Origin of the sequence: Thermomonas sp. (assembly GCF_047606765.1) — a bacterium.
GTDB lineage: Bacteria > Pseudomonadota > Gammaproteobacteria > Xanthomonadales > Xanthomonadaceae > Thermomonas.
On the sequence record NZ_JASGED010000044.1, the window covers coordinates 1 to 41,700 of the forward strand.

Annotated in this window: 34 protein-coding genes and 1 tRNA gene; 29 read left to right on the forward strand and 6 right to left on the reverse strand. The window is 65.7% G+C overall.

Annotated features, from left to right (window positions below; all coding sequences use genetic code 11):
- Together QM612_RS04210 and QM612_RS04215 are read right to left on the reverse strand one after the other, a co-directional pair.
- A partial coding sequence (locus QM612_RS04210) for a monovalent cation:proton antiporter-2 (CPA2) family protein (protein ID WP_415252643.1) occupies nucleotides 1–902 on the reverse strand: 902 nt, incomplete at its 3' end.
- A gap of 111 nt (nucleotides 903–1,013) precedes the next feature.
- Nucleotides 1,014–3,392, reverse strand: coding sequence for a TonB-dependent receptor plug domain-containing protein (locus QM612_RS04215; RefSeq protein ID WP_415252644.1), 2,379 nt, complete (start codon nucleotides 3,390–3,392; stop codon nucleotides 1,014–1,016).
- A 194-nt stretch (nucleotides 3,393–3,586) separates the two neighbouring features.
- Between QM612_RS04215 and QM612_RS04220 the strand changes: the two genes are divergently transcribed.
- The 10 genes from QM612_RS04220 (at nucleotide 3,587) to QM612_RS04265 (ending at nucleotide 14,655) form a co-directional block, all read left to right on the forward strand.
- Nucleotides 3,587–5,215 carry an alpha/beta hydrolase gene (locus QM612_RS04220; RefSeq protein WP_415252645.1) on the forward strand — a complete coding sequence of 543 codons (1,629 nt, stop codon included), beginning with the start codon at nucleotides 3,587–3,589 and terminating at the stop codon, nucleotides 5,213–5,215.
- 40 nt (nucleotides 5,216–5,255) lie between these two features.
- Nucleotides 5,256–7,235, forward strand: a complete 1,980-nt coding sequence (locus QM612_RS04225; RefSeq protein ID WP_415252646.1) for an ABC-F family ATP-binding cassette domain-containing protein — start codon at nucleotides 5,256–5,258, stop codon at nucleotides 7,233–7,235.
- Nucleotides 7,236–7,321: 86 nt separating this feature from the next.
- Entirely contained in the window at nucleotides 7,322–7,624 is a 303-nt protein-coding gene (locus tag QM612_RS04230; RefSeq protein ID WP_415252647.1) for an FmdB family zinc ribbon protein, read from the forward strand.
- 133 nt (nucleotides 7,625–7,757) lie between these two features.
- Nucleotides 7,758–9,524: an aspartate--tRNA ligase gene (gene aspS / locus QM612_RS04235; protein WP_415252648.1), complete on the forward strand. Its 1,767-nt coding sequence runs from the start codon at nucleotides 7,758–7,760 to the stop codon at nucleotides 9,522–9,524.
- Between the two features lie 51 nt (nucleotides 9,525–9,575).
- Nucleotides 9,576–10,154, forward strand: a complete 579-nt coding sequence (locus QM612_RS04240) for a GNAT family N-acetyltransferase (protein ID WP_415252649.1) — start codon at nucleotides 9,576–9,578, stop codon at nucleotides 10,152–10,154.
- Nucleotides 10,155–10,156: 2 nt separating this feature from the next.
- Complete coding sequence (locus QM612_RS04245; RefSeq protein ID WP_415252650.1) at nucleotides 10,157–10,792, forward strand: esterase/lipase family protein; 636 nt, start codon at nucleotides 10,157–10,159, stop codon at nucleotides 10,790–10,792.
- A 34-nt stretch (nucleotides 10,793–10,826) separates the two neighbouring features.
- Nucleotides 10,827–11,552: a YebC/PmpR family DNA-binding transcriptional regulator gene (locus QM612_RS04250; RefSeq protein WP_415252651.1), complete on the forward strand. Its 726-nt coding sequence runs from the start codon at nucleotides 10,827–10,829 to the stop codon at nucleotides 11,550–11,552.
- Nucleotides 11,553–11,576: 24 nt separating this feature from the next.
- Nucleotides 11,577–12,113 carry a crossover junction endodeoxyribonuclease RuvC gene (gene ruvC / locus QM612_RS04255; RefSeq protein WP_415252652.1) on the forward strand — a complete coding sequence of 179 codons (537 nt, stop codon included), beginning with the start codon at nucleotides 11,577–11,579 and terminating at the stop codon, nucleotides 12,111–12,113.
- Nucleotides 12,110–12,697 carry a Holliday junction branch migration protein RuvA gene (gene ruvA / locus QM612_RS04260; protein WP_415252653.1) on the forward strand — a complete coding sequence of 196 codons (588 nt, stop codon included), beginning with the start codon at nucleotides 12,110–12,112 and terminating at the stop codon, nucleotides 12,695–12,697. Before ruvC ends, ruvA begins: the two co-directional genes overlap by 4 nt.
- A 41-nt stretch (nucleotides 12,698–12,738) precedes the next feature.
- The gene (locus QM612_RS04265; RefSeq protein ID WP_415252654.1) at nucleotides 12,739–14,655 is read left to right on the forward strand and encodes a potassium transporter Kup; all 1,917 of its coding nucleotides are present in this window, start codon (nucleotides 12,739–12,741) and stop codon (nucleotides 14,653–14,655) included.
- A gap of 6 nt (nucleotides 14,656–14,661) precedes the next feature.
- On the opposite strand, the gene QM612_RS04270 is transcribed toward QM612_RS04265, so the two are convergent.
- Entirely contained in the window at nucleotides 14,662–16,545 is a 1,884-nt protein-coding gene (locus QM612_RS04270; RefSeq protein WP_415252655.1) for a 7TM-DISM domain-containing protein, read from the reverse strand.
- 53 nt (nucleotides 16,546–16,598) lie between these two features.
- Nucleotides 16,599–17,309 (reverse strand): response regulator transcription factor, encoded by a 711-nt coding sequence (locus QM612_RS04275; protein ID WP_415252656.1) that lies wholly within the window; start codon nucleotides 17,307–17,309, stop codon nucleotides 16,599–16,601.
- A 212-nt stretch (nucleotides 17,310–17,521) separates the two neighbouring features.
- On the opposite strand from QM612_RS04275, the gene QM612_RS04280 reads away from it, so the two are divergent.
- The 18 genes from QM612_RS04280 to QM612_RS04365 all read left to right on the forward strand — a co-directional run bounded on the left by QM612_RS04280 (nucleotide 17,522) and on the right by QM612_RS04365 (nucleotide 38,975).
- Nucleotides 17,522–26,068: a YDG domain-containing protein gene (locus QM612_RS04280; RefSeq protein ID WP_415252657.1), complete on the forward strand. Its 8,547-nt coding sequence runs from the start codon at nucleotides 17,522–17,524 to the stop codon at nucleotides 26,066–26,068.
- Nucleotides 26,069–26,196: 128 nt separating this feature from the next.
- Nucleotides 26,197–27,861 carry a ShlB/FhaC/HecB family hemolysin secretion/activation protein gene (locus tag QM612_RS04285; protein WP_415252658.1) on the forward strand — a complete coding sequence of 555 codons (1,665 nt, stop codon included), beginning with the start codon at nucleotides 26,197–26,199 and terminating at the stop codon, nucleotides 27,859–27,861.
- 368 nt (nucleotides 27,862–28,229) lie between these two features.
- Nucleotides 28,230–29,264: a Holliday junction branch migration DNA helicase RuvB gene (gene ruvB, locus QM612_RS04290; RefSeq protein WP_415252659.1), complete on the forward strand. Its 1,035-nt coding sequence runs from the start codon at nucleotides 28,230–28,232 to the stop codon at nucleotides 29,262–29,264.
- Nucleotides 29,257–29,661 carry a tol-pal system-associated acyl-CoA thioesterase gene (ybgC, locus tag QM612_RS04295; RefSeq protein WP_415252660.1) on the forward strand — a complete coding sequence of 135 codons (405 nt, stop codon included), beginning with the start codon at nucleotides 29,257–29,259 and terminating at the stop codon, nucleotides 29,659–29,661. Before ruvB ends, ybgC begins: the two co-directional genes overlap by 8 nt.
- A complete protein-coding gene (gene tolQ, locus QM612_RS04300) occupies nucleotides 29,661–30,449 on the forward strand; it encodes a protein TolQ (RefSeq protein ID WP_415252661.1) in 789 nt (262 codons plus the stop codon). Before ybgC ends, tolQ begins: the two co-directional genes overlap by 1 nt.
- Before the next feature lie 10 nt (nucleotides 30,450–30,459).
- Nucleotides 30,460–30,900, forward strand: a complete 441-nt coding sequence (tolR, locus tag QM612_RS04305) for a protein TolR (RefSeq protein WP_415252662.1) — start codon at nucleotides 30,460–30,462, stop codon at nucleotides 30,898–30,900.
- Between the two features lie 10 nt (nucleotides 30,901–30,910).
- Nucleotides 30,911–31,816 (forward strand): protein TolA, encoded by a 906-nt coding sequence (locus QM612_RS04310; protein ID WP_415252663.1) that lies wholly within the window; start codon nucleotides 30,911–30,913, stop codon nucleotides 31,814–31,816.
- Between the two features lie 102 nt (nucleotides 31,817–31,918).
- A complete protein-coding gene (gene tolB / locus QM612_RS04315; RefSeq protein WP_415252664.1) occupies nucleotides 31,919–33,232 on the forward strand; it encodes a Tol-Pal system beta propeller repeat protein TolB in 1,314 nt (437 codons plus the stop codon).
- A 117-nt stretch (nucleotides 33,233–33,349) separates the two neighbouring features.
- A complete protein-coding gene (pal, locus tag QM612_RS04320; protein ID WP_415252675.1) occupies nucleotides 33,350–33,853 on the forward strand; it encodes a peptidoglycan-associated lipoprotein Pal in 504 nt (167 codons plus the stop codon).
- The gene (ybgF, locus tag QM612_RS04325; RefSeq protein WP_415252665.1) at nucleotides 33,853–34,614 is read left to right on the forward strand and encodes a tol-pal system protein YbgF; all 762 of its coding nucleotides are present in this window, start codon (nucleotides 33,853–33,855) and stop codon (nucleotides 34,612–34,614) included. Before pal ends, ybgF begins: the two co-directional genes overlap by 1 nt.
- Before the next feature lie 9 nt (nucleotides 34,615–34,623).
- Complete coding sequence (gene queE, locus QM612_RS04330) at nucleotides 34,624–35,316, forward strand: 7-carboxy-7-deazaguanine synthase QueE (RefSeq protein ID WP_415252666.1); 693 nt, start codon at nucleotides 34,624–34,626, stop codon at nucleotides 35,314–35,316.
- Nucleotides 35,313–36,020, forward strand: a complete 708-nt coding sequence (gene queC / locus QM612_RS04335) for a 7-cyano-7-deazaguanine synthase QueC (protein ID WP_415252667.1) — start codon at nucleotides 35,313–35,315, stop codon at nucleotides 36,018–36,020. The genes queE and queC overlap by 4 nt, the downstream gene beginning before the upstream one ends.
- A 34-nt stretch (nucleotides 36,021–36,054) precedes the next feature.
- Nucleotides 36,055–36,129, forward strand: a tRNA-Lys gene (locus tag QM612_RS04340).
- A 189-nt stretch (nucleotides 36,130–36,318) separates the two neighbouring features.
- Entirely contained in the window at nucleotides 36,319–36,708 is a 390-nt protein-coding gene (locus QM612_RS04345; RefSeq protein WP_415252668.1) for a type II toxin-antitoxin system RelE/ParE family toxin, read from the forward strand.
- Nucleotides 36,686–37,009, forward strand: a complete 324-nt coding sequence (locus QM612_RS04350; RefSeq protein WP_415252669.1) for a helix-turn-helix domain-containing protein — start codon at nucleotides 36,686–36,688, stop codon at nucleotides 37,007–37,009. The genes QM612_RS04345 and QM612_RS04350 overlap by 23 nt, the downstream gene beginning before the upstream one ends.
- A gap of 120 nt (nucleotides 37,010–37,129) precedes the next feature.
- The gene (locus QM612_RS04355) at nucleotides 37,130–37,981 is read left to right on the forward strand and encodes a DUF2167 domain-containing protein (protein WP_415252670.1); all 852 of its coding nucleotides are present in this window, start codon (nucleotides 37,130–37,132) and stop codon (nucleotides 37,979–37,981) included.
- A 62-nt stretch (nucleotides 37,982–38,043) separates the two neighbouring features.
- Nucleotides 38,044–38,643: a hypothetical protein gene (locus QM612_RS04360; protein WP_415252671.1), complete on the forward strand. Its 600-nt coding sequence runs from the start codon at nucleotides 38,044–38,046 to the stop codon at nucleotides 38,641–38,643.
- A complete protein-coding gene (locus tag QM612_RS04365) occupies nucleotides 38,640–38,975 on the forward strand; it encodes a J domain-containing protein (protein ID WP_415252672.1) in 336 nt (111 codons plus the stop codon). Before QM612_RS04360 ends, QM612_RS04365 begins: the two co-directional genes overlap by 4 nt.
- Nucleotides 38,976–38,985: 10 nt before the next feature.
- On the opposite strand, the gene proC is transcribed toward QM612_RS04365, so the two are convergent.
- The gene (proC, locus tag QM612_RS04370; protein ID WP_415252673.1) at nucleotides 38,986–39,813 is read right to left on the reverse strand and encodes a pyrroline-5-carboxylate reductase; all 828 of its coding nucleotides are present in this window, start codon (nucleotides 39,811–39,813) and stop codon (nucleotides 38,986–38,988) included.
- Nucleotides 39,814–39,926: 113 nt separating this feature from the next.
- On the reverse strand, nucleotides 39,927–40,634 hold the full coding sequence (locus QM612_RS04375; RefSeq protein ID WP_415252676.1) for a YggS family pyridoxal phosphate-dependent enzyme: 708 nt from the start codon (nucleotides 40,632–40,634) through the stop codon (nucleotides 39,927–39,929).
- Nucleotides 40,635–40,785: 151 nt separating this feature from the next.
- Between QM612_RS04375 and QM612_RS04380 the strand changes: the two genes are divergently transcribed.
- Nucleotides 40,786–41,700: type IV pilus twitching motility protein PilT (locus tag QM612_RS04380; RefSeq protein WP_415252674.1), on the forward strand; the 915-nt coding region annotated here is incomplete at its 3' end.

Sequence of the window (41,700 nt, forward strand, 5' to 3'; positions counted from 1 at the left end):
ACCAGCAGGATCGACGGGTTGAACAGCATGCCCACCGAGACGAAGAACAGCACCGCGAATGCATCGCGCAGCGGCAGCGAATCGTTTGCGGCCTTGTGGCCGAACTCGGATTCGTTGAGCAGCATGCCGGCGAAGAACGCGCCCAGCGCGAAGCTCACCCCGAATAGTTCAGCCGCGCCGAACGCCACGCCCATGGCGATGGCCAGCACGCACAGGGTGAACAACTCGCGCGAGCCGGTGCCGGCCACGCGCTCCAGGATCTTCGGGATCGCGCGCCGCCCCACCACCAGCATCACCGCAACGAAGGCCGCGACCTTGAACAGGGTGACCACCAGCGCGACCAGGACCGTGCCGAAGCTCTGCTCCGATCCGCCTTTCAGCGCCCCGGCCAGCGCCGGCAGCAGCACCAGCGCCACCACCATCGCCAGGTCTTCGACGATCAGCCAGCCAATGGCGATGCGCCCGCGCCGGGTGTCCAGCAGCCGGCGTTCCTCCAGCGCGCGCAGCACCACCACGGTGCTGGCCACCGACAGCGACAGCCCGAACACCACGCCGTTGATCAGCGGCCAGCCCATCGCCAGCGACAGGCCCAGGCCCAGCAGGGTCACCACCGTGATCTGCCCCAACGCGCCCGGAATGGCGACTGCCTTCACCTCGATCAGGTCCTTCATCGAGAAATGCAGGCCCACCCCGAACATCAGCAGGATCACGCCGATCTCGGCCAGTTGCGGTGCCAGCGTCTGGTCGGCGACGAAGCCGGGCGTGAACGGGCCGGCGATGATCCCGGCCACCAGATAACCGACCAGCGGCGACAGTTTCACCCGTTGCGCCAGCAGGCCAAGCACGAAGGCCAGCACGAAACCGATGCAGAGGATGGCGATCAGCGAAGTGTGGTGCGGCATGCCTGCTTCCGAATGGACGTGCGGACATCATCGCATGGGGCACTGTGAGGACGGAGACAAAAACGCCCCGGAAGAACCGGGGCGTTGGGTGCAAGCACGGGCGGGTTCAACTCACCACTTGAAGGCCACGCGGCCGTACACATGGCGACCGTTGAAGCCGAACGGGCTCTGCGTCGGCCAGATCAGCTGGCCGGAGTTGCTGTTGGCGTAGATCACCTCGTCCGGGTATTCGTCCAGCACGTTGTCGCCACCCACGGTGAACTCCCAGCCATTGACCGCATAGCTGACGGACAGATCCAGCAGCCACTTCGCGCCGAAGGTCTGGTCGAGCGTCGGGTTGGCGTTGAGGATGGTGAACTCGCCATAGCGCGTTTCGGTCACGCCGAAGCTCCAGCCGCCGACCTTCCACACGCCGCCCAGCAGCAGCTTGTCGCGCGGCGCGCCCACCTCGAAGCGTGCCAGTTCGACGCGGCCGAAACGCAGGGCGGTCGGGTCGATGGCGGTCAGCGCAGCGGGATTGGGTGCCACCCGGTCGATCCTGGTCTTGTTGTAGTTGTAGCCAAAGGTCCAGTCGATCTGGCTGGCGTCGAGCTTCCACGCATAGGTGCCGATGACGTCGATGCCGGTGGTGGTGGTATCCAGCGCATTGGTGAAGTAGCGACCGCCAGCCACTGCCGGGAAGCCATTGGTGTTGAGATAGGTGCGCACCAGCGCGCTGGTCAGGTTCTCGGACAGGCTGATGCGATCCGTGATCTTGATCTGGTAGGCATCCGCCGTGATGTAAAGGCCTTCCAGCGGCGTCAGCACCAGACCCAGGCTGAAGTTCTTCGACTCCTCTGCCTTCAGCGGTTCGGCACCCAGCGCGATCGCCGCCGGATGGTTGACGCGGAAGGTCACCAGGTCGTACGGAATGCCGCCGATGAAGTTGGTGGAGGTGGTCTGGTAGTACTGCTGCTGCAGCGACGGTGCATGGAAGCCGGTGGACGCGGTGGCGCGCAGGGCGACTGCGTCATTGAACGCATAGCGACCGGTCAGTTTGCCGGTGGTGGTGCTGCCGAAGTCGCTATAGCTTTCATAGCGGGCGGCGATGCCTGCCGAGAACTTGTCGGTGAGGTCGCCTTCCAGACCCACATAGAAGGAGGAACTGGTGCGATCAAAGCTGCCGCTGTCGGAGGGGCGGAAGCCCGGGAACACCTGCGCGCCGGATGGTGCCGGCGAGCCGTTGATGAGTTCGCCGCCGTTGATGTAGGAACCGGGCTCGCCCGGGGAAATGGTGAACTCCTCGCCGCGCCATTCCAGCCCGTAGGACAACGTCAGCGGGTATTCCAGGCCGACGCTGAGCGGGGTGTTGAAGTCAAGGTTGAGGACGTGCTGATCCAGCTTCAGCGCACCGGCGTAGAACTCGGTGGGCGAGGTCGGGCCCAGGCTGCGGTTGAGCGTGTTGGTGATGTCGAACCCGAGTTCGCTGGAGCCGAAGGTGTAGCTGGCATCGAACCGGGTGTCTCCGATCGCGCTTTTCATGCCCAGCACCAGACCGTAGTCGGTGATGGTGTTGAAGATGTTGGGCAGGAAGCCGTTGGGGTAGATCGACGGGATGTTGCGGCTGTCACCGGCCGGCCGGAAGAAGCCGTTGGAGAGCGATTCGCGCTTGGTGTAAAGGCCGTAGGAATAGAAGGTGAGGTAGTCGGCCGGGTTGATCTCGCCGTTGAACAGCACGGAGTGGTTGTCCACTTCCGGATCGCCAAGGCGTTGCACCACGGCACCCAGCGGCGGGCTGGTGGCGGTGACCGTGCCGGCGAACGGCGTGGCGCGGTTGGTCTGATCCTGATGACCAAACTGTGCGGCCAGGTGCAGCTTGCCGGCTTCGCCCAGCTTGAAGCCGGCATCACCTTGCACCTGGTACTTGGCACCATCGCCCTCTGCATATTCGCCGTAGCTGGCGCTGACGCCGCCGCCGGAATCAGACCCCTTCAGCACGATGTTGATGACGCCGGCGATGGCGTCGGAACCGTATTGCGCGGAGGCACCGTCACGCAGCACTTCCACGCGCTCGATGGCGGCGATCGGGATCGAGTTCAGATCCACCGGCGAGGAGCTGCGGCCTTGGCTGCCATTGACGTTGACCAGCGCACCGGGGTGGTAACGCTTGCCGTTGACCAGCACCAGGGTGTGGTCCGGTGCCAGGCCGCGCAGCTGCGCCGGGCGCATGGCATCGGTGCCATCGTTGATCGACGGGCGCGGAAAGTTCATCGAGGGCAGGGCGCGCGACAGCGCGGTGGCCAGTTCGGTGGTGCCGGTGGACTGCAGCACTTCCGGGGTGATGATGTCGATGGGCGACTGCGACTCGGCTACCGTGCGATCGGTCACGCGGGTGCCGGTGACGATCAGGGTGTCGAGGTTCTTGGCATCACTGCCAGCGTCTTGGGCGAACGCCGGCGTGGCAGCCAGCAGGGACGAGAGTGCGAGGGTCAGGGGTGAAAGGCGGGGCATGGGGATTCCTAGCAATGACGTGGGAAATGCACATTTAACATGTAAATAACGCGCCGGCATTGGTTGTCGGCATCGGGCCATGACCAATCGGTTTGAGGGGAGCCGCGTGTGTGGGCAATGCGACCCCGCGATTCCCCGCGAGCGCTCCGAAGCGCACACTGCGGGCCCGCCTTCGGATTCCCACGGATCACGCCATGACCGCCACGCCGCTGCTGCGTCACCTTGTCGCCGCCTTTGTCCTGTTTACCTGCAATGCGCTACAGGCCGGTACTCCGCTGCGCGTGAAACTACCCGCCGGCAGTGACCACGCCTCGGGCCGGTTGCTGGTCAGCCTGCTGCCTGCGGACGCCGCCGAAAAAGCCGCGAAGGACGGCGTGGTGCGGGAGGTGTCGGTCAGCCCGTTCGGCGGCGCCAACGGCGCGCTGATCGGCATGGACGTGCCGGACATCGCGCCCGGTGTGCCGTTTGCGGTCGATGTCGAAACCCAGGCGTGGCCGGCGGGGCTGTCGTCACTGCCGGCGGGCGAGTACTACCTGCAGGCGGTGCTGGATACCGCCCGCGACAACAACTACGGCGGGAGTGGTGATGACATTTCCAGCGCGCCGGTGAAGGTCGCGCTGGGCAAGGGCGGCGACCTGCCGCTGCTGGTGCTGGACCAGCTCTCGCCCGAGCCGGGCGACATGTGGGCAGTGCCGCCGCAGGCGTCGGACGCCTTCCGCGCGCAGGTCGAAGCCGCCAAACCGCATGTCCGTGAACTTGATCTGGTCAGCACGAAACTGAGCGCGTTCTGGGGCAGGCCCATCCACATGCGCGGCTGGGTGGTGCTGCCGCCCGGTTACGACGACAACCGCAATGCGCGTTATCCGGTGGTGTACTGGACGCACGGCTTCGGCGGCAACCTGCGCTACGCGCTGCGCAGCGCGGTCGAGACCCGCACGGCGATGGCGCAGGGCAAGACCCCACCGATGATCTGGGTGATGCTGGACGAATCCAGCGCGACCGGCACCCACGAGTTCGCCGATTCGGTGAACAACGGCCCGTGGGGCGCGGCGCTGACCGAAGAACTGATTCCGCAGGTTGAACGCGATTACCGCGCCGATGGCACTGCCAAAAGTCGCTTCCTGACCGGGCATTCCTCCGGTGGCTGGGCCGCGCTGTGGCTGCAGGTGCGCTACCCGAAGCTGTTTGGCGGCAGTTGGCCGACCGCGCCGGATTCCAGCGATTTCCGCGACTTCACCGGCGCGGACCTCTATGCGCCGAATGCCAATGTCTATCGCCGCGCGGATGGCACGCAAATCCCGCTGGTGCGTCACGAAGGCAAGGTGCTGGCGAGCTTCGAGCAGTTCGCGAAGATGGAAGCGGTGATCGGCCCCTACGGCGGGCAGATGGCTTCGTTCGACTGGGTGTTCTCGCCGCGCAGTGCGGATGGCAGGCCGATGCCGATGTTCGACCGCCGCACCGGCACGGTTGATCCGCAGGTGGCGGCGTACTGGCGCGAGCATTACGACATCGCGCACCGCATCGTCAGCCGCTGGAACGAGTTGAAGCCGGATCTGGACGGCAAGATTCATCTGATCGTCGGCACTGCGGACACGTTCCATCTGGAAGGCGCGGCGCGCAAGCTGGAGGCGGCGATGCAGTCGGTCGGCGCGAAGACCGGCTTCCGCTTCCTGCCGGGCCGCACGCATGGCGACCTGTTCACCATCGGCGATGATCGTCATGCGCTGGAGCGCACGATTGCGTGGGAGATGTACGCCATCGCGCGGCCGGACGCGAAGATTCCCGCCGACCTGCCGCGCCCGGAACTGGAACCGGGCCACTGAGCCAGCGTAAGGAGGCAGGGCCGCAGGCTAAAATGCGCGGATGATTTCCTTCCGCAATTTCGCCCTGCGCCGGGGCGAACGCCTTCTGTTGTCCAACGTTGACCTGGCCCTGCACGCCGGCTGGCGGGTGGGCGTGATCGGCCGCAACGGTGCCGGCAAGTCCAGCCTGTTTGCCGCGCTGATGCGCGAAATCGAGCCCGACAAGGGCGATCTTGACCTGCCCGGCAAGGCGCGCGTGGCAAGCGTGGCGCAGGAAACCCCGCACCTGCCCGATCCCGCGCTGGACTTCGTGCTGTCCGGCGATGCCGCCCTGCACGCCGCCGTGCGCGCGGAAGCGGCAGCGATGGCGGCAGAAGACTGGGAAGCGGTGGCGGTCGCCCATCAGCAGTTGCATGAATTGAATGGTTACGATGCCGATGCCCGCGCGGGTCGTTTGCTGCATGGCCTTGGCTTCCCGCCGGAAACGCATGAAAAGCCGGTGTCTGATTTCTCCGGCGGCTGGCGCGTGCGCCTGAACGTCGCGCGCGCGCTGATGTGCCCGTCCGACCTGCTGCTGCTCGACGAACCCACCAACCACCTTGATCTGGACGCCGTGGTCTGGCTGGAGGAATGGCTGAAGCGCTACGACGGCACGTTGCTGGTCATCAGCCATGACCGCGAGTTCCTCGACAACGTCGCCACCCACATCCTGCACCTGCACGACGGCACCGCGAAGCTGTATGCCGGCAACTACACCGCGTTCGAGCGCCAGCGCGCCGAGCACCTGCGCCAGCAGCAGATCGCCCACGACAAGGAACAGGCCGAGCGCGCGCACCTGCAGAGCTTCATCGACCGCTTCAAGGCCAAGGCCAGCAAGGCGCGGCAGGCGCAGAGCCGCATGAAGCGGCTTGCCAAGTTGACCGGCACCGAGGCAGTGCGCGCCGAGCGCGCGCTGCACATCACCCTGCCCGAGCCGCTGAAGCTGCCCAACTCGCTGCTGTCGCTGCACGATGTGGATGCGGGGTATCCGCTTCAGCCCCTCTCCCCTCGGGAGAAGAGTTGGGGTGAGGGCTCGGTTACGCAGGCAACCTCATCGGCCACCGAACCCTCATCCGGCGCTTCGCGCCACCTTCTCCCGGAGGGAGAAGGAAAAGCAGCGCGCATCCTTGCCAATGTCGGTTTCGGCCTTGAAGCCGGCGACCGCATCGGCCTGCTCGGCCCCAACGGCGCGGGTAAATCGACGCTGGTGAAAACGCTGGTGGGCGAACTGCCGCCGATGACCGGCGAGCGCAAGGCGCATCCCGACCTGCGCATCGGCTACTTCGCCCAGCACACGGTGGAATCGCTGGTGGCCGGCACCACGCCGCTGGACCACCTGCGCAAGCTCGCGCCGGATGTCGCGAATCAGGAACTGCGCGACTTCCTTGGCAAGTGGAACTTCCCCGGCGACCGCGCCTTCGAGGTCATCGACACCTTCAGCGGCGGCGAGAAGGCGCGCCTCGCGCTGGCGCTGATCGCCTATCGCCGCCCCAACGTGCTGCTGCTGGACGAACCCACCAACCACCTTGATCTGGACATGCGCGAAGCGCTGGCCGAGGCACTCAGCGATTTCGACGGCGCCATCGTGATGGTCAGCCATGACCGCCATCTGATCGGTCTGGTCTGCGACAGCTTCTGGCGCGTGGCCGCAGGCAAGGTGGAGCCGTTCGATGGCGACCTCGACGAATACGCCGCATGGCTGCGCAGCCGCCCCGGCAGCGAGAATCCGAAGACACCGGCACCGAAACACGAACCGATCGTTACCGCGAAGCCTGTTGCGCCACCATTGCCCGCCAAGCCGAAGATCAACCCGCACAAGCTGCAAAAGGCCGAAGCGCGGGTGGCGCGGCTGGAGGAAAAACTGGCCGAATGCGAAGCGCAGATGGCCGATCCTGCGGTGTATGCCGATGTGGGGCGCGTTGCCGACATCGGTCGCCAGCAGATGCAGCTGCGTGGTGAACTGGAAGAAGCCGAAGGCGAACTGCTGGCGCTGTATGGTTGATCCGGCCGCGCGGGACGCCCGCGCATCTTGAAACTTCGCTGATCGACCCCAAACCTTTGCCGGTTCCTTAGTTTCGATCCGACGCCATGCCCATCTACGCCTTCGCCTGCGATGCCTGCGGCCACAGCTTCGACCGCCTGCAGAAGTTGTCCGACGCCGATCCGACCGAATGCCCGGCCTGCGCGGCGCAGGGCAAGGTGCATCGCCAGCTGACCGCCCCGCAGTTCCGGCTGGCCGGCGGCGGCTGGTACGAGACCGATTTCAAGAAGGATGGCGACAAGAAACGCAACCTGGCTGGCGAAGGCGGGGAAGGCGCAAAACCTGCCGCCGATGCCAAGCCAGCGGCCAAATCGGAAGCCGCGCCTGCCGCCAAGCCCGCTGCGTCCTGATCCGTAGATGCGGAGCTTGCTCCGCATGCCGCATATCGCGTGGAGCAAGCTCCACGCCTACATGGAAAGCGCCATCCGCTAAAATGACCGGCTCGCCGGCCCCACGCCGGCCCGACTGCGTTCCGGAGCTTCCATGCGTACCCATTTCTGCGGCCTGATCGACGAGGCGTTGATCGGCCAGACCGTCACCTTGTGCGGCTGGGCCGACGTCGCCCGCAACATGGGCCAGATCGTCTTCATCGACCTGCGCGACCACGAAGGCATCGTGCAGGTCGTGGCGGAACCGGCGGAGGTTGCTGGCAATGCCGCCATGCTGGCCGTGGCGGCGCAGGTGGGCTACGAGGACTGCCTGCGCGTGACGGGAACGGTGCGCAAGCGCCAGAGCGTGAACGACAAGATCAGGACCGGGCAGGTCGAGATCGTGGCCGAGCGCATCGAGGTGCTGAACAAGGCCGAGCCGCTGCCGTTCCATCATCACGAGAATCCGGGCGAGGACATTCGCCTGAAATACCGCTACCTCGACCTGCGCAGTCCGGAGATGCAGCGCAAGATGCGAACCCGCACCAAGCTGGTATCGGCGCTGCGCCACTGGCTGGATGCGCGCGGCTTCCAGGACATCGAAACCCCGATCCTGACCAAGGCCACGCCCGAGGGCGCGCGCGACTTCCTCGTCCCCGCGCGCATGCACCCCGGCGAGTTCTACGCGCTGCCGCAAAGCCCGCAGTTGTTCAAGCAGATCCTGATGATGGCGGGCTTCGATCGCTACTACCAGATCGCCCGCTGCTTCCGCGACGAAGCCCTGCGCGCCGACCGCCAGTTGGAGTTCACCCAGCTGGACATGGAGTTCGCGTGGGTGTCCGAGCGCGACGTGCAGGACACGGTGGAGGCGATGATCCGTGATGTGTTCCGTGAAGTTGCGGGCGTCGAACTGGCTGCGCAGTTCCCGCGCATGACCTGGGCGGAGGCGATGCGCCGCTACGGCTCCGACAAGCCCGACCTGCGCATCGCGCTTGAGCTGGTCGATGTGGCCGAACGTGTGAAGGACTGCGAGTTCGCAGTGTTTACCGCTGCGGCCAATGATGCCGACGGGCGCGTGGCCGCGCTGCGCATCCCCGGCGGCGCGTCGCTGTCGCGCAAGCAGATCGACGAATACGCCGCCCACGCCGCCAAGTACGGCGCGAAGGGGCTGGCCTACGCCAAGATCGACGAGACGGGTGCGGTCAATTCCCCGATTGCCAAGTTCTTCAATGAGGCCGCATTCGCTGCGCTGCTGGGGCACGTTGGCGCGGGCAATGGCGACATCGTGTTTTTCGGTGCGGGTGCGTACAACAAGGTGTCCGACTTCATGGGCGCGGTGCGCCTGAAGGCCGGCAAGGATTTCAATCTTGTGCAGGATGGCTGGAAGCCGCTGTGGGTGACCGACTTCCCGATGTTCGAGTGGGACGCCGAAGAAAATCGCTACGTCGCCCTGCATCACCCCTTCACCGCGCCGGCGGTGGACAGCATCGACGACCTGCGCGCCAACGCGAAGACGGCGGTGTCGCGTGGCTACGACATGGTGCTGAACGGCAACGAGATCGGCGGCGGCTCCATCCGCATCCATCGCCCGCAGATGCAGGCGGCGGTGTTCGACCTGCTCGGCATCGGCGCGGAGGAACAGCGCGCCAAGTTCGGCTTCCTGCTGGACGCGCTGAAGTACGGCGCACCGCCGCACGGCGGCATCGCCTTCGGCATCGACCGCATCGCCGCGCTGATGGCCGGCAGCGAATCGATCCGCGACGTGATCGCCTTCCCCAAGACCACGTCCGCGCAGTGCCTGATGACCGATGCACCGTCGCCTATTGCCGATGCGCAGCTGGCGGAAGTGCATGTGCAGGTGCGCGAGGCAGCGAAGTCCTGATGGTTTGCTCCCTCCCCTGCTCGCAGGGGAGGGTTGGGGAGGGGTAGGCATATGCAGCGAAATGACAGGGCTAACCCCCTCCCGGCCTCCCCCTGCAGGCAGGGGGAGGAGACATCGATCCGCCGCGCCACACACGCCGATGCCGCGATCCTTGCGGACGTCGGTACGGCCACCTTCATCGAAACCTTCGGGCATCTCTATTCGCCCGAGGATTTGCAATGCTTCCTCGACGAAAGCCACAGCATCGAAGCCTACGCAAAGGCGCTGGCAAACCCGGACTATGCGCTGTGGATCGCCGAAGCCGATGGCCGCGCCGTTGGCTATGCGCAGGCAGGCCGCTGCGGACTGCCGCATGAGGACGTGCGCCCGGAGGATGGCGAATTGAAGCGGCTGTACCTGCGCCGCGATGCGCAGAACGGCGGCACCGGGCGTGCATTGATGGATGCGGCGATGGCCTGGCTGCTGCGCGATGGCCCGCGCACGTTGTGGATCAGCGTGTGGTCGGAAAACTTCGGTGCGCAGCGCTTCTACGCGCGTTATGGCTTTGCCTTCGCGGGCGAATACGAATTCCCGGTTGGCAAGCAGCGCGACCGCGAGTTCATGTACCGGCGGGTGGCGCAGGTCGCCTGACCATGCGTGTCCTGCTTGTCCACGGCTTGCTCAATGCAAACTGGTGGCTGCTGCCGCTGGCGCGAAAGCTGCGCAGCGAAGGCTTCGATCCGGCAGTGTTCGGTTATGCCAGCGTGCTGCATGGCCCGGAGCGCGCGATCCCGGCATTGGCGCAGCGGCTGTGCCGCGAGCCGGTGGCTGCCATCGTCGGCCACAGCCTGGGCGGGCTGATCGCGCTGGAAGCCCTGCGGCAGGCGCCGGATGCGCAGGTCACGCGGGTGGTCTGCCTTGGCTCGCCGCTGCGCGGCAGCGCCACCGCGCGCACGCTGGCCGCCCATGGTTGGGGCAGGCCGATGCTGGGCCGCAGCGCGGGGCTGCTGCAGGCGGGATTGTCCGAATGGAACGGGCCGGCGCAGGTCGGCGTGGTGGCGGGTGACGTGGCGCGTGGCATGGGCCGGTTGTTCGCCCGTTTCGATGGTGATTCGGATGGCACCGTGGGGCTGGAGGAAACCCGCCTGCCCGGCATCGCCGACCACTGCATCGTCCACAGCAGCCATACCGGGCTGGTGTTTTCCGCCGATGCGGCGGCGCAGGCGGCGGCATTCCTGCGGGATGGGCGTTTCAAGGCCCTTCTCCCGGAGGGAGAAGGGAAAAGCTAAAATCGCACCTTCGTTTGTCAGGCTGGATGACGCAATGGGACGTGGCCCCTCCATTGAGGCGCGCAAGAACGCGGTGGACGCGCAGCGCGGCAAGATCTTCACCAAGGTGATCCGCGAGATTGGCGTCGCCGCGCGCGCCGGTGGCGGTGACCCGGCGGGCAATCCGCGCCTGCGTGCGGCCATCGACAAGGGCCTTGCGGCCAACATGACCAAGGACGTGATCGAGCGCGCGATCAAGAAGGCCACCGGCGAGCTGGAAGGCGTCACCTACGAGGAAATCCGCTACGAGGGCTACGGCGCGGGCGGTGTGGCAGTGATCGTCGATTGCCTGACCGACAACAAGATCCGCACCGTGGCCGACGTGCGCCATGCCTTCGGCAAGTTCGGCGGCAACCTTGGCACCGACGGCTCGGTCAGCTTCATGTTCAACAAGGTCGGCGTGCTGAGCTATGACAGCGGCGCGGACGAGGAAAAAATCACCGAAGCCGCCATCGAAGCCGGCGCGGATGACGTGGTGGTGTATCCGGAAGACGGTGCCATCGACGTGCTGACATCGCCCGAAGCGTTCGCTGACGTGAAAGCCGCGATGGACGCCGCCGGCCTGCCGCCGGGCTTTGCCGAAGTGACCATGCGCGCGGACAACGATTCGCCAGTGGAAGGCGAAACCGCCGAGCAGGTGCAGAAGCTGCTGCGCTGGCTTGAAGACATGGACGATGTGCAGTACGTCTCGCACAACGCCGATTTCGGCAGCGCTGCGTAAGCACGCGCCCCCAAGCGAACCGTAGTGACCCGCATCCTCGGCATCGATCCCGGTTCGCAGCGCACCGGCGTTGGCATCATCGACGTGGCCGCTGACGGCCGCATCGCGCATGTCCATCACCAGCCGCTGGTCTTGCTGGATGCCGAAAGTTTCCCGCTGCGCCTGCGCAAGCTGCTGGACGGATTGTGGGAACTGATCGCGCAGTACGCACCGGACGAAGTGGCGGTGGAGCAGGTGTTCCTGTCCAACAACGCGATGAGCGCGCTGAAGCTGGGGCAGGCGCGCGGCGCGGCGGTGGCCGCCTGCGTGGCGCGCGACCTGCCGGTGAGTGAATACGCGGCCAAGGAAATCAAGCTGGGCCTGGTGGGCAGCGGTGGCGCGGACAAGAAACAGGTGCAGCACATGGTCGGCGTGATGCTGGGGCTGCAAGGAAAATTGCAATCGGATGCCGCTGACGCACTGGCGGTGGCGATCACGCATGCGCATGTACGCGCCAGCGCAAACCGATTGGGCGTGGCCGCGCGCACCGCATGGGGCCGCAAGGGCAGGGGAAGGCGATGATCGGACGATTGAAAGGCATCCTGATCCACAAGGCACCGCCGTGGCTGGTGGTGGATGTTGGTGGCGTTGGTTATGAACTGGAAGCGCCGATGAGCACCTTCTACGACCTGCCGGAGGTCGGTCGCGAGGTGTTCCTGTTCACCCACTACGCGCAGAAGGAAGATGCCGTGAATCTGTACGGCTTCCTGCGTGAGGCCGAGCGCCGCCTGTTCCGCGATGTGCAGAAGGTCAGCGGCGTTGGCGCGAAGATCGCGCTGGCGGTGCTGTCCGGCGTCTCCGTTGATGCGTTCGCGCGGTTGGTGCAGACCAGTGATGTGACCGCGCTGACCCGTATCCCCGGCATTGGCAAGAAGACCGCCGAACGCATGGTGGTGGAATTGCGCGACCGCGCCGCCGACCTTGCCGGTGGCGTGCCCGCTGGTGCGGCGGGCTTGCCGGGCGATCCCTTGAGTGAGGCCATCACCGCCTTGCAGGCGCTGGGCTACAAGCCCGCCGAAGCCGAGCGCATGGCGAAGAAAGCCGCAGGCGAGGGCGACGATGCCCCCGCCATCATCCGCAAAGCGCTACAGTCCGCGCTCCGCTGAGCCGGAACCGGCACGCAGGCAGCCCCCCACGCGACCTTGCAATGACCACATCCCAACAGGCAACACAGCAGCAGGGCCACGGCGGACACGGCAAGATCGGTCTTGCCGGCCTGGTGGTCGGCGCCATCGGCGTGGTGTTTGGCGACATCGGCACCAGTCCGCTTTACACCTTGCGCGAAGCGTTCTCGCCGCATTACGGCCTGACCGCCGACCACGACACCGTGCTGGGCATCCTGTCGCTGGTGTTCTGGGCGCTGACCCTGGTGGTGACGGTGAAGTACGTCACCATCATCATGCGCGCCGACAACGAAGGCGAGGGCGGCATCATGGCGTTGATGGCGCTGGCCCAGCGCACCTTCGACAGGAATGGAAAATCCGCCTACGTCATCGGCCTGCTGGGCGTGTTCGGCGCGTCGCTGTTCTTCGGCGATGGCGTGATTACCCCGGCGATCTCGGTGCTGTCGGCCGTGGAAGGTCTGGAAATCGTTGCGCCCGCGCTGCATGCGTGGATCGTGCCGATCACCGTGCTGGTGCTGGCGGCGCTGTTTGCCACCCAGCGCTTCGGCACCGAGAAGGTGGGCAAGGTATTCGGCCCGATCACGATTACATGGTTCGCGTCACTGGCGGTGCTGGGCGTGCTCAACATCCAGCACGCGCCGGAAGTGCTGAAGGCGGTCAACCCGTGGTGGGCGATGAACTTCTTCGCAGAACACGCATGGGGCGGGGTGTTCATCCTGGGCGCAGTGGTGCTGGCGGTGACCGGCGGCGAAGCCATTTACACCGACATGGGCCACTTCGGCGCGCGCCCGATCCGCCTTGGCTGGTACTGGTTCGTGCTGCCGGCGCTGATGCTGAACTATCTGGGGCAGGGCGCACTGGTGCTGGAAGACCCGGCGGCGGTGAAGAACCCGTTCTACATCGGCGTGCCGGACTGGGCGCGCTGGCCGATGATCCTGCTGGCGACCTGCGCCACCGTGATTGCATCGCAGGCGGTCATCACCGGCGCGTATTCAATCGCGCGGCAGGCGATGCAGCTGGGCTACGTGCCGCGCATGCGGATTCGGCATACATCGCGTGACACCATCGGCCAGATCTACATCCCCGGCGTGAACTGGATGCTATGCATCCTGGTGATCGGGCTGGTGCTGAGTTTCCGCACCTCCAGCGCGCTGGCGACAGCCTATGGCATTTCGGTATCGCTGACCATGCTGATCGACACCCTGCTGCTTGCCATCGTGGCGCGTGCGCTGTGGCCGCGTTCGCGCTGGTGGGTGCTGCCGCTGTGCGTGGTGTTCGTGATTGCCGATGTTGCCTTCGCCATCGCCAATGGTGCCAAGATTCTTGCCGGCGGCTGGTTCCCGGTGGTGCTGGGGCTGGTGTTGTTCACCCTGCTGCGCACATGGCGGCGCGGGCGTGAACTGCTGCATGCGGAAGTGCGCAAGGACGGCATCCAGCTGGACAGCTTCCTGCCCGGCCTGATGCTGGCGCCACCGGTGCGGGTGCAGGGCACGGCGGTGTTCCTCACAGCCGAGCGTGGCGTGGTGCCGCATGCACTGCTGCACAACCTGAAGCACAACAAGGTGCTGCACGAGCACAACGTCTTCCTCACGGTGGAAACGCTGAACGTGCCATACGCGCCGAAGGACAAGCAGTTGAAGATCGAATCCATCGGCGGCGAGGATTTCTACCGCGTGCTGATCCGCTATGGCTTCATGGAAACCCCGGACGTGCCGCTGGCGCTGATGCGCAGCTGCGACCACTCCGACCTCAGCTTCAATCCGATGGACACCACCTATTTCGCCAGCCGCGAAACCATCGTCGCCAGCGCCCATCGCGGCATGCCGGTGTGGCGCGACAAACTGTTTGCACTGATGCATCGCAATGCCGCACCGGCCACCGGCTTCTTCCGCATCCCCGGCAACCGACTGGTGGAACTGGGCGCGCAGGTGGAGATCTGACCCGCCTCAGCGGCGCGGCAGCACGATTTCCACTTCCAGCCCCTGTCCCTGCGGTGAGCGCGCAAGCAGCTCGCCGCCATGGGCTTCCACGATGCGGCGGGTGAAGTGGAAGCCCAGGCCGCTGCCTTTCTTGCCCAGCGAAGTGGCCGCGCGGAAATACGGCGTGCCGAGTTTTTCCAGCGTTTCCGCGTCGAGTCCGGAGCCGTGGTCGGTGACGCGGATACGCAGGCCGTCGGCGTCCAGCGCGGCATTGAGTTCAACCGCGCTGCCTGCGGGTGAATAGCGCAGCGCATTGCCCAACAGGTTGCCAACGGCAAGCGCAAGCAGTGCGCGGTCCACGTCGAAATGCGCATCGGCAGGCGAGACGTGCAACCGGATGCGCGTGCGTTCCGATTCGGGCTGCTGGTCGATGACGGATTCCAGCATCGGCTGGATATCGCAACCGGCGCGCGACATCGGCAATGCGCCGTGGTCGAGCGCTTCGGTGGCGAGGAAGTTCTCGACGAGGCCTGACAGTGCGGTGGCATTGCCGCGTATCTGCGTCAGCCGCTGCGCTTCGGATTGCGGCAGGTCGGGCAGCTTGATCTGCATCATCTGCGCGGCGCGGTCGATCGCGGCCAGCGGGTTGCCGAACTCGTGCGACAGCATCGCCACGAAGCGCCGCTGGTCTTCGCTGCGCTGCGTGGCTGCCGCGACTTCCTGCTGCGCCGCCACCTTGTCGTGCTGCAACTGGCGCAGGCGCAGTGCAAGGCCGTAGCTCATCACCAGCACATGCACCAGCGGCGCGAACTGGTACAGGTTGGAGGTCACCACGTTCTGCGACAGCAGGCCATGGTTGGCCGCGGTATTGACGGTCACGCCAATCGCCGGGATGACGAAGGCGATGAAATACACCATCAGTTCGCCGCGCCGGCTTTGCCGCCAGAAGTGCAGCAGCAATACAAGACTGATGAAGATGTTGAGGCTGTTGAGATAGTTCGCCAGCTTGACCGCCACCATGACCCAGGCGTTGACCAGCGACGGCATCAGCACGAACGGCAGCAGGCACAGGTTGAGGAACAGGGTGAACAGGTACAGGCGATGGATGCGTGGATGCGTGCGCTTCAGGCCAAGCAGTTTGTCCCACATCAGCACGATGCAGACGGAGCCGCCCAGCCAGCCGATGCGCGGCAGGGCGTCGGTGAACCACGGTGAATCCAGCAGTACCGGCAGGTAGCCATTGGTGCCGAGGTTGAACAACATCTGCGAGACGATGTAGCCGGCATAGGACGTCATCACCACGTCGCGCAGGCGCGCGCCAAGGATCAGGTACAGCGCTACCGCGATCAGCAGGATGCCGAAGTAGCCACCCCTGTGGAAATTGCTGCGGGTTTCGCTTGCGGTATAGGCATCCACCTGCCACAGGTCGGCATGCACGTTGATGGTGTTGTGGGTACGCACGCGCAGGAAGATCCGCATGCCGGGAAACACATCGGTGGGCAGCGCGAACAGGCGGGTATGCAGCGGGCGGTTCTTGTAAGGACGGTGGTAACCCATCGCGTACAGGCGAAAGCCGCCGCCGGCTTGTTCCACCCACACATCGACTTCTTCCAGTTCCGGCGAGCCGATGGCAAGTACCCAGCGGCGCGGTGCATCAGCCGCCGGATTCAGTGCGGCGTGGAACCAGTGTGCGGCACTGTCATAGCCCAGGCTGCGGTTGTCGGGCAGGCGGACAAAATGCTGCTGGACGAAGCCGGGCTGCGTGATTTCCTGGATGGAAAGTTTCCCGTCGGCATCGGCGAAATGATCCAGCCGCCCTTCCAGCGAGAGATGGGGAACACCGGCAGCCAGCTGCTGCGCAGGCGTGGGGGCGAATGCGAATGCGGGCAGCAGCAGAAACAGAAGCAGCAACAGTGCCGTCGCTGCGAGGCTTGCTCCGCAGAAAGAGCGGCGCGGCGTTGCCATCACGATGTCACCCCGCCGCTACCCGCGAAGGTGTAGCCCCTGCCATAGCTCGGCCGCAGCGGCAGTTCCTGCCCGCATGCGGCCTGTACCTTGCGCTTCAGGCGGCTGACCGTGTTGTCCAGATTGCGCAGGCTGGACAGGGTTTCGGCTTTGCCCAGCCGTGCCAGCAGCGCCTGTCGCGCGATGGTCTGGCCGGGATGCTGCATGAGTGCGGCCAGCAGTTCCGCTTCGCTGTGGGTCACATCGAGCAGTTGCTCGTCGGGCGTCTGCAATTGCCAGCGGCGCAGATGCAACCGCCACTGCGGTGCGGCATCCGTTGCGTTGGTGGCGGGCGCAGTGTCCAGCCGACGCAGCAGGCTGCGGCAGGCGGCTTCGATCACCTCCAGCGAACTGCGCTTGGACAGGAACACGTCGGCGCCGGCATCCAGCCCCAGCGCGTGATCCTGGTTGGCGTCCAGCACGGTCAGCAAGATGATGCCGACGCCACTGCCCTGCGTGCGCACGCGCCGCGCGATGTCCAGCCCGCTGCTGCCGGGCAGGGCCACGTCGAGCAGCAGCAGGTCGAACCGCGTGCCGGGCCAGTGCAGGAAGAAATCCTCGGCGCTGGCGAAGCCGCGTGCGGAAAACCCGCGCAGGCGCAGGTATTCGACCAGGTCGCCCAGCAGTTCGGGATTGTCTTCAACGACGGCGAGCGAAGCAGGCACGCGCATGGGCATGGTGTGACGTGGCGTGAGCCGTGATGCGCCATCGTAAATCGACGCCCGCAACGCTGACAGGGTTTGACAGCTTTTGTCAGAAAAGAATCTAACAGCCCGCCACTCGGCTTCCCCATCATCTATTGAACGCCACGCGCTGTTGCGCGCGTGTGCATGTGCCTGCCCGCTGGCGAGCAGGGCTGTTTTTCGAATCAGGGGGATTCACCGTGAACCACGTCTATCGCATCGTCTTCAACCACGCACTCGGCGTGTTCCAGGTGGTGGCGGAAACGGCCACGCGCCACGTCAAGGGGCGCGGCAAGGCTGCACGCGCGGGCAGCCACAGGCTGGCGCTGCTGATGCTGTTGCCGTTCTCGTTCGGCGCGCTGGCGGCGATACCCATGCCGGGCGCGGTGGATGCACCGATCCGGGTTGATGGCGGTGCGGCACCGCTGCCGCAGCCGGTGCCGACCACGCCCGTACCACCGCCGTCCGCGCCGATGCGCAACCTGCCCACCGACGGACGCATCGTCTCCGGCAGCGGCAACATCACGCAGGACGGCAACACCCTGACCATCACGCAGGACAGCCAGAAGCTGATCGCCACGTGGCAGGGCTTCGACATCGGCGAGGGCTACACGGTCGAGTTCCTGCAACCCAGCCGCATGGCGGTGGCGCTGAACCGCGTGCTGGGCAACGACCCTTCGCGCATCTTCGGCACGCTGAAGTCGAACGGGCAGGTGTTCCTGATCAATCCGCATGGCGTGCTGTTCGGCAAGGGTGCGCAGGTGGACGTGGGCGGGCTGGTGGCCTCATCGCTGGATATCCGCGATGCCGATTTCCTGTCCGGCAATTACGTGTTCCGTGGCAATGGCGGCACGGTGCGCAACGAAGGCAGCCTGCGCGCGCACGATGGTGGTGCGATTGCGCTGCTGGGCGGCAAGGTGGCGAACAGTGGCGTGATCGAGGCGCGGCTTGGCAGTGTGGCGATGGCGGCTGGCAGCCAGGTCACGCTGGACTTCGCCGGTGACGGCCTGCTCAACGTGAAGGTGGACAAGGCCGCACTGGATGCACTGGTGGAAAACCACGGCGCGATCCGCGCCGATGGCGGCAGCGTGCTGCTGGCGGCGGACGCGGGCGATGCGCTGCTGCAGACGGTGGTCAACAACACCGGCCTGATCGAGACGCACACCCTTGCCGAACGCGAAGGCAGGATCGTGCTGCTGGGCGGTTTCGACGGCGGCAGCGTGAACGTGGCCGGCACGCTGGATGCCGGCGCTCCCGAAAGCGGAAACGGTGGCTTCATCGAAACCTCCGGCGCGCACGTCAACATCGCCGATGGTGCCGTCATCACCACCAAGTCCGGCAGCGGCCAAGGCGGCACCTGGCTGATCGACCCCAACGATTTCACCATCGCCGCCAGCGGCGGCAACATGACCGGCGCTGCCGTTGGCACTGCGCTGGACAACAACGGCAGTTTCATCATCCAGACCGCCAACATGGGCACGGCGGGCGGCAACGGCGACATCCACGTCAACGATGCGATCAACTGGTCGTCGAGCGGCACGCTGACGCTGGACGCCGAGCGCAGCGTCAACGTCAACGCCGCGATCACCGCCACCGGCAGCGGTGCCGGGCTGGTGGTGCGCTACAACCAGGGCGCGGGCATCACCGACGGCAATTTCTACGCCAATGCAAAGGTCAACCTGCCGGTCACCGGCAGCCTGTCGATCAACGGGCAGAGCTACACCCTGATCGACAGCCTTGCCGCGCTTACCGACTTGAACGGTCGCTACGCGCTGGTGGCGGACACGACCGGCACGACCGCGCCGCTGGGCGTGCTTGCAGGCACGCTGGAAGGGTTGGGCCACACTGTCTCCGGCATGAACATTGATGCCGGATTCTCGGGTACGTCCAATCAAGGCCTGTTCAGCGGCATCACTGCCACCGGCCTGGTGCGCAACCTGGGCGTGACCGGCTCGGTGAACGCGGGCGGCAACATCGGCCTGCTGGCGGGCAGCAATGCCGGCAGCATCGTGAATAGTTGGACAAGTGGCAGGGTCAGCGGCGGCGGTTCGTGGGCCGGCATCGGCACGAATGTTGGTGGCCTGGTCGGCAGCAACAGCGGCAGCATCGACCGCAGCTTCTCCACCGCCACGGTGACGACGGAGGACTACGTGGCCGGTGGCCTTGCGGGCCACAACACCGGCAGCATCACCCGCAGTCATGCCACCGGTGATGTTTCGGCCACCTACACCGTGGGCGGGCTGGTTGGCATCAACGAAGGCACGCTGGACGAAACGCACGCCACCGGCAACGTGCAGGCCACCAACACCACGTTCTACAACACGGAGATTGAGATCGCCGCGTTCCGCATCGGCAATGCCGGCGGGTTGGCGGGCATCAATCGCGGCACGATCAGCACCAGCTACGCCGTGGGCGATGTGGCGGGCACGGGCCTGACGACCCGGGTGGGTGGTGTGGCGGGCTACAACGAGGGCGCTGCCACCATCAGCAACAGCTACGCTGCCGGTGGTGTCAGCGGCGCGGCGGTGCTGTACGGCGGGCTGGCCGGCCAGAACGACGGCACCATCAGCAACAGCTTCTGGGACAGCTATGGTCTGCCGTACTACGGCGCCTCTGCGGTGGGCACTTACAGCCTGATTGGCAGCGGCACGGTCACCAACGTGTTCGCAGTCACCAGCGATCCCACCCAATCGGCTGCGGCCAATTACGCCTACAGCCAGAGTGCGTATGCCAGCCTCGACTTTGGCAGCGACTGGTTCATGGTCGATGGCGAAACCCGCCCGTTCCTGCGCAGCGAATGGAGCAATGCCATCCGCAATGTCCATCAACTGCAATTGATGGCGATGGACACATCCGCCAGCTACACGCTGGTGGGTGACGTGGATGCCCGTGCCACCGGTAGCGGCGGCATGTGGACAACGAAGGGCTTCGTCGCCGTCGGCAATGCCGGCAATGCCTTCACCGGCAGCCTGCAAGGGCAGGGCTTCAACATCGACGGACTGGTCATCAACCGCGCAGGCGCGGATGACGTGGGTCTGTTCGGGGTGACGGCGGGCGCGCTGCTGGCCGACATCACCATGCGCCGCGCCAGCATCGCGGGCAGCAGCAACGTCGGGGCGCTGGCCGGACGTACCGATGCCGCCACCGTGGTGACGCATGCCATGGTCGATGACAGCATCGCTGATACCAGCAGCGTCACCGGCAGCGGCAATTTCATCGGTGGCCTGATCGGCTCCAACGCCGGCAGCGTGAGCGACAGCAGCAGCTCGGCCAAGGTGCAGGGCGGCGGCAATGTCGGTGGCCTGATCGGCGAGAACACCGGCACGGTCAGCCAGAGCGAGGCCAGCGGCGCGGTGAGTGGCACCGCCACCGTGGGTGGCCTGGTTGGCTGGGCGCGCGGCGGCGCGGTGATCGACAGCAGCGCCAGCGGCGATGTCAGCAACAGCGGCGTCCACACTGGCGGCCTGATCGGTGCCAACTCGGCAACCGTTACCGGTAGCCATGCGACGGGCGATGTACACGGCGCGCACTACAGCGGTGGCCTGATCGGTGCCAGCGTCAGCGGCACGGTCAGCAACAGCCATGCCACCGGCAACGTGACCGGCGCAACCGGCCTGGGCGGGCTGGTGGGTCTGGTCGAGAACGGCAGCGTCAGCAGCAGCTACGCCACCGGCAACGTGAATGGTGATGCCGAACTCGGCGGACTGGTCGGCCACAACAATGGCGGCCAGATCGCCAACACCTATGCGCTGGGCAATGTCAGCGGCATCGGCGCATCGCTGGGTGGTCTGGTGGGCGTGAACAATGGCGGCATCGCCACCAGCTATTCCGCTGGCAGCGTGAGTGGCGGCAGCGTGATGGGCGGGCTGGTCGGCAATGCCGTCGGCGGCAGCATCACAAGCAGTTATTGGGACAGCTACAGCAGCGGCATGGGCAATGGCGTAGGGCAGGGCAATGGCAGCGGCGCGTCCGCCGTCACCAGCGACCCCACGCAATCGGCTGCGGCCAATTACGCCTACAGGCAGGGCGCCTATGCCGGCTTCGATTTCGGCAACGACTGGTTCATGGTCGATGGTGAAACCCGCCCGTTCCTGCGCAGCGAATGGAGCACGGTCATCGGCAATGCCCATCAGTTGCAATTGATGGCGATGAACCTGTCCGCCGACTACACGCTGGGCAACGACATCGACGCCAGCGCCACCGCAGGTGGCGGCACCAGCATGTGGCGCACGGCGGGTTTCTCGCCGGTCGGCAATGACACAAACGCCTTCACCGGCAGTCTGGATGGCAAGGGTCATGTCATCGACGGTTTGAGCATCCAGCGCGCCGGCAGCGATGGCGTGGGCCTGTTCGGTGTGGCAACCGGTGCCAGCCTGCGCAACCTGAGCCTGAACAATGCCGAGATCGTCGGCGGCAACGATGTTGGCGCACTGCTGGGCAAGGCCAATGCCGGCACCGTGGTCGATCAGGTGCATGTCATCGGCGGCAGCGTGAGCGGCGTGGACCGCGTGGGTGGCCTGATCGGCAGCAATGCCGGCAGCGTGCTCCAGAGTTACAGCAGTGCGGAGGTGACCGGCGAAGACGATGTGGGCGGTCTGGTCGGCAGCAACGATGGCGGGCAGGTCTCCACCAGCTACGCCATCGGTGCGGTGACCGGCACCGGCAGCAACATCGGTGGTCTGGCGGGCAGCAACGGCGCTGGCGGCAGCATCGAAAGCAGTTATTCAAGCGGACTGGTCACCGGCGGCAGCGTGACCGGCGGGCTGGTGGGCGATACCACCGGCGGCACCATCACGGGCAGCCATTGGGACAGCTACACCAGCGGTCAGGCCAACGCGGCGGGCCAGGGCGATGGCAGCGGCGCGTCTGCCGTCACCAGCGATCCTTCGCAATCGGCTGCGGCCAATTACGCCTACAAGCAGAGTGCCTACACCGGTTTCGATTTCAGCAACGACTGGTTCATGGTCGATGGCGAAACCCGTCCATTCCTGCGCAGCGAATGGAGCACGGTGATCCGCAACGCCAATCAGCTGCAGCTGATGGCGATGGATTTGACCGCCGACTACATGCTGGGCAACGACATCGACGCCAGCGCCACGGTGGGCGGTGGCAGCAGCATGTGGCGCACGGCGGGCTTCTCGCCGGTGGGCAATGCCAGCACGGCCTTCAGCGGCAGCTTCGACGGCAAGGGCCATGTCATCGATGGCCTGAGCATCCAGCGCGGCACCAGAGATGGCGTGGGCCTGTTCGGCTATTCCGATGCCGTGGCCTTCGCCAATGTCGGGCTGAGCAATGTGAGCATTCTGGGCCGCAACCACACCGGCGCGCTGCTGGGTCGCGGCAATGGCGACAACACCCTCGACAATATCTGGACCTCGGGCACGGTCGCCAGTGCGAGCTATACCAGCGGCGGCGGTACCGGTGGCGTGGCGGGCTATCTCAGCGGTGGCCTGACCAATGTCCGCTCCTCGGCAAATGTCAGCGGCCAGTTGGCCACCGGCGGCATCGTGGGCCGGCTGCAAGGCACCGGCTCGTTCATCACCCGCTCGTGGGCGACCGGCGACGTGGTGAACAGTTTTGCCGGTGGTGGCGGTCTGGTGGGCTATACGCAGGGATCAATCAGCTACAGCCATGCCACCGGCAACGTGAGTGGTACCGGCCAGCGCCTTGGCGGCCTGGTGGGCGAGTCGCACGGCAACATCGACATCAGCTATGCCACCGGCAATGTCACCGGCATCAGGACAACCGGGTCTTCCGGCGAGCGCGTGGGTGGCTTGGTCGGCTACATGACCGTGGGCACCATCAGCAATGCCTTCGCCACCGGCAACGTGACGGGCTATCGGGACGTGGGCGGTCTGGTGGGCTATGCCGATACCGGCTCCCGGCTCAACGCCACCTACGCGCGTGGCTCGGTCAGTGGCGACAGCCGGGTCGGCGGCCTGATCGGTTCCGCCAACGACATGCGCATCTCGCTGTCATATGCGGCCAATGGCCCGGTGACCTCCAACGATCCCAGCTCGATCGGTGGCCTGATCGGCTGGTCGAACAATGGCAACAGCGTCACCATCGACTCGGCGGTCTGGGACAAGGAAAGCTCCGGCGTCAGCGTGGCTTCGGGCAATACCACCTTGCAGGCGCTGAACTATTGGGGCGCCACTACTGCGGAGATGAAGCAGGCCTCGACCTACGGCGAGCGCAACTTCTTCGCCTACTACCTGCCGGATGGCAGCGTGGGCAGCAGCACGGTGCGCTCCAACGCGAACGCGGCCGGCAATTACTTCGACCCCGACAATTCGATCTACAACCTGTTCCGCCTCTACGACGGCCAGGAATACCCGCTGCTGATGGCCTTCCTCACCACGCTGGAAGTGTCCGCCAACAGCGTGACCACCACCTACAACGGCACCACGCAACACGTGACCGTGCCCTACACCTTCGTCGGGGAGTACGACCCGTCGCTGGTGCTGGGTTCGTCCGCCGGTGCAACTGCCAGCGGTCGCAACGTGGGCACCACCGATCTGGTGGTGGGCGGCCTGTACTCCACCCAGTTCGGCTACAACATCATCCTCACCGGTGGCGGCACCTTCACCATCGAGAAGGCCGATCTGGTCATCAGCAGCAGCGACGTGACCAAGACCTATGACGGCACCACGTCGGCCAACGGCAGTGCCGTGGTCGTGGGCGGCACGCTGTTCGGCAGCGACAGCCTCAGCGGCGGCAACTTCGCCTTCGCCGACAAGAATGCCGGCACCGGCAAGACGGTGACGGTGGGTGGCGTGACGGTGAGCGACGGCAACGGCGGCGGCAACTACAACGTCACCTATGCCGACAACACCGGCAGCACCATCCTGCAGAAGGTGCTGACGATCAGCGGCACAAATGCCAACGACAAGACCTACGACGGCACCACCGCAGCCAGCTTCACCCTTGGCACGCTGGACGGGCTGGTGGGCGGCGAAACGCTGGGTGTCAGCGCCACGGGCGAGTTCGACAGCAAGGACGCCGGCAGCCGCACCGCCACCGCGCATTACAGCTTGAGCGATGGCGGCAACGGCGGTCTGGCGAGCAACTACACGCTGGCCGATACCAGCCACAGCGCCACCATCAACAAGGCATCGCTGTCCGTTACCGCCAACGATGCCGGCAAGACCTATGACGGCGTGGCATGGAGCGGTGGCAACGGCGTCAGCTACAGCGGTTTCGTCAATGGCGAGGATGCCTCGGAGTTGTCCGGAACGCTGGTCTATGACGGCGACAGCCAGGGCGCGGTGAATGCCGGCAGCTACACGATCACCGCCAACGGCCTCACCAGCGGCAATTACGACATCAGCTACTTCGATGGCACGCTGACCATCGATCCGAAGGTGCTGACCCTGATCCTCGGCAATCTGACCGGTACCGTCAGCAAGACCTACGACGGCACCACGAATGCCACGCTGGATGCGTCCAACTTCCTGCTCACCGGCTGGGTTGGCAGCGACGGTGCGACTGTCACCAAGACCAGCGGCTACTACGCCGATGCCAATGCCGGCAGCGGCAAGCTGGTGACTGTCGATCTGGCTTCCGGCGATTACCTCGCGCTGGGCAGCACCGATCTTGGCAACTACATCCTGCCCACGCAGATCAGCGGCTATGTCGGCATCATCAACAAGGCACTGGCGACGGTTACTGCGAACAGCGCGACCTACACCTACAACGGCCAGACCCAGAACGTCACCGGCTACACCGTGTCGGGACTGGTGAATGGCGAAGACGAGTCGGTGCTGGACAGCGTGGTCGAGGCCGGCGGCAGCGGTCGCAATGCAGGCAGCTATGCACACACGGTCAGCGGCAGCGACAACAACTACGCGCTGACCTTCGTCGATGGCACGCTGACCATCGACAAGGCCTTGGCAACGGTCACCGCCAACAGCGGCAGCTTCACCTACAATGGCCAGACCCAGAGCGTCACTGGCTATACGGTGGACGGGCTGGTGAATGGCGAAAACGAATCGGTGCTGGACAGCGTGGTCGAAGCCGGCGGCAGCGGTCGCAATGCAGGCAGTTACGCACACACGGTCAGCGGCAGCGACAACAACTACGAACTGACCTTCGTCAATGGCGCGTTGACCATCGACAAGGCCGCCATCACCCTCAGCACCGGCGATGTGACCAAGACCTACGACGGCACCACGGCGGCCAACGGCAGCGCCGTGGTCGTGGGCGGCACGCTGTTCGGCGATGACAGCCTGAGTGGCGGCAGCTTTGCCTATACCGACAAGAATGCCGGCACCGGCAAGACGGTGACGGTGAATGGCGTGACCGTGAACGATGGCAACGGCGGCGGCAATTACGACGTCACCTATGCCGACAACACCGGCAGCGTCATCAACAAGGCCAATGCCACGGTCACGGCCAACAGCGACCGCGTCTATTACAACGGCCTGCTGCAAAGCGTCACCGGCTTCACCGTCAGTGGTCTGGTGAACGGCGAAAACAAGTCCGTGCTGACCGGCCTGACCGAATCCGGTGGCAGCGGCAGGGACGTGGGGCGCTATGTCCATCGCGTGAGTGGCAGCGACGGCAATTACGCGCTGACCTTCGTCGATGGCGAGCTGGTGGTGGATGCACTGCCCAGCGCCGATCCGGGCTATGCCAGCGCGCTGGCCGGTTCCGCCGAGGAACCGCGCAAGCCGATCCGGTTCCGCGAGTGCGTGAAGCCCTATCAGGTGATCCAGCAGGGCATCCGCCTGCCCGACGGGCTCTGAGCCGTGGCGTCTGGCGCTGCTTCCTGCGGGAACGGCGCCGGATGCGGCTGCCGGTTCCCGCGCATTTTCCTTCCATCCGCATGCCGATGCACAACGCAGCGCATGCACCCGCTCCAAGGATGCCGTCCATGACGTCTCGCTCCATTCTTCTTCGCCGCACGCTGCTGTTCCTCGCGGTCGTTGCCGCGCCCGGCCTGCATGCGCAATCCCTGCCCGATGCGGGCCGGGTTCTGCGCGACACCGAGCGCAATGCACTGGAACTGCCGCCGCGCCAGCAGCTGGACATCGCATTGCCGGACGAAGGGCAGGCCACGCCTGCGGACAGTGGCGTGCGCCTGCGCGTGCGCGAGTTCCGCTTCACCGGCAACAGCGCAGTCGGCAATGACGAGCTGGCGGCGCTGCTGGCCGACCTGCGCGGGCAGGAACTGTCGCTGGCGCAGTTGCAGGCGGCGGCGCTGCGCATCACCCGGCTGTATCGCGAGCGCGGCTATCCGCTGGCACGCGCATGGTTGCCGCAGCAGGAAATTGACGACGGCGTGCTGCGCATCGACGTGCTGGAAGGGCGCTATGGCGAAGTCCGCGTGGAGAACGGCACGCATACGCGCGCCACCGCGCTGCGCCCGCTGGGTAATCTGAAATCGGGCGACGTGGTCGAATCCGCGCCGCTGGAAAAGAACCTGCTGCTGGTGCGCGACCTGCCCGGCGTGGAACTGCGTTCCACCCTGCAACCCGGTGCCAGCGTCGGCACCACCGACCTGGTGGTGGAGGTGCTGCCCGGCAAGCGCTTCGACGGCAGCATCGAACTGGACAACTTCGGCAATTACTACACCGGTGAATACCGCCTCGGCGGCAGCTTCAACATCAACAATCCGCTCGGCCTCGGCGATCAGTTGAGCCTGCGCGTGCTGGGCTCGGATGGCGATCAGCGCTACGGGCGGCTGGGCTGGCAGGGCAGCATGGGCGCGCTGGGCACGCGCGTTGGCGTTGCGTATTCGGCCATGCGCTATGAACTCGGGCGCGATTTCGCCGTGCTGGATGCCTCCGGCAAGGCCGACATCGCCAGCGCATGGGTGATGCAGCCGCTGCTGCGTTCGCGCGATTTCACGCTGTCGCTGTCGCTGCAATACGACGCCAAGCGGCTGGAGGACAGCATCGACCTGATCGGTGCGCGCAGCAGCAAGCGCACCGACGTGTGGGCGCTGGGCCTGAATGGCTACGGTGCCGATGACTGGATGGGCGGTGGCCTGAGCAGCTTCGCGCTGACGCTGGGTGCCGGGCGGCTGGATCTGGAAGACCCGCAGGCCCGCCTCATCGATGCAGTGACGGCGCGGACGCAGGGCAGCTATCGCAAGCTCAACGCCAGCGCCGCGCGCCTGCAACGGCTGGGTGGTGCGTTCAGCCTGCTGGCGCAGGTCGAGGCGCAGTGGACGGGCGACAACCTCGACAGCTCGGAGAAGTTTGCGCTGGGCGGCGTGTATGGCGTGCGCGCCTATCCGCAGGGCGAGGCTGCGGGCGACAAGGGCATGCTGGCGCGGGTGGAACTGCGCTATGCGCTGACGCCGGGCTGGCAATTGGCGGCGTTCGCCGACCACGGCCGGGTGCGCCTGAACCACAGGCCGTGGAGCGCGGGCGACAACAGCCGCGAACTTTCCGGCGCGGGGCTGGGCGTGAACTGGACACACGGCGGCTGGCAGGCGGCGCTGGGCGCGGCCTGGAAGCTCGGCAGCGAGGACGCACTGAGCGGCCCCGACCGCGAGCCGAGACTGTGGGCGCAACTGGTGCGTCGCTTCTAGGAAAGGTCTGAACAAGCCGTCATTTCGGCGAAAGCCGGAATCCAGCTCTCAAGCCGTCTTTCCGGCGAACGCCGGAATCCAGCTCTCAAGCCGTCATTTCGGCGAACGCCGGAATCCAGCTCTCAAGCCGTCATTTCGGCGAACGCCGGAATCCAGCTCTCAAGCCGTCTTTCCGGCAAAAGCCGGCCGCTTCTGACAAACGGATGTTTGTCCAATCCAGCTCTTTGGTAAGTCGTTGAAAAGCCGGATCCCGGCTTTCGCCGGGATGACATTTCGGGAGTGGTTCAGAGCTTCTCTGGGAACCTGCTCGCGACAGATCGCGAACAGGCTTGGGGGCAAAAGCCGTCGCGCCGGGCGATAATCCCGGCATGACCGACGACCGCATCATTGCCCCCGGCGTCACTCGCGAGGATGAGGCCGCCGAGGCCAGCATCCGCCCGAAGCTTTTGTCCGAATACCTCGGCCAGCAGCCGGTGCGCGAGCAGATGCAGATCTACATCGAGGCTGCCAAGCAGCGTGGCGAGGCGCTCGACCACGTCCTGATCTTCGGCCCGCCTGGCCTTGGCAAGACCACGCTGAGCCACGTCATCGCCAATGAACTCGGCGTCAGCTTGCGGGTCACCTCCGGCCCGGTGATCGAAAAGGCCGGCGACCTCGCTGCATTGCTGACCAACCTGCAACCGCACGATGTGCTGTTTGTCGATGAAATCCATCGCCTGTCGCCGGTGGTCGAGGAAATCCTCTACCCGGCGATGGAGGACTACCAGATCGACATCATGATCGGCGAAGGCCCGGCCGCACGTTCGATCAAGCTCGACCTGCCGCCGTTCACCCTGATCGGTGCGACCACCCGCGCCGGCCTGCTGACTGCGCCGCTGCGCGACCGCTTCGGCATCGTCCAGCGATTGGAGTTCTATTCGCCGGAGGAACTGACCCGCATCGTGCGCCGCTCCGCGCGCATCCTTGGCATCGAGTGCGATGCCGATGGCGCAGGCGAAATCGCCCGGCGTGCGCGCGGCACCCCGCGCATCGCCAACCGCCTGCTGCGCCGCGTGCGCGACTACGCGCAGGTGAAGGGCACGGGCGCGATCGACGCCGGCATCGCCCGCGCGGCGATGGACATGCTGAAGGTCGATCCGGAAGGCTTCGATGAACTCGACCGGCGCATGCTGGGTACGATCATCGATGCCTTCGACGGCGGCCCGGTCGGCGTGGAATCGCTGGCGGCGGCACTGAGCGAGGAACGCGGCACGCTGGAAGACGTGATCGAGCCGTACCTGATCCAGCAGGGTTTCCTCGTGCGCACCGCGCGCGGGCGCATGGCCACGCCGAAGGCGTATCGCCATCTTGGCTTCAAGCCGAAGGCCGCAACGCCCGGATTGTTCGAGGCCGGCGATGGCTGAGCCCTTCGTCTGGCCGGTGCGCATCTACTGGGAAGACACCGACGCCGGCGGCGTGGTCTATCACGCCCAGTACCTCGCCTTCATGGAACGCGCCCGCAGCGAATGGCTGCGCGGGCAGGGCCTGCATCAGGACCGCATGCGCCTGGAGGCCGACACCGTGTTCGTGGTGCGGGCCATGGACATCGACTTCCGCGCCCCGGCCCGGCTGGACGATCAGCTTGAAGTCAGCGTGCGCCTGCTGGAATGCCGGGGCGCAAGCCTGCTGCTGGCGCAACGGATTGAACGCAGCGGCGCATTGCTGGTCGAAGCGAAGGTGAAGATCGCCGCGCTGGCCGCGTCCACCTTTCGCCCGCGCCCGATCCCGACCGAATTGAAACGCCTGCTGGAGAACGCTTGATGTCGCCCACGATGCTGCTGCAATCCCTGCCCCAGGCCTTGCCGGAAGATGCACCGGTGGAAACCGTTGAACTGGCGAATGGCGCGTCGCAGGCTGCAGCTGCGCATGGCGATGGTGGCCTTAACATCCTGCAATTGATCCTGCACGCCAGCCTGCCGGTGCAACTGGTGATGGCGCTGCTGCTGCTGGCCTCGCTGGCCTCGTGGATCATCATCCTGCGCAAGAAGCGGGTGCTGGATCGCGCCGAAAAGGAAGCCGACCGCTTCGAGGAAACGTTCTGGTCTGGTACCGAACTGTCAAAACTTTACGCGGATGCTTCCTCGCGCAATCGTCAGATTGAAGGCTTGGAAGCGATCTTCGAAGGCGGCATGCGCGAGTTCAACCGCATCCGCCAGCGTCGCGGCGTGGATGCGCGCATGCAGCTGGAAGGCGCGCAGCGCGGCATGCGCGCCGCCGCATCGCGTGAGCTGGACGGGCTGGAACGCAACCTGGAGTTCCTTGCCAACGTCGGTTCGATCAGCCCCTACGTCGGCCTGTTCGGCACCGTCTGGGGCATCATGATTTCGTTCCAGGGCTTGGCAAACGTGAAGGAAGCCACCATCGCAACGGTCGCGCCCGGCATCTCCGAGGCGCTGGTCGCCACCGCGATGGGCCTGTTCGCCGCAATCCCGGCGGTGTGGGCCTACAACCGCTTCGCCACCCGCGCCGAGCGCATGGCGGTGCGCTACGAGACCTTCAGCGAAGAGTTCTCCTCGATCCTGCAACGCCAGACCCACGTGGACGACTGAGGAGGCGCGCATGGCGACCGCATCCCTGCGCCGGCACCGCAAGCGCAAGCTCAAGGCCGAGATCAACGTCGTTCCCTACATCGACGTGATGCTGGTGCTGCTCATCATCTTCATGGTCACCGCGCCGCTGCTGAACGTGGGCGTGGACGTTGACCTGCCCGATGCCAATGCCAAGACGCTGGAGCAGAAGAAGAAACAGCCGGTGGTGGTGCAGATTGGCAGTGACGGCGGGCTGGCGCTGATGCACGAAGGGCTGGATCGCCCGCAGGCGATGGACGAGGCGCAGCTGCTGGAGCAGGTGCGCGCCTTCGTGCAGGCCGACAAGGACCTGCCCGTGTACGTGGCCGGTGACAGCGCGGTGAACTACCAGCAGGTCTATCGCATGCTGGGCGAATTGCAGTCCAAGGCCGGCGTCAGCCGCGTTGGTCTGATGGGCGACCCGGCCAAGTGACGGAGTGCGGGTGAAGCAGACGCGCACCGATAACTGGATCACCGTCGTGCAGGCGCTGGGCCTGCACGTGCTGCTGTTCCTGTTGATGTTCGGTGGTTTGCAGTGGACGCGCAGCAATACCGCAGAGCCTTCGGCGGGCGACCCGATCGAGGCCGAACTGATCGACCCTTCCGCATTGAGCGGAGCGATGCAGCGCGCCCTGCGTCGCGAGCCGGAGCCATTGCCGCAGCCGGTGGAAGAACCGCAACCTCAGCCATTGCCGGAACCCGAGCCGGAGCCCGCACCGCAGTTGCCTGATGTGCTGCCGCCGCCCGTCCCTGATCCCGCGCCGGTGGAGCAGGAGAAGGTGCGTCGCGATGCGCCTTCGCCGGATGTCGCCAAGGTGCCGCGCGAACAGGACGAAAAGCGCAGGCAGCCCGATCAGGCCGAAATCAACGCACGCAAGGCGGAGCAGCAGCGGCAGGAAGAAGAACGCAAGCGCCAGCAGCAGATCGCCGAACTGCGCAAACAGCGCGAGCAGGCCGCGCGCGAACGCAGCATGGCCGAACAGCGCGAGCAGCAGTTGCGCGATGCGCGCAGCGGCAGCAGTACGTCGCCTGCGCAACCGCCGCCGGGCAATCGCGGCACGGATGAAAGCCTGAAGGCGCGCTATCGCGATGCCCTGCAGCAGGCGATCACCCGCCAGTGGGTGCGCCCGGAGTCGGTGCAGATCGGCCAGCGCTGCCGCATCCTGATTCGCCAGCTTCCCGGCGGCGACGTGCAGGACGTGACGGTCTCGCCCTCATGCCCGTTCGATGCGCTGGGCCGTGAATCGGTGGAGCGCGCGGTGCTGAAGGCGTCGCCGCTGCCGTATGCCGGATTCGAGCTGGTGTTCGCACGCGAACTCGACCTCAACTTCGTGGCCGAAGAGCGTTGACGCCGTTTTCATCCCGGCTGCACGGCCCGCTTCGTTAATGTTCATCCTCGCCGCGCCCGGATGGGCGACCCTGTTCAACTCCCGGACTGAATGCCTGTGACCATGTCCCGATCCCTTTCCCGGCTTGCGCCCCGTCTTGCCCTGCTGCTGTGCAGCCTGTCGCCGATGCTCGCTTTCGCCCAGTCCGGGCGGATGGAAATCGACATCGTCGGCGGCAATGCCGCCGCCCTGCCGATTGCGGTGGTGCCGTTCGCGGGCGATGCCGGCGGCACCGACATCGATGACATCATCCGTGCCAATCTGGCCCGCTCCGGCCAGTTCCGTCCGCTGGATGAAGCCGGCCTGCCGGAGCGCCCCACGCGCGGCAGCGAAGTGGCGTATCCGACCTGGCGCATGGCCAAGCAGGACTTCCTGCTGGTGGGCCGCAGCGTGCCGGACGGTGCCGGCTTTCGCGTGGAATACGAACTGTTCGATGTCGCAAAACAGGAGCGCATGCTCGGCTTCGCGGTGAGCGCGCCAGCCGGTTCGATGCGCGACGTGGCGCACCAGATCAGCGATGCGGTCTATCAGAAGATCCTCGGCGTGCCGGGCGCGTTCTGGACGCGGATCGCCTACGTGACCGCCACGGGGCTGGGCCGTGACAGCCGTTACACGTTGGTCGTGGCCGATTCCGACGGTTTCAATCCGCGCACCGTGGTCACTTCGGCGCAGCCGCTGATGTCGCCGGCATGGAGCCCGGACGGGCGCAAGTTGGCCTATGTGGATTTCAAGGACGGCAACTCGGCGGTCTATGTGCAGGACATCGCCAGCGCCGAGCGCCAGAAGGTTGCCAGCTTCCGTGGCATCAACGGCGCGCCGGCGTTCTCGCCGGATGGTGGCCGGCTGGCGCTGACCCTGTCCAAGGGCGGCAACCCGGACATCTATGTGCTGGATCTGGGCAGCAAGCATCTGACCCAGGTCACCAATCATTTCGGCATCGACACCGAACCCACCTGGAGCCATGACGGTGCCAGCCTGTACTTCACCTCGGATCGCGGCGGTCGCCCGCAGATCTACCAGGCGCCGGCCAGCGGCGGCAGCGCCACGCGGGTGAGCTTTGAAGGCAGCTACAACGCCAGTCCAGCGGTGTCGTTCGACGGCAAGAAGATTGCCACCGCGCAGGGTGCCGGCAATACCTACCGCATCGCGCTGATGGATCGCAGCCTTGGCAGCCCGCGCTGGAGCATGCTCTCGCCCGGTTCGCTGGATGAATCCCCCAGCTTTGCGCCCAACGGCGCGATGGTGGTCTATGCCGCGCGCGAGGGCCGGCGTGGGGTGATGTACACGGTCTCCGCCGATGGCCGCGTGCGCATGCGCCTGCCGCTGGAAGGCGGCGACGTGCGCGAGCCGGCATGGTCGCCATATCGCAAGCAGTGATCCTGCCGTTCATCGCGCAGCGCTAACGCAAAATCAATAAACTCCCCCATTCAGCCCAATGACCGACCACGAGGATTTCCGATGAACGCATCCGCTTCCCGCATCGCCCGCACCCTGATGCTCGCCGCGCTGGCCTCCGCCGTGGTGGCCGGTTGCACCAGGAATGTGAAGGAAACCCAGACCACCGATACCGGCAGCAGCACCAGCGGCACTACGACCCCGATCAATGATGGCCCGACTCGTCCGGGTGCCTACACCCCGGCGGATCTCGACACCGACGCCTGCCTGCGCAACCGCGTGGTCTATTTCGATCTGGATCAGGATGCGCTGAAGCCGGAGTTCCAGGCCGCAATGAGCTGCCACGCCAAGTACCTGCGTGACCGCCCGAGCGCGCGCCTGCGTCTGGAAGGCAATGCCGACGAGCGCGGCAGCCGCGATTACAACCTGGGCCTCGGTGAGCGCCGCGCCAATGCGGTGTCGTCCGCACTGCAGGCCAACGGCGGCGGCGCCAGCCAGCTGAGCGTCATCAGCTATGGCGAGGAACGCCCGGTCTGCAACGAGTCCGGCGACGGTTGCTGGTCGCAGAACCGTCGCGTCGAACTGGTCTACAGCGCCAAGTGATGCGCGGCAGGCTGTCGTTCGCATTGCTGGCGGCGATGCTGTGTGCATCGCCGCTGGCGCTGGCCCAGCGCGCCAGTCTGGCCGACCGCGTGACCGCGCTGGAAGCGCGCGCGGCGGGTGACCAGAACGGTGCCGAACTGGTCAACCAGATCGGCCAGTTGCGCGCCGAGGTGCAGGAACTGCGCGGCCAGATCGAGGAATTGCAGCAGGAACTGGAACAGGCCAGGCAGAGCCAGCGTGCGCAATACCTCGACCTGAGCGGGCGTCTGGATCGGCTGGAAGGTGGCGGCGTTTCGACATCAGCCGCCCCCGCGCCGGTCGCCAGTCCGATGGCCCCGGCTGTGCCGCCGGTGTCGCTGCCGCCCGCATCGGGCGATGAGCGCAGCAGCTACAACCACGCCTTCGATGCCTTGAAGGGCGGCGACTATGTGGAATCGGCGCGCCGCTTCCGCGACTTCCTCGCCGCCTATCCGGGTGGCCAGTACGCCGCCAATGCGCTGTACTGGCTGGGCGAGAGCTATTACGTCACCCAGAACTACGCGCTGGCCGGTGAGCAGTTCCAGGCGGTGCTGGATCGCTATCCCACCCACGACAAGGCCCCCGGCGCACTGCTCAAGCTGGGCCTGTCGCAGTACGGGCTGAAGCAGTACGAGCGCGCCGACGCCACCCTGCGCGAGGTGGTGCAGCGTTATCCCGGCACCGACGTGGCACGCAGCGCAAGCGACCGCCTGCGTTCGATGGAACTGACCGGCGCCCGTTAAACTGTGCGCATGAACGCCGTCGCCGATGCGGCTGCCGCATCGGCGGTGGTCACCAGCCAGCCAGAGCGCCTCAAGCTCACCGAAATCTTCCTGTCCCTGCAGGGCGAAGCCCGCGATGCCGGCTGGCCGACGGTATTCGTGCGCCTGACCGGCTGCCCGCTGCGCTGCACGTATTGCGATACCGCCTACGCCTTCCACGGTGGCGCGTGGTGGAACATCGACGACATCCTCATCGAAGTGGCCTCGCACGGCGCCCGTCACGTCTGTGTCACCGGGGGAGAGCCGCTGGCGCAGAAGCGCTGCCTGACGCTGTTGTCGAAGCTCTGCGACGCCGGCTACTGCGTGTCGCTGGAAACCTCCGGGGCCATCGACATTGCCGGCGTCGATGCGCGGGTGTCGCGCGTGCTGGACATCAAGACACCCGGCTCCGGCGAGGTCGAACGCAACCTGTGGAGCAACCTGCCGCTGCTGACGCCGCGCGATCAGGTGAAGTTCGTGATCTGTTCGCGCGCCGATTTCGATTGGGCCAAGGGCATCGTTGGCGAACATCGCCTGCACGAAACCTGCGACGTGCTGTTTTCGCCCAGCGCGAATGAAGTGCCGGCGCGTGAGCTTGCCGACTGGATCGTGGCGGACAAGCTGCCGGTGCGGTTCCAGATGCAATTGCACAAGCTCCTGTGGGGCGAGGAACAAGGCCGATGAACCAGCAACACAAACCCGCCGTCGTGCTCGTTTCCGGCGGCATGGATTCCGCCGTCGTCCTCGCCATTGCCCGCGAACAGGGCTTCGCCCCGCATGCGCTGAGCGTGCGCTACGGCCAGCGCCACACCTCGGAACTGGATGCCGCCGCCCGCGTTGCGCAGGCGCTGGGCGCGGTCGTACACAAGACCGTACACGTCGATCTGCGCAGCATCGGTGGCTCCGCGCTGACCGATGACATCGACGTGCCGACGGATACCGACGGCCACGAAATCGGCGTCGGCATCCCGTCCACCTACGTACCCGCGCGCAACACCATCATGCTGTCGGTGGCGCTGGGCTGGGCCGAGGTGCTGGGCGCGACCGACCTGTTCTGCGGCGTCAACGCGGTGGACTATTCCGGCTATCCGGACTGCCGCCCGGAGTTCATCGCCAGCTTCGAGCAACTTGCCAATCTCGCCACCAAGGCGGGTGTGGAAGGCAGCCGCTTCCGCGTGCATGCGCCGCTGATGCGCATGTCCAAGGCCGACATCGCCCGCGAGGGCCTGCGCCTTGGCGTGGACTTCGCGCAGACCGTGAGCTGCTATCAGGCCGATGCCGACGGTCTTGCCTGTGGCCATTGCGATGCCTGCCGCCTGCGCGCGCAGGGGTTTACCGAAGCCGGCATCACCGATCCCACGCGCTACGTCTGCGGGGCCATCGGTTAGAATGCACGCCCGCGCATGCAGCGCGGCACGCGATGGGTCGTTAGCTCAGTGGTAGAGCTGCGGACTTTTAATCCGTAGGTCGATGGTTCGAATCCATCACGACCCACCATTGAATCAATGACTTACGCCATCCTCCGGGTGGCGTTTTTCATTTGTGCGTAGCTAAATCGTAGCCGGGGAGTGGAGCCGACACCTGCACCTGTTCCGCGTAGCGTTTCAGGTCAGCACTGGTGGAGTTGCTGAACCCTTGAACATGTTGAGACTTGAAGGTATGACACTAAGTGATACAGTGCATGGCATGCGGCGTATCTTCCGAACCCGGCAGTTCACCCGAAAGATGCGCAAGGTCGGCCTGTCGGATGCTGCCCTGCTGGATGCAGTGGACGAGATGGCACAAGGCCTGATCGATGCGGACCTAGGTGGTGGTTTGGTGAAGAAGCGCGTCGCGTTGCCGGGACGGGGCAAGAGCGGCAGTACCCGGACCATCGTCGCCACCAACAAGGGGAACCGCTGGTTTTTCCTCTATGGCTTCGAGAAAAACGAGAAGGTCAACATCAGCAACGACGAACTGGAAGCCTTGAAAACCTACGCGACCGATTTGCTGAAACGAACAACAACGCAACTGGACGATGCCGTCGCGGACGGCGCTTTGCAGGAGATTACCCATGACCGCCAAGACCAAGCCTAAGAGTCGCATCATGGAAGCGGTGCATGAGGGTGCGAGCGATCTGTACCGCCTCGGCTTCATCGATAAGCGCCGCATGCAGGAGTTCGATGCGCTGTGCCTGGAGCCGGTGCCGGCGTACACCAGCGCCCAGATTCGCAAGCTGCGGGCTTCGCTCAACATCAGTCAGCCCGTTCTGGCCGCGGTGCTGAACACCAGTGTTTCCACGGTTCGCCAGTGGGAGCAGGGCGAGAAGAAGCCCAGTGGCCCCTCGTTGAAGCTGCTCAACCTGATTGACCGCAAGGGCATCGAGGCGGTGCTGTAAGGGTTTCATTTACGAACCATCCCGCGATCAGCGGCCTCGCCGTGGACTCAACCCGCGCGCCTCGCCATCCCCTATGATTCGCCTGCGGCCATGGGGATGGCCACTTTCCGGAGATCGGCGATGAAACGACTGGCGATGGCGGCGATGGCCGCATGCCTGCTGCTTGTATGCAACCTGACGTGGGCGCAGGCCAAGAACATCGGCGAATTGCCGTGGGTGGCGGGGCCGGCCACCGGCCAGATCGGGGGCAATGCCACGATCAAGGTGCCGGAGGGCTATGCCTTCCTCGGCCCGGATGGCGCGCGTGAGTTCAACCGGCTGACCGAAAACCCGGACACCGGCATCGACGAATACGTGCTTGCGAAGGATGACCTGTCCTGGATTGCGTTCTTTTCGTTCGATCCCGTGGGTTACGTGAAGGACGATGAGAAGCTGGATGCCGATGATCTGCTGCAGTCGGTGACCGAAGGCACCGAGGCTTCCAACGAGGAGCGCAAGCGCAATGGCTGGGACTCCGTGCATGTGACCGGCTGGGCGTTCAAGCCGCAGTACGACAGCGGGATCAAGTCGCTGGAATGGGCGTTCCGCCTGAAGGGCGAACAATCCGAGGGCGAGAGCATCAACTACAACACGCGCCTGCTCGGGCGTCGTGGCGTGATGCAGGTGCTGTTGCTGACCGACCAGGAGCATCTGCAGGCTTCGGTCGCGGATTTCAAATCGAAGCTGCCCGGCTTCTCCTTCAACTCGGGCGAGAGCTATGCCGACTTCCGTGACGGCGACCATGTGGCCGAATACGGTCTGGCGGCACTGGTGACTGGCGGCGCGGCGGCGGTGGCGGCGAAGAAGGGCGTGTTCGCGGCCATCGGCATCTTCCTGCTGAAGATGTGGAAGCTGCTGGTGGTGGCGGTGGTGGGCGGGTTTGCCGCCATCCGCAAGCTGTTTGGCGGCAAGGACAAGGACGCGCAGCCCTGAACCTGCCGACCGCCGAGGCGCTGCTGCTGCCGGGCATCGCGGCGTTCTATCTGTACGACAGCATGCTGCTGTTGTACGCAGACGAGCTGGTGTTCACCAAGCCCGCGCGTCGCTGGTTGGCGGCGCTGGGCGATGGCGCGACCTTCGGTGGCCGTTATCTTGCGTTTCCGGCGCTGCTGTCGCCGGGTTCGCCTGTCTTCCGCGCGGCGTGGAATGCGCCCGCCGATGCCGGCGCGCCTGCGCTGGAAGCGGTGCTGCGCGTCGTGCGCCCGCTGCGCTGGCATGCATGGCTGCTTGCGCTGGCCTTGTTCGTGCTGGTGCCGGCGGCGCTGGCGCTGCATGCGTCATCGGCATGCTTGCTGGGCCTGTTGGCACTGATCTACCTGCCCACCATGCTGGCGGTGCTTTACCTCGTGCGCAGGCGCGGGCCGCTTGGCTTGTCGCGCAAGGAACTGGCCTCGATCGCCTTCGATGCCATCGCCTGTCCGCCGTTCGCGCTCAATCTGGTCAGGCGGGTGACGTTGCGCTGTGGCTTGCCACAGGCCGCACCGGCGTTTGCCGATGCGGTGCTGGATGCGCCCGCACGCGCGCGTTTGCAGCAGGCACTGGAGACGCGCTGGGCATTGCTGGACAGAGGCCGTGAACCGGAGGATGCGGCATGACCTTCATCGAAGGCGCTTCCATCGTGGCCGGGCTGGGCATCGGTTACTGGCTGGTGTCGGTGTTCACCCGCGATCCCGATCAACATGATCTGGATCCCTCTGTCGATGCGGAGAAGCCAACGCCCGGGTTCGATGCGTCTGCACCCTGGTACGAAGTTCTGGGTGTGTCGGAATGGGCGTCGGAAGAAGAAGTCACCGCCGCATGGCAGGCCAAGCAGGCGCAGTACCACCCGGACAAGGTGGCGGCGATGGGGCCGGAGTTTCGCGAACTGGCCGAGCGCAAGCTGGCCGCGATCGAACAGGCCTATCAGGACGCGATGCGCCAGCGCTGACGCGCCTTGATTATTCGTTGGCGGCGGAAAGCTCCGCACCGCGCATGCGTGCGGCATGGATGGCGCGGTTGACCAGTGCGCGCAGGCCACCGGCTTCGAAGGTTTCGATGGCGGCCTGGGTGGTGCCATTGGGCGAGGTCACCCGCCGGCGCAGCTCGGATGGCTCCACATCGGATTCGGTCAGCATGCGCGCCGCGCCCAGCACGGTTTGCAGCGCCAGCGTGCGCGCGGCTTCAGGCGGCAGGCCTTCTTCGATGCCGGCATCGGTCATCGCTTCGGCCAGCAGGAACACATAGGCTGGGCCGCTGCCGGAAACGGCGGTGACGGTGTCCATCTGTGCTTCGTCCTCGATCCACACGGTCTTGCCGGCGGCGGACAGCAAGGTTTCGGCCAAGTCGCGGCCGCTGGCATCGACCCGCGCGCTGGCGTGCAGGCCGGTGACGCCTGCACCGAGCAGGGCGGGGGTGTTCGGCATCGTTCGCACCACTGCGATGCCGCCGCCCAGCCAGCGTTCCAGTTGCGCGCTGGTGATGCCGGCAGCAATGGAAACGATCAGCGGCTTGCTGGCCTGCGCCTGCACGGCCAGTGCTTCGCACACCGCGCGCAGCACCTGCGGCTTGGTCGCCAGCACCCAGGTGGAAGCGCCTTCGATGGCCTGCGCGGCCTGCTCGAACACGGCCACGCCGAAATCCGCGTGCAGTGCTTCGCGCGCTGCGGCATTGGGATCGGCAACGTGGATGGAAGCGGGATTGCGGCCCTGCGCCACCAGCCCGCCGATCAGGCTGCGCGCCATGTTGCCGCCGCCGATGAAGGCGATGGAGTTGTTCGTGGTTGTCATGGGCGGGAGTTTAGCTGTCATCCCGGCGAAAGCCGGGATCCAGCCTTTGAAGTTTTTGTGGAAGAGCCATGAAACCGGATCCCGGCTTTCGCCGGGATGACGGTTTCTGTATTTCAGGTTTTCAGGCCTTTGGATGGGCGCGCACCGGCGTGCTTTTTATCCTTTTCGGCGCGAGCGCCGAAAAGCGCACTGCCGATGCGCACCATGGTCGCACCTTCCTCGATGGCGGGCAGGAAGTCCTCGCTCATGCCCATCGAAAGCGTGTCGATATCGGGATGGCGCTGTTTCAGTGCATCGAACAGGCGCGCCATCGCCCGGAATGCTTCGCGGCGGCGGGTCATGTCGGGGTCGGGGGATGGAATCGCCATCAGCCCGCGCAGGCGCAGGTGCGGCTCGGCGGCGATGGCATCGGCCAGCGCCTCCACGTCGCCCGGCGCGCAGCCGTGCTTGCTGGCTTCATCGTCGATATTCACCTGAATCAGCACGTTCAGCGGTGGCAGGTCAGCCGGGCGATGGCGGGCCAGCGCGGTGACCAGCTTGGGCCGATCCACTGATTGCACCCAGTCGAAGGCGCGCGCGGCGGCGTCGGCCTTGTTGGATTGCAGGTGGCCGATCAGGTGCCATTCCAGCCCCAGCCCGCGCAGGGCTTCGATCTTGGGTAGCGCCTCCTGCACGTAGTTCTCGCCGAAGGCTTGCTGGCCGGCAGCGGCCATCGCGGCGATTTCGGTGGCGCTGCGGGTCTTGGACACCGCCAGCAGCCGGGCCGCTGGCCTGCCAGTGGCGTGGCCCACGTTGTGGATGGAGTGCAGGGCGGCGTCCAGTGCGGCCCGGACGGGCGGGGGCGGCGAATCGGGGTGTTGGGGCACGGCGGTTGAGCGCTGGGCGATGGACGCTCATACTGCCTGCGGGGAGTGGCTGCTGCCAATCGGCGGGTCGCCACGCACACACAACTCATGGCGCGGGGAAGCACGAATGGATATCGCCGAACTTCTGGCATTTTCGGTCAAGAACAAGGCATCGGACTTGCACCTGTCCGCAGGGCTGCCGCCGATGATCCGCGTCGATGGCGACGTGCGCCGGATCAACATCCCGGCGCTGGAACACAAGCAGGTGCATTCGCTGATCTACGACATCATGTCGGACAAGCAGCGCCGCGATTACGAAGAGTTCCTGGAAACCGACTTCTCGTTCGAAATCCCCGGCCTTGCCCGCTTCCGTGTCAACGCCTTCAACCAGAACCGTGGCGCGGGCGCGGTGTTCCGTACCATTCCCTCGGAAGTGCTGACGCTGGAAGACCTCGGTTGCCCGCGCACCTTCAAGGAGCTGATCGAGCAGCCGCAGGGCCTGATCCTGGTCACCGGGCCGACCGGCTCCGGTAAATCGACCACGCTGGCGGCGATGATCGATCACATCAACAAGAACGAATACGGCCACATCCTCACCATCGAGGACCCGATCGAGTTCGTACACACCTCGCAGAAGTGCCTCATCAACCAGCGCGAAGTGCATCGCGACACCCACGGCTTCAACGAGGCGCTGCGCTCGGCCCTGCGCGAAGACCCGGACATCGTGCTGGTGGGCGAATTGCGCGACCTGGAAACCATCCGCCTGGCGCTGACCGCCGCGGAAACCGGCCATCTGGTGTTCGGCACCCTGCACACCAGCTCGGCGGCAAAGACCATCGACCGCATCATCGACGTGTTCCCCGCCGGCGAAAAGCCGATGGTGCGTTCGATGCTGTCCGAATCGCTGCGTGCGGTGATTTCGCAGGCGCTGCTGAAGAAGGTCGGCGGCGGGCGTACCGCCGCGTGGGAAATCATGGTCGGCACCCCGGCCATCCGCAACCTGATCCGCGAGGACAAGGTGGCGCAGATGTACTCGGCCATC

Coding starts and splice junctions, on each gene's coding strand:
- QM612_RS04215 (WP_415252644.1), bottom strand. CDS start 3,392: ATGCCCCGCCTTTCACCCCTGACCCTCGCACTCTCGTCCCTGCTGGCT.
- QM612_RS04220 (WP_415252645.1), top strand. CDS start 3,587: ATGACCGCCACGCCGCTGCTGCGTCACCTTGTCGCCGCCTTTGTCCTG.
- QM612_RS04225 (WP_415252646.1), top strand. CDS start 5,256: ATGATTTCCTTCCGCAATTTCGCCCTGCGCCGGGGCGAACGCCTTCTG.
- QM612_RS04230 (WP_415252647.1), top strand. CDS start 7,322: ATGCCCATCTACGCCTTCGCCTGCGATGCCTGCGGCCACAGCTTCGAC.
- aspS (WP_415252648.1), top strand. CDS start 7,758: ATGCGTACCCATTTCTGCGGCCTGATCGACGAGGCGTTGATCGGCCAG.
- QM612_RS04240 (WP_415252649.1), top strand. CDS start 9,576: ATGCAGCGAAATGACAGGGCTAACCCCCTCCCGGCCTCCCCCTGCAGG.
- QM612_RS04245 (WP_415252650.1), top strand. CDS start 10,157: ATGCGTGTCCTGCTTGTCCACGGCTTGCTCAATGCAAACTGGTGGCTG.
- QM612_RS04250 (WP_415252651.1), top strand. CDS start 10,827: ATGGGACGTGGCCCCTCCATTGAGGCGCGCAAGAACGCGGTGGACGCG.
- ruvA (WP_415252653.1), top strand. CDS start 12,110: ATGATCGGACGATTGAAAGGCATCCTGATCCACAAGGCACCGCCGTGG.
- QM612_RS04265 (WP_415252654.1), top strand. CDS start 12,739: ATGACCACATCCCAACAGGCAACACAGCAGCAGGGCCACGGCGGACAC.
- QM612_RS04275 (WP_415252656.1), bottom strand. CDS start 17,309: ATGCGCGTGCCTGCTTCGCTCGCCGTCGTTGAAGACAATCCCGAACTG.
- QM612_RS04285 (WP_415252658.1), top strand. CDS start 26,197: ATGACGTCTCGCTCCATTCTTCTTCGCCGCACGCTGCTGTTCCTCGCG.
- ruvB (WP_415252659.1), top strand. CDS start 28,230: ATGACCGACGACCGCATCATTGCCCCCGGCGTCACTCGCGAGGATGAG.
- ybgC (WP_415252660.1), top strand. CDS start 29,257: ATGGCTGAGCCCTTCGTCTGGCCGGTGCGCATCTACTGGGAAGACACC.
- tolQ (WP_415252661.1), top strand. CDS start 29,661: ATGTCGCCCACGATGCTGCTGCAATCCCTGCCCCAGGCCTTGCCGGAA.
- tolR (WP_415252662.1), top strand. CDS start 30,460: ATGGCGACCGCATCCCTGCGCCGGCACCGCAAGCGCAAGCTCAAGGCC.
- tolB (WP_415252664.1), top strand. CDS start 31,919: ATGTCCCGATCCCTTTCCCGGCTTGCGCCCCGTCTTGCCCTGCTGCTG.
- pal (WP_415252675.1), top strand. CDS start 33,350: ATGCTCGCCGCGCTGGCCTCCGCCGTGGTGGCCGGTTGCACCAGGAAT.
- ybgF (WP_415252665.1), top strand. CDS start 33,853: ATGCGCGGCAGGCTGTCGTTCGCATTGCTGGCGGCGATGCTGTGTGCA.
- queE (WP_415252666.1), top strand. CDS start 34,624: ATGAACGCCGTCGCCGATGCGGCTGCCGCATCGGCGGTGGTCACCAGC.
- queC (WP_415252667.1), top strand. CDS start 35,313: ATGAACCAGCAACACAAACCCGCCGTCGTGCTCGTTTCCGGCGGCATG.
- QM612_RS04345 (WP_415252668.1), top strand. CDS start 36,319: ATGCGGCGTATCTTCCGAACCCGGCAGTTCACCCGAAAGATGCGCAAG.
- QM612_RS04350 (WP_415252669.1), top strand. CDS start 36,686: ATGACCGCCAAGACCAAGCCTAAGAGTCGCATCATGGAAGCGGTGCAT.
- QM612_RS04355 (WP_415252670.1), top strand. CDS start 37,130: ATGAAACGACTGGCGATGGCGGCGATGGCCGCATGCCTGCTGCTTGTA.
- QM612_RS04360 (WP_415252671.1), top strand. CDS start 38,044: ATGCTGCTGTTGTACGCAGACGAGCTGGTGTTCACCAAGCCCGCGCGT.
- QM612_RS04365 (WP_415252672.1), top strand. CDS start 38,640: ATGACCTTCATCGAAGGCGCTTCCATCGTGGCCGGGCTGGGCATCGGT.
- proC (WP_415252673.1), bottom strand. CDS start 39,813: ATGACAACCACGAACAACTCCATCGCCTTCATCGGCGGCGGCAACATG.